The organism is Flavobacterium sp. M31R6 (genome assembly GCF_013284035.1).
Classification (GTDB): Bacteria; Bacteroidota; Bacteroidia; order Flavobacteriales; family Flavobacteriaceae; genus Flavobacterium.
Map to the genome: position 1 here is coordinate 1,499,460 of NZ_CP054141.1, position 57,671 is coordinate 1,557,130.

At 36.1% G+C, this 57,671-nt stretch carries 55 protein-coding genes and 1 pseudogene (2 of these 56 cut by a window edge); 36 read left to right on the forward strand and 20 right to left on the reverse strand.

The genetic code is table 11. The features are described from left to right. From HQN62_RS06115 to HQN62_RS06135, 5 genes are all read left to right on the forward strand, one after another. Positions 1-743 carry the 3' portion of a transporter gene (locus tag HQN62_RS06115; RefSeq protein WP_173503693.1) on the forward strand. Its footprint begins 226 nt before the window's first position, so only the last 743 of its 969 coding nucleotides appear in the window; its start codon lies beyond the left edge, outside the window; it ends in the stop codon at positions 741-743. A 44-nt stretch (positions 744-787) separates the two neighbouring features. Then, positions 788-1,231 (forward strand): hypothetical protein, encoded by a 444-nt coding sequence (locus tag HQN62_RS06120; RefSeq protein ID WP_173503694.1) that lies wholly within the window; start codon positions 788-790, stop codon positions 1,229-1,231. Positions 1,232-1,543: 312 nt separating this feature from the next. Then, the gene (locus HQN62_RS06125; RefSeq protein WP_173503695.1) at positions 1,544-2,392 is read left to right on the forward strand and encodes a hypothetical protein; all 849 of its coding nucleotides are present in this window, start codon (positions 1,544-1,546) and stop codon (positions 2,390-2,392) included. Between the two features lie 140 nt (positions 2,393-2,532). Beyond that, positions 2,533-4,530, forward strand: a complete 1,998-nt coding sequence (locus HQN62_RS06130) for a TonB-dependent receptor plug domain-containing protein (RefSeq protein WP_173503696.1) — start codon at positions 2,533-2,535, stop codon at positions 4,528-4,530. A 90-nt stretch (positions 4,531-4,620) separates the two neighbouring features. Then, complete coding sequence (locus HQN62_RS06135; protein ID WP_173503697.1) at positions 4,621-5,790, forward strand: molybdopterin molybdotransferase MoeA; 1,170 nt, start codon at positions 4,621-4,623, stop codon at positions 5,788-5,790. A 32-nt stretch (positions 5,791-5,822) separates the two neighbouring features. Here the strand turns inward: HQN62_RS06135 and HQN62_RS06140 are convergent, their stop codons facing one another. From HQN62_RS06140 to HQN62_RS06160, 5 genes are all read right to left on the reverse strand, one after another. Continuing rightward, positions 5,823-6,254, reverse strand: coding sequence for a putative quinol monooxygenase (locus tag HQN62_RS06140; protein WP_217362506.1), 432 nt, complete (start codon positions 6,252-6,254; stop codon positions 5,823-5,825). A gap of 71 nt (positions 6,255-6,325) precedes the next feature. Next, positions 6,326-6,784, reverse strand: a complete 459-nt coding sequence (locus HQN62_RS06145; RefSeq protein WP_173503698.1) for a VOC family protein — start codon at positions 6,782-6,784, stop codon at positions 6,326-6,328. An 86-nt stretch (positions 6,785-6,870) separates the two neighbouring features. Next, the gene (locus HQN62_RS06150) at positions 6,871-7,284 is read right to left on the reverse strand and encodes a VOC family protein (RefSeq protein ID WP_173503699.1); all 414 of its coding nucleotides are present in this window, start codon (positions 7,282-7,284) and stop codon (positions 6,871-6,873) included. A gap of 245 nt (positions 7,285-7,529) precedes the next feature. After that, complete coding sequence (locus HQN62_RS06155) at positions 7,530-8,627, reverse strand: YbjQ family protein (protein WP_173503700.1); 1,098 nt, start codon at positions 8,625-8,627, stop codon at positions 7,530-7,532. 408 nt (positions 8,628-9,035) lie between these two features. Next, on the reverse strand, positions 9,036-10,145 hold the full coding sequence (locus HQN62_RS06160) for an AI-2E family transporter (RefSeq protein ID WP_173503701.1): 1,110 nt from the start codon (positions 10,143-10,145) through the stop codon (positions 9,036-9,038). Positions 10,146-10,608: 463 nt separating this feature from the next. On the opposite strand from HQN62_RS06160, the gene glgA reads away from it, so the two are divergent. After that, positions 10,609-11,835: a glycogen synthase gene (gene glgA, locus HQN62_RS06165; protein ID WP_173503702.1), complete on the forward strand. Its 1,227-nt coding sequence runs from the start codon at positions 10,609-10,611 to the stop codon at positions 11,833-11,835. Between the two features lie 104 nt (positions 11,836-11,939). Here the strand turns inward: glgA and HQN62_RS06170 are convergent, their stop codons facing one another. After that, complete coding sequence (locus HQN62_RS06170; RefSeq protein WP_173503703.1) at positions 11,940-12,731, reverse strand: DUF5995 family protein; 792 nt, start codon at positions 12,729-12,731, stop codon at positions 11,940-11,942. A 275-nt stretch (positions 12,732-13,006) separates the two neighbouring features. Between HQN62_RS06170 and HQN62_RS06175 the strand changes: the two genes are divergently transcribed. The 16 genes from HQN62_RS06175 (at position 13,007) to HQN62_RS06250 (ending at position 28,719) form a co-directional block, all read left to right on the forward strand. Then, entirely contained in the window at positions 13,007-13,336 is a 330-nt protein-coding gene (locus HQN62_RS06175) for a winged helix-turn-helix domain-containing protein (protein WP_116795963.1), read from the forward strand. A gap of 3 nt (positions 13,337-13,339) precedes the next feature. Continuing rightward, positions 13,340-13,909, forward strand: coding sequence for a molybdenum cofactor guanylyltransferase (gene mobA, locus HQN62_RS06180; RefSeq protein ID WP_173503704.1), 570 nt, complete (start codon positions 13,340-13,342; stop codon positions 13,907-13,909). After that, entirely contained in the window at positions 13,906-14,148 is a 243-nt protein-coding gene (locus HQN62_RS06185; protein WP_165818090.1) for a MoaD/ThiS family protein, read from the forward strand. Before mobA ends, HQN62_RS06185 begins: the two co-directional genes overlap by 4 nt. 86 nt (positions 14,149-14,234) lie before the next feature. After that, positions 14,235-15,290, forward strand: a complete 1,056-nt coding sequence (locus tag HQN62_RS06190; RefSeq protein ID WP_173503705.1) for a HesA/MoeB/ThiF family protein — start codon at positions 14,235-14,237, stop codon at positions 15,288-15,290. 166 nt (positions 15,291-15,456) lie between these two features. Continuing rightward, positions 15,457-15,930 (forward strand): molybdenum cofactor biosynthesis protein MoaE, encoded by a 474-nt coding sequence (locus tag HQN62_RS06195; RefSeq protein WP_116795959.1) that lies wholly within the window; start codon positions 15,457-15,459, stop codon positions 15,928-15,930. A gap of 61 nt (positions 15,931-15,991) precedes the next feature. Then, positions 15,992-16,906, forward strand: coding sequence for a bifunctional molybdenum cofactor biosynthesis protein MoaC/MoaB (gene moaCB, locus HQN62_RS06200; protein ID WP_173503706.1), 915 nt, complete (start codon positions 15,992-15,994; stop codon positions 16,904-16,906). Continuing rightward, a complete protein-coding gene (gene moaA / locus HQN62_RS06205) occupies positions 16,896-17,903 on the forward strand; it encodes a GTP 3',8-cyclase MoaA (protein ID WP_173503707.1) in 1,008 nt (335 codons plus the stop codon). Before moaCB ends, moaA begins: the two co-directional genes overlap by 11 nt. A gap of 208 nt (positions 17,904-18,111) precedes the next feature. After that, positions 18,112-19,062: a tRNA modification radical SAM protein MnmL/YtqA gene (gene mnmL, locus HQN62_RS06210; protein ID WP_173503708.1), complete on the forward strand. Its 951-nt coding sequence runs from the start codon at positions 18,112-18,114 to the stop codon at positions 19,060-19,062. Positions 19,063-19,482: 420 nt separating this feature from the next. Next, positions 19,483-21,075, forward strand: a complete 1,593-nt coding sequence (locus HQN62_RS06215) for a NarK/NasA family nitrate transporter (RefSeq protein ID WP_173503709.1) — start codon at positions 19,483-19,485, stop codon at positions 21,073-21,075. A gap of 226 nt (positions 21,076-21,301) precedes the next feature. Continuing rightward, positions 21,302-22,351: an MFS transporter gene (locus tag HQN62_RS06220; protein WP_173503710.1), complete on the forward strand. Its 1,050-nt coding sequence runs from the start codon at positions 21,302-21,304 to the stop codon at positions 22,349-22,351. A 74-nt stretch (positions 22,352-22,425) separates the two neighbouring features. After that, positions 22,426-24,642: a molybdopterin oxidoreductase family protein gene (locus tag HQN62_RS06225; RefSeq protein ID WP_173503711.1), complete on the forward strand. Its 2,217-nt coding sequence runs from the start codon at positions 22,426-22,428 to the stop codon at positions 24,640-24,642. Between the two features lie 16 nt (positions 24,643-24,658). Further along, positions 24,659-25,228 carry a 4Fe-4S dicluster domain-containing protein gene (locus tag HQN62_RS06230; RefSeq protein ID WP_173503712.1) on the forward strand — a complete coding sequence of 190 codons (570 nt, stop codon included), beginning with the start codon at positions 24,659-24,661 and terminating at the stop codon, positions 25,226-25,228. Between the two features lie 83 nt (positions 25,229-25,311). Beyond that, positions 25,312-25,827: a Rieske (2Fe-2S) protein gene (locus tag HQN62_RS06235; protein ID WP_173503713.1), complete on the forward strand. Its 516-nt coding sequence runs from the start codon at positions 25,312-25,314 to the stop codon at positions 25,825-25,827. Positions 25,828-25,912: 85 nt separating this feature from the next. Then, positions 25,913-26,164, forward strand: coding sequence for a DUF6755 family protein (locus HQN62_RS06240; protein WP_173503714.1), 252 nt, complete (start codon positions 25,913-25,915; stop codon positions 26,162-26,164). Positions 26,165-26,553: 389 nt separating this feature from the next. Then, entirely contained in the window at positions 26,554-28,083 is a 1,530-nt protein-coding gene (locus HQN62_RS06245; protein WP_173503715.1) for an ArnT family glycosyltransferase, read from the forward strand. Positions 28,084-28,230: 147 nt separating this feature from the next. Then, positions 28,231-28,719, forward strand: a complete 489-nt coding sequence (locus HQN62_RS06250; RefSeq protein WP_173503716.1) for an SRPBCC family protein — start codon at positions 28,231-28,233, stop codon at positions 28,717-28,719. A 148-nt stretch (positions 28,720-28,867) separates the two neighbouring features. Here HQN62_RS06250 and nadB read toward each other — a convergent pair whose 3' ends face one another. Together nadB and nadA are read right to left on the reverse strand one after the other, a co-directional pair. Beyond that, positions 28,868-30,409 (reverse strand): L-aspartate oxidase, encoded by a 1,542-nt coding sequence (gene nadB / locus HQN62_RS06255; RefSeq protein WP_173503717.1) that lies wholly within the window; start codon positions 30,407-30,409, stop codon positions 28,868-28,870. Positions 30,410-30,411: 2 nt separating this feature from the next. Then, positions 30,412-31,338 carry a quinolinate synthase NadA gene (gene nadA / locus HQN62_RS06260; protein WP_173503718.1) on the reverse strand — a complete coding sequence of 309 codons (927 nt, stop codon included), beginning with the start codon at positions 31,336-31,338 and terminating at the stop codon, positions 30,412-30,414. Between the two features lie 261 nt (positions 31,339-31,599). Here nadA and HQN62_RS06265 point away from each other — a divergent pair, with 261 nt between their 5' ends. Further along, positions 31,600-33,417 (forward strand): hypothetical protein, encoded by a 1,818-nt coding sequence (locus HQN62_RS06265; RefSeq protein WP_173505525.1) that lies wholly within the window; start codon positions 31,600-31,602, stop codon positions 33,415-33,417. Positions 33,418-33,481: 64 nt separating this feature from the next. Here the strand turns inward: HQN62_RS06265 and HQN62_RS06270 are convergent, their stop codons facing one another. From HQN62_RS06270 to ric, 9 genes are all read right to left on the reverse strand, one after another. After that, on the reverse strand, positions 33,482-34,225 hold the full coding sequence (locus HQN62_RS06270) for a DUF3667 domain-containing protein (RefSeq protein ID WP_173503719.1): 744 nt from the start codon (positions 34,223-34,225) through the stop codon (positions 33,482-33,484). A 306-nt stretch (positions 34,226-34,531) separates the two neighbouring features. Next, positions 34,532-35,260: a hypothetical protein gene (locus HQN62_RS06275; protein ID WP_173503720.1), complete on the reverse strand. Its 729-nt coding sequence runs from the start codon at positions 35,258-35,260 to the stop codon at positions 34,532-34,534. Between the two features lie 61 nt (positions 35,261-35,321). After that, positions 35,322-35,756 carry an RrF2 family transcriptional regulator gene (locus HQN62_RS06280; RefSeq protein ID WP_100431833.1) on the reverse strand — a complete coding sequence of 145 codons (435 nt, stop codon included), beginning with the start codon at positions 35,754-35,756 and terminating at the stop codon, positions 35,322-35,324. A 248-nt stretch (positions 35,757-36,004) separates the two neighbouring features. Then, positions 36,005-36,454, reverse strand: coding sequence for a CopD family protein (locus tag HQN62_RS06285; RefSeq protein ID WP_173503721.1), 450 nt, complete (start codon positions 36,452-36,454; stop codon positions 36,005-36,007). A 203-nt stretch (positions 36,455-36,657) separates the two neighbouring features. Continuing rightward, the gene (locus tag HQN62_RS06290; protein ID WP_173503722.1) at positions 36,658-37,866 is read right to left on the reverse strand and encodes a hypothetical protein; all 1,209 of its coding nucleotides are present in this window, start codon (positions 37,864-37,866) and stop codon (positions 36,658-36,660) included. A gap of 2 nt (positions 37,867-37,868) precedes the next feature. Continuing rightward, on the reverse strand, positions 37,869-38,585 hold the full coding sequence (locus HQN62_RS06295) for an anaerobic ribonucleoside-triphosphate reductase activating protein (protein ID WP_371811637.1): 717 nt from the start codon (positions 38,583-38,585) through the stop codon (positions 37,869-37,871). Then, positions 38,539-38,706, reverse strand: a complete 168-nt coding sequence (gene nrdD / locus HQN62_RS19090) for an anaerobic ribonucleoside-triphosphate reductase (protein ID WP_116798361.1) — start codon at positions 38,704-38,706, stop codon at positions 38,539-38,541. The genes HQN62_RS06295 and nrdD overlap by 47 nt, the downstream gene beginning before the upstream one ends. Positions 38,707-38,948: 242 nt before the next feature. Further along, positions 38,949-41,054: a ribonucleoside triphosphate reductase gene (locus HQN62_RS06305; protein ID WP_173503723.1), complete on the reverse strand. Its 2,106-nt coding sequence runs from the start codon at positions 41,052-41,054 to the stop codon at positions 38,949-38,951. A 31-nt stretch (positions 41,055-41,085) separates the two neighbouring features. Continuing rightward, a complete protein-coding gene (ric, locus tag HQN62_RS06310; protein ID WP_173503724.1) occupies positions 41,086-41,817 on the reverse strand; it encodes an iron-sulfur cluster repair di-iron protein in 732 nt (243 codons plus the stop codon). Between the two features lie 432 nt (positions 41,818-42,249). Between ric and HQN62_RS06315 the strand changes: the two genes are divergently transcribed. The 13 genes and pseudogenes from HQN62_RS06315 (at position 42,250) to HQN62_RS06375 (ending at position 56,219) form a co-directional block, all read left to right on the forward strand. Next, the gene (locus HQN62_RS06315; RefSeq protein WP_173503725.1) at positions 42,250-42,684 is read left to right on the forward strand and encodes a c-type cytochrome; all 435 of its coding nucleotides are present in this window, start codon (positions 42,250-42,252) and stop codon (positions 42,682-42,684) included. Between the two features lie 11 nt (positions 42,685-42,695). Beyond that, positions 42,696-44,030, forward strand: a complete 1,335-nt coding sequence (locus tag HQN62_RS06320; RefSeq protein ID WP_173503726.1) for a cbb3-type cytochrome c oxidase subunit I — start codon at positions 42,696-42,698, stop codon at positions 44,028-44,030. Positions 44,031-44,156: 126 nt separating this feature from the next. Further along, entirely contained in the window at positions 44,157-44,948 is a 792-nt protein-coding gene (locus HQN62_RS06325) for a CbbQ/NirQ/NorQ/GpvN family protein (RefSeq protein ID WP_173503727.1), read from the forward strand. A 211-nt stretch (positions 44,949-45,159) separates the two neighbouring features. Further along, a complete protein-coding gene (locus tag HQN62_RS06330) occupies positions 45,160-46,935 on the forward strand; it encodes a nitric oxide reductase activation protein NorD (protein ID WP_173503728.1) in 1,776 nt (591 codons plus the stop codon). Between the two features lie 141 nt (positions 46,936-47,076). Next, positions 47,077-48,027 (forward strand): DUF438 domain-containing protein, encoded by a 951-nt coding sequence (locus tag HQN62_RS06335; protein ID WP_371811650.1) that lies wholly within the window; start codon positions 47,077-47,079, stop codon positions 48,025-48,027. Between the two features lie 426 nt (positions 48,028-48,453). Then, positions 48,454-49,035, forward strand: coding sequence for a cytochrome c oxidase subunit 3 (locus HQN62_RS06340; protein WP_173503730.1), 582 nt, complete (start codon positions 48,454-48,456; stop codon positions 49,033-49,035). A 2-nt stretch (positions 49,036-49,037) separates the two neighbouring features. Then, entirely contained in the window at positions 49,038-49,280 is a 243-nt protein-coding gene (locus HQN62_RS19095) for a cytochrome C oxidase subunit IV family protein (protein ID WP_173503731.1), read from the forward strand. Positions 49,281-49,586: 306 nt separating this feature from the next. After that, on the forward strand, positions 49,587-51,047 hold the full coding sequence (gene nirK, locus HQN62_RS06350; RefSeq protein ID WP_173503732.1) for a copper-containing nitrite reductase: 1,461 nt from the start codon (positions 49,587-49,589) through the stop codon (positions 51,045-51,047). A 73-nt stretch (positions 51,048-51,120) separates the two neighbouring features. Beyond that, a pseudogene (locus tag HQN62_RS06355) lies at positions 51,121-51,453 on the forward strand (c-type cytochrome); the annotation flags it as partial. Positions 51,454-51,480: 27 nt separating this feature from the next. Further along, positions 51,481-52,248, forward strand: coding sequence for a formylglycine-generating enzyme family protein (locus HQN62_RS06360; protein WP_173503733.1), 768 nt, complete (start codon positions 51,481-51,483; stop codon positions 52,246-52,248). 44 nt (positions 52,249-52,292) lie between these two features. After that, positions 52,293-52,925, forward strand: coding sequence for an SCO family protein (locus HQN62_RS06365; RefSeq protein ID WP_173505527.1), 633 nt, complete (start codon positions 52,293-52,295; stop codon positions 52,923-52,925). A gap of 11 nt (positions 52,926-52,936) precedes the next feature. Next, a complete protein-coding gene (locus HQN62_RS06370; protein ID WP_173503734.1) occupies positions 52,937-54,211 on the forward strand; it encodes an alginate export family protein in 1,275 nt (424 codons plus the stop codon). A gap of 382 nt (positions 54,212-54,593) precedes the next feature. After that, positions 54,594-56,219: an LVIVD repeat-containing protein gene (locus HQN62_RS06375; protein ID WP_173503735.1), complete on the forward strand. Its 1,626-nt coding sequence runs from the start codon at positions 54,594-54,596 to the stop codon at positions 56,217-56,219. A gap of 56 nt (positions 56,220-56,275) precedes the next feature. On the opposite strand, the gene HQN62_RS06380 is transcribed toward HQN62_RS06375, so the two are convergent. The 3 genes from HQN62_RS06380 to lysS all read right to left on the reverse strand — a co-directional run. After that, positions 56,276-56,587, reverse strand: a complete 312-nt coding sequence (locus HQN62_RS06380) for a type II toxin-antitoxin system RelE/ParE family toxin (protein ID WP_173503736.1) — start codon at positions 56,585-56,587, stop codon at positions 56,276-56,278. Continuing rightward, a complete protein-coding gene (locus HQN62_RS06385) occupies positions 56,569-56,805 on the reverse strand; it encodes a hypothetical protein (protein ID WP_173503737.1) in 237 nt (78 codons plus the stop codon). Before HQN62_RS06385 ends, HQN62_RS06380 begins: the two co-directional genes overlap by 19 nt. 125 nt (positions 56,806-56,930) lie before the next feature. Further along, positions 56,931-57,671: the final stretch of a lysine--tRNA ligase gene (gene lysS, locus HQN62_RS06390; RefSeq protein ID WP_173503738.1), read on the reverse strand. The gene runs 957 nt beyond the window's last position; 741 of the gene's 1,698 nt are visible here — the last part of the coding sequence; the start codon falls outside the window, past its right edge; the stop codon is at positions 56,931-56,933.

The following is a 57,671-nucleotide window of genomic DNA, read 5'->3' on the forward strand; positions in this document are numbered from 1 at the left end:
ACACCAGTAAAGACGGAATTTTTGACAATTCGCCTTGGGTGGACGAAAATTTCAATACAATCCAGATTTGGTCCAAAATACCAATTACCGAAAGAATTCAAATTTTCACTTTGATTCCCTTTCAGCATCACAGCCGTGAACTGTCAACAGGAAAGGAAGAAATTCAAGGATTGGGTGACATAACTGTGATGGGAATGTACACTTTGTATCAAACACATAAAGATAGCATTACTTTGACCCATAAACTGCAAATGGGAGGTGGTGTCAAAATGCCTACCGGAAAGTTCAATGAGGCCAATAATCTTGGGACGGTTAATCAAAGTTTTCAGGTGGGAACGGGCAGTTGGGATTACCTTTTGGTAGCAGATTACGTTATCCAAAAAAACAATTTGGGAATGAATCTGTTGATGGATTACACTATTAAAACCGAAAATAAAAGAAACTATCAATATGGAAATCAATTCAATTACGGAGGATTATTCTTTTATTCATTGGAAGCCAATGCTGTAAAAATAATGCCTCATATCGGTTTTGTAGGCGAGGTTTACGAATCGAATAAACAACACGGACAAGTATTGCCTAATACAGCCGGTGATGTATTGTTCAGTAAATTTGGTATAGAAGTTGGGAAAGATAAGTTCTCTCTTGGTATGAGTGCGATGCTCCCAGTCAATCAGCATTTAGCAGGTTCCAATATTGAAGCTAATTATCGTCTAATGTTCAATTTGAATTATAGTTTGTAATTTAAAATCAGGGATATTACAGAGTAAATAAAAAAAAGACAAATTTGTCTCAAATAACAGGTTTCCTGATTTATATCATCTTTTTTTTTAAGAATGCAGTCTATTTTTACACCGTGAAAAACTTCGTATTCATACTCATCATTGCTATTTTTCTAAAACCTATTTTCCCGGTTATAGAATATGTGGTCAATTATGAATACATTTCAAAGGTACTTTGTGAAAACAAGGCAAAGCCAATGATGCACTGTAACGGGAAATGTCATTTGATGAAAGAAATGGCTAAGGCTGCCGAAAATGAAAAGCCTGTATCTTCCAATAAAAAGGGATTTTCTCCTGTTGTTGAACTCTTGTTTTTTCAAGAAATCAAAACTTTTTCTATTGCTTCTGTATCATTTTTGGATAAAGAAAACAATAGTAATACCTATTCCAATTTATATTCCAATTCTCATTTGGAATCACCTTTAAGACCACCCATTTTTATTTCTTAGATTTTTAAATTACTATAATTTAGGCTGTTTGATTTTTCAAAGAGCATATCTTTTATGGAAACAATTGTTTCGTTTTTCGAGAAAATTAATTGCACAATGTAAGTGTTTTAATTGGCTTCGTGAGTTCGCTAAATTTTATGCGGGCGTGACCCTTCGTAAAAACTACGGGTCGGGCTTTACGTTCCCGCTTTTTTTTTTTCAATTGCCACGGGTTTAAACCCGTGGCAATTGAAAAAAAAGAGCTCCACTGCAATCCCTCACGCAAAACAAACAAACACAATCAAGATTTAATTAAAAAAAAATACATTTCAAATGAAAATTCAATTTAAAAAAAATATTATATTATTATTTGCTGCTCTTGCTTTTGCCTCTTGTTCTTCAGATTCTACTGAGCCTACTGTGGATGAACTGGACGGACTTACAAAATTTAAAGAAATAACCAACACAACTCATACCATAGAGCTGTACCGACATATGGGAGGATTAGTGCAAGGATATAATGAAGTGGGTTTAAGAATCAAAGATAATTCCACTGGGCAATACGTAAAAAATGCAACAGCAAGTTGGATGCCTTTGATGCATATGACTTCAATGACGCATTCTTGTCCAAAATCTAAAATTGAAAAAGCATCTGCCGAAGCGACATTATATGAAGGATATATTGTTTTTCAAATGGCACAAAACACTACCGAATATTGGGATCTAAAAATAGATTATACTATCAATGGAACTACATACACTGCAACTTCAGTTATTGATGTACCCGCATCTACAAAACAAACGGTAACTACATTCAAAGGTACTGATGGAGTGCGATATGTTGTTGCCTATGCAGAACCGCATCACCCAAAAGTAGCAATCAATGATATCGAGGTGGCTATTTTTAAAATGCAAGACATGATGACTTTTTCTGTTGTGGATAATTATAAACTGAAAATTGATCCAAGAATGCCAAGTATGGGCAATCATAGTTCTCCTAATAATGTTGATTTGACTCAAACAGCAGTGGGTGGATTATACAAAGGGAAATTATCACTTACAATGACAGGTTATTGGAAAATAAACTTACAATTATTGAATGCCAATAATGAAGTTTTAAAAGGAGAAGCTATTACAGATGCTGTTCCTGCAAGCAGTATTTACTTTGAAATAGAATTCTAGTTGAATAAAAAAAGGTCAATTGTCGATTTTTGATTTTTGACCTTTTTTATATGGGTTTTAAATTATTTTAAACCCGATTAATTAACAGAGTAACGTCTGTGCGGATTTATTAATCTTGTGCATACAAAAAAAATATTTCGATGAAGAAACCATTATTTTTCCTTTTGGTGTATTTCTTAATTTCTGTAACCCTTTTTGCTCAACAAGAATTAAAGGATTCAATAGCTCCAAAACCATTGAATGAAGTTATCGTTATTGGAAAGAAAGCCAAACTGTATCAAAAACAAAGCAAACCACTTGCCACGATTGATGAATACCTGCAACAATCCAGTAAAGTCGATATGATAAAAAGAGGGGGGTATGCATGGGAACCGATAATCAACAGTATGGCTACGGAGCGAACATTGATCACTATAGATGGTATGCGTATTTTTGGAGCCTGCACTGATAAAATGGATCCCATTACTTCGTATGTGGAAGTTTCAAATTTGGCAGAAGCCACAATTGTTTCCGGACAGGAGGGAGGGTGCCACGGTGCGACAATTGGCGGTGCTATTGATTTGAAAAAAAATCAAAGCAGTTTCGCAAACGCTGGTTGGAACGCGGATTTAAATGCAGGTTATGAGTCGAACAGTAATCAGAAAATTATAGGTTCGGCGGTCAGTTACGCAAAGGAATCATTTTATATCGATACCGATTTTATGCTTCGAAAAGCAGACAATTATTTTGCTGGGAATAACGAAGAAATAGATTTTTCCCAGTTCCAAAAAATTAATATTTCTGCTTCTTCCGGCTTGCGTTTGGATACCGATAAAATGATTAAAACAGCTGTAATCTACGACAAAGCAACCAATGTGGGGTATCCTGCGTTGCCTATGGATGTTTCTTTGGCCGAAGCACTGATAACTTCGTTGAGTTATGAATATGTTCCCGCAGGGACAACGCTTCAATCTTGGGAAACCAAGCTGTATTACAATACCATTACACATATTATGGATGATACCAAGCGTCCCAATGTTCCTGTACACATGGATATGCCGGGCTGGAGTGATACATACGGAATGTATTCAAAAGCAAAAGGTGTTTTTGGACAGCATCATTTCACTGCAGATTTTAGCTCGTTCTATAACCGTTCCATTGCTGAAATGACGATGTATCCCAATGATCCAAACGAAAATTTAATGTTTATGTACACTTGGCCAGATGTCAGGACTTTGTATTATGGTTTGTTTTTGGAAGATCATTTGGCTCTTAATACCAATTCAAATTTACTGTTTACTGCAAGTATCGCCAGTCATAGTAATAAAGTGGCTAGTCAATTTGGGTTGCAAAGCCTGCAGATTTTTTATCCCAATATGGATGCTGTCAATATTAGATTTCTTGGTGGTTTTTCGGCCAAGTACAGTTATACCAGAAATGGTTTTGAATACGGTTTGGGATTAGGGTATGGAGAACGCGCTCCTTCAGTTTCTGAAGGTTATGGGTTTTATTTGTTCAACAGTTTTGATGGATACGATTATATTGGAAATCCTGATTTGGACAACGAGCAATCCTTTGAATCAAGTGTGTCTTTTGGTTACTCCAAAAGTAAATGGAGTTCTAAATTATCGGCAACTTTTTTTCATGTTTCAAATTATATAGTGGGAGCGCCAGATGTAAATTTAATTCCTATGACAATTGGTGCCAATGGGGTGAAAATATATGAAGCCCTTGATTATGCCACTATTTTTAATATGGATTTGAATTTAGAATATCAAATTTTGGAAAGCCTCAAATGGCAAGGACAGTTGGTTTATGCGTATGGGAAAGAAAGCAAGAACAGGAATTTACCCTTTATCAGCCCATTCAGTTATTCCAGTACATTTAATTATTTCAAAAAACAAATTTCAGCCTCGATTGCTATTGTTGGAAATGCAGCTCAATCACGGTTTAGTCCGTACTATGGTGAAAATAAAACGCCGGATTATGCTGTTTTAAATATTTCTGCGGGTTATTCTTTTTATGTTGAAAAAAGCAAATTGAATATTAAGACTGGAGTTGAAAATATTTTTGATACCTATTATTCTACTTTTTCTAGTTGGAATAATATTCCGAATAAAGGGAGAAATTTTGTTTTGAATCTGAATTTAGCATTATAATTTCAACAAAATAAAGAGATAATCTCTTTTTTAAAGGCAATATATGTCATTTTCAAATTGTATTTTTGAATACTATTAAAAAAATAACTCATGATTTCCGTTCAAGAAGCTTTTTCGACATTAGAGCAAAATTTGCCTGCTTTGCACAAAGTGGAATATCCTCTTTTTAAAGCCAGAAAACATATTTTAGCAGAATCCATTTTGTCACCAATCAATATGCCTCCTTTTCGTCAATCGGCGATGGATGGATTTGCTTTGTGTTTACATGATGCTTTGGTCTATGAAATTGTCGGCGAAATAAAAGCGGGAGATTCTCACAAAGTAGAATTACTTCCGGGACAGGCTGTGAAGATTTTTACGGGAGCTGCAGTGCCAGATTCGGCTCAGGCTGTAATTCAAATTGAGAAGGTCTCTGCAAACGGAACGCAATTATTGTTGGACGAATTAGCGGAACCCGAAACAAATGTCAGACCCATTGGCGAACAAATTTCGGAAGGGGATTTGGCTCTCGAAAAAGGAACTTTGTTAAATGCCGCAGCGATTGGTTTCTTGGCAGGACTTGGTTTTACAAATGTAAAGGTTTTTCAAATGCCAAAAATAGGTATTGTAGTGACTGGAAATGAACTTACCAAACCAGGAACACCACTCGAACACGGAAAAGTGTATGAGAGCAACGGAATTATGTTGCAATCGGCTTTGCTGGATGCGTATTATGATGCGGTGACTTTGTATGAAGTCAATGATGATTTTGAAAATACCAAAAGCAAACTGAATGACGCTTTAACAAACAACGAACTGGTTTTGGTTTCCGGCGGAATATCGGTCGGGGATTATGATTTTGTGGCAAGAGCTTTAAGAGAACTTCAGGTGCAAACATTATTTCATAAAGTCAATCAAAAACCGGGAAAACCTTTATTTGCAGGAAAGTTTCAAAATAAAATGATTTTCGCATTACCTGGAAATCCTGCGGCTTGCTTAACTTGTTTTTATGTGTATGTTTTGCCCACATTGGCAATTATGTCGGGTGCTGAGGCGAATTACAAACAAGCTATATTGTTTCCTTTATCCGATGATTTTGAAGTTAGAAACAGCCGCTCCCAGTTTTTGAAAGCAAATATCAGCAATGGAGAAGCACAAATCCTGTCACATCAAAATTCGTCCATGCTTAATTCTTTTTCAGTTTCAAACGGATTGATTTACGTTCCCCACGGACATTATGAATTGAAAAAAGGGGATATGGTTGAGGTGTATTTGTTGTAGTTATTCATAAAAACCAAATTACCTATTTGAAATTACATCCCGTCCTTCTTAGCCGAACCAATTAAATTAACGTCTGTAAGTTCCAATGCTTTAACCATATCCTTAACAGTCTCTTTGTATTTCTTAAAATGTATTGTTTCGATATGTGATTTGTATGCGTCAGTATCAGCATATATTTCAAGTATTGTAATTTGTGAAGGATCGTTTTTGTCGGCAACAGCGTAATAGGTTAATACACCTGGCTCAACACGAACAGCAGTTGTCATTTGTTCTTTTAATGCGTCGTTGTATTTGTCCAATTGCAATGGGTCAACTTTTATTTTTGCCAAGCGAACCATTTGAATTTTTTCTTGAGCCATAGTATTTGTACTAAAAAAAAGGGTTAGAATAAATAAGATAACTACTGTGCTGAGCAATTTAATTTGGCTAAACTGCATTTTGTTAGCTGGTTCAAGTGTTTTCATATTTTATTACTATTTAAGTTGAAAAATCATCGTCAGTAATTGATTGCTAGTTGAAAATTTCTGAGGCACTTTTATTTCTGTGCAACACTGTTTACTTCTATCCAATAGCCGTTTGGGTCCTGAAGATATATTTGTTTGATCCCGTCTGCACGAATGGTTATTTTATTTAGGTTGCCTTCCCAGTCATTATATTTTATTTTTAGTTTGTCTAATTTATTGACAAAGGAATCGAAGTTTGGCGTTGTCAGTCCAAGATGTATTGCTTTGTTAATTGTCACACTTTCTTTTACAGTTGAGATTAGATGCAATTCCTTTCCTTCTCCCAATGAAAACCAGCGGATGCCTTCCTTTTTTGTTCTATTGGTGATTTCTTGAAGACCAAGTGTGTTTTTGTAAAAATCACAGGTAGAGTCGAGATCTTTCACTGAAAGCGATACATGATTGAAAGAAAAATTGAACGAAGTATTATCCTGTGCCTGTAGGGAAATGGTACAGAAAAGTACAATGATGAATAGAAATATTTTACGCATGGTTATTTATTGTTTTGAGAATTATTTTATAGTTGTTGTCAAGTTTTAAGCTAGTTGTTTATGTGTTATTTTGCTCCCCAATTTCGTTAATTTTCGTTAGGTTCCCAAAGTTCTATCTTGTTTCCTTCAGGATCCATAATGTGTACAAATTTACCGTAATCGTATGACTCAATTTCATCAAGTATCGTAACACCGTTTTCTCTTAACTTTTTGACAAGTTCTTCAATATTCTGTACACGATAGTTAATCATAAACTCTTTTTTGGATGGAGAAAAATAGGCATCTCCTTTTTTGAAAGGACTCCATTGAAGAGCATTTATCTCGTCAGGTCTGTTAATATTTCTGGATTCAAAAGTTGAACCATAGTCATTAATCTCAAACCCTAAGTTTTGGCAGTACCATTCTCTTGTCTGTTCCGGATTGTCTGTAAAAAAGAAAATGCCACCAATTCCTGTCACCTTTGGTGTTAAGTTTTCAGTTTTGTTATTAGGATCTTCCATGTCGTTTATCTTTTTAGTGAGTGAGTTATTGGTCTAATTACAATTTATTCATTTTGATACGTTGTTGTCATCTTGTAAGTTGATGAATGATGTTTTGCTACTACAACGGGTTTGGGATTAAATTAAGCCCTGTTTTCGGATTTGTCACCGGAGCGATAGCGAACAGGCGAGGCAAATCCTCCCAAATGCACAACCAACTCTAAATTAAACCAATTTCCCAAATCCGTTGTAGTTGTTGGGCATAATTATTTTATAGACTCGTTTATTAGTTCAATTTTTTGGTCAATGTATTTCACAATTTCTGCTGGTTTCATTTCTGATTCTTTAAATCCAAAAATATCATTGTCACAACTTCCGCAATATTCCCCAATTTCAACTGATTTATTTCCGCATTCACAATTCCAAACATCTTTTTCTTTTGAAGACAAAAGTTGTTTTTTAGTTGTTATTTCTCCTCTTTCTTTAAAAGAAGAATGAATAAAATTTTTGGTTTGATTTAAGTTTTCAATATCATTTTTGTCATAAAATGATTTATCATAGGTTGCAATTCGTAAACCTATCTTTTGTTTTTTAAAATCTGAATTTTTAAGTAAAGCTATGTTTTTTTCATAATCAAATAAGTTTAATTCCTTGATTACTTTAGTTATATATAAAGCAACTTGATGATTAGTTTCGCTTTCCATTATATCGTAAAGTAAACTTACTCTTTGGGTTTCTTCTAAAGCATCAATATAGCTTATGAAATTTTTATGGAACACATTATAAGAATCAGGCATTGATTGAAAGTTTTCAATTATGTTTTTGTGTTTTTCTAATAAGAAAGGAAAAATTTCTTGAACTTGATTTGAAATTATAAAACTCCAAGTTTCATCATCATAATAAAGTTCTCGTTTTTCAGCTTTTTCAATGATATTTTTTCTTTGTCTTAAATTGTTTATTCTTTCAACCCCAACATTTTCAAACTTTTCATTCGTATTTGATAATGAATTTAGTTTTTCGTCTTTTTCAATAATTACCGCTGTTCCTATAGCAGTTAACATAAACATTGATTTTCCTTTTCCTGAAATTTCGTCCATATCAATATTCAAACCAATTACGCAGTTTCCTCCAATTTCGTGTGTATTGTATTTTATTCTATCAATTGCTTCATTATAAAGGGATGACAACTGTTTTTGATATGAACTTGAACGACCTCCAAATACATCTGTTAATCCTCCAAAAAAGTCACTAAATAAATTGGTTCCTGCCACGATATGAGCTGAAACTGGTTTTAGATGTTTTTTGATTTTTAATCCATCTGCAGAAGAAGTTGTTATTACTAAAATGTCTTTAGGATTTGCCATAGTTTAATTTTTTGTTTCTTATTTAGCACGATTAGGTATAATGATGCCCAACTCATTTATATATGTGAATCTGTCACAAATTTCCATCCTAAATCAGGTGCATAAGTATGATAAAAATAACACAGTATTAAATCCAAATATACAGATTAATCGGTATAAAAGATCCAAAGTGTTTTTATTAATCGGTTTGTATTTCAGTTCTTTAAATAACTATAACATCTCATTTTCCCTAAAGTTCTTGTGAGCTGCGTGAAGGATGGAAGCAAGTTACCGAAGTAACGCGTACAGCCTGACCGCGTTGAGGAAAGAGGCTGTATAATCGGTGTTATAAGTAAGCCTCTTTTCTCAACGGGGGCACGCCCAAATGGGCTTTTATGGACTGACGATGTAAATTGAAATGATAAAGCACTATTCTTCGGCCTCTATTTGTGATTCTTCTATTTGAGGCTCTTCAGTGATATCGATCCAGGAAAGGAAAAATTTGTAGCCTAAGGTTAGAATTACAGCCCCAAGGAATAATCCAATGAATCCGTTGTAAATAAAACCGCCGATGGCTCCAAGGAATATTACGAGCATCGGTGCAGGCGGGTTGCCTCTTCCGAGGAATATTGGTTTCAGGATATTATCGGAAATCAGTGTGATTCCTACCCAAATCGCCAGTATGGTTGAGGTGGTAGCATCGGTTACGGAATACATATAAATCACAACAGGGATGGCAATGGGGCCAATTCCTACTTGTATTATGGCTAGAAAAAGGCAAATAATCGTGAAAATTCCAGCAAAAGGAACTCCTGCCAAAAAGAATCCAATTCCTATCATCAGTGCTTGGATTAGGGCTACGCCCAAGAATCCTTTTACGACATTGCGGATGGTAATTACGGTGACTTCGGCATAATGTTCGCCATTGGAACCTATCAGTTTGATGAAAATGTTTTTGGAAACCTTGACTAATGATTCGGTATACAATAATAGTCCCATGGCGATGATGATCGAGATGATAAACTGTAGGATGCCTTTGCCAATTCCCGCCAAGGAAAGGAGTAGCCATGCACCGGCTATTTTTAATTGGTCCGAGTATTTAAGCGCCACTTTGGAAAGATCTTCGGAGGCCGAGGTCCATATTTCTACAATAGGTCTTGTTATGGTTGGCCAGCTTTTGGTGGTTTCTCCGGGAGGCGGAATCAAGTGCTCATTGGTTTGGTAATAATGGGCGAAATTATTGATTTCTTCGTATAAGGATTGGGTGATGAGTACGCTGGGAACGACAAAAAGAGTAAGTAATGTGAGTGCGACAAATATAGTGGCTAAAATTTTTCGGCCTTTGAATAATCTGACAACCCTTTCATAAACTGGACTGAAGGCTATGGAAATAACTATCGCCCAAACTATTATTAAGACGAAGGGTTTTAAAATATCATAACACCATCCGATTAACAGGAAGAGGACGCCAAGACGAATAATGGTATCGGCAATTTTTTCAAAATTGAAACTGTTGAAGTTTAAGTTATTTTGATTCATATGTATGTTTTTTAGATGAATAAAATGACAATTGGATTATTATGCTAATCTAGGTAAAATGTGGTAATTATTAATATTAAATAATAATGACTTTTGTGGAAACTTTAAATAATTTAGAATTTAGGTGTAAAATGTTTTAAAATAATGGTGGGTTTCCGTACGAATTAAATTGGGGTTTTGTATTTTTACTAAATTGATATTTTGATGCAGTTCAATGTTTTAAAGCCTGAGTTCGATTATTAAGTTTAGAGCAGAAAAATTGGGCATTTTTGTCAACATCGTCCCGTTTTCCGTTTCAATCTTTTGTGCCGAACACCGGCACAAAAGGATTTTCACTTCAACCGGGGCTAAGGGTTGGTATTTTGCTTTTTTGCCATCATTCAAAAAAGAAAAAATAGTTGTAAGAGTCAGTTTTAAAAGATTGCCCTTGTATCTAATATTGTAAACTATAAAAACACTGCTTATGAAGATAGCGCTTTATACCAACGAATTTCCACCAAACATTTATGGCGGAGCAGGAGTTCATATTGATTTTTTAAGTCATGAATTGGCCAAATTGGCACAAGTCGAAGTTCGATGTTTTGGTGACCAAAAAGAAAACAAGGACTCCATGCACGTGGAAGGAATAAATTCCTGTTTGACCAAAATGGTTGATCCAGAAAATGAACATATCAAGATGTTTCATAATTTAAGCCGAAATGTCGAAATGGCTCAGGCTACTCCAAAAGCCGATATTGTTCATTGCCATACTTGGTACACACATTTGGCTGGTGTTTTCACGAGGGAATTGTTGCAGGTGCCTTTGATATTGACCACACATAGTTTGGAAACCCACCGTCCTTGGAAAGTGGAGCAACTCGGGAATGGTTATTTTATGTCACGATGGATAGAAACCAATGCCTATAAGACTGCAGATGGAGTAATAGCGGTGAGCGAGCAAATGAAAACCGATGTGGTAGAAGCTTATGGTGTAGATCCCAAAAAAGTGACCGTAATCCATAACGGAATTGATCCTGAATTTTACAAACCTACTTTTGATGATAATTTATTGAGAGAATATGGAATTGATCCAAATATTCCGTTTGTGCTTTTTGTGGGGCGAATTACCCGCCAGAAAGGGATTTCGCAATTGATAGAAGCGGCCCAATATTTTAATGAAGATTGCCAAATTGTGCTTTGCGCCGGAGCTCCAGATACCGAAGAAATTGCGCTTGAAACGTCAACACTAATCGATCAGTTGAAAACCAAAAGAAAAGGAGTAATCCTTATTTCGGAAATGTTGCCACGAGAAAAAGTCAAAGTGCTGTACAGTCATGCGAGAGTTTTTGCCTGTCCTTCCTTGTACGAACCTTTTGGAATCATCAATCTCGAAGCCATGTCTTGTGAAACGCCGGTTGTGGGAAGTCACGTGGGTGGAATCCCAGAGATTATTGTAGAAGGAGAGACTGGATATTTGATTCCGCTGGAAAGTGTTTCTAGAACGAACTTTAATCCGCTGAATCCAACTGCTTTTCAGAAAGCCTTCGCGGCCAAAGTAAATGCATTGTTAGATAATGAAGAATTAGCAACCGCTATGGGTAAGGCAGGTCGAGTGCGAGTGCTGAAACAATTTAGTTGGGAGTCTATCGCCAAAACCACGTTTAATTATTATCAAGAAGTAATTGCTAGGTTTGAGAAAGAGCAGGCTTAGATAAAAGAAAATTTTAACCGCAAGGTTCGCAAAGCAGGCGCTATGGCCGCAAAGCTTTGCGAACTTTGCGGTTTTTCTTTGCGAACTTTGCGGTTAATGTGCAATTATGCAACAGCGCATATGACTTTTTTTTCTTCAATCATCTGTAAGTCAATTATTTTTTGGTAAACTGTTCCTCTTTCAAATAATCGAATAAGCTTGAAAATGCTACTTACAAAATAACCCGGATTCGAAACTAATCGAGCTATTTTGGTAATCTTGATGTCCCTTTCTTGTATGGAGGCTTCTCTTTGATTTTCTGGAAGAAGAACAAATTCAGTAGCGTATTTCCATGCACCATCTCTAGCGGTTTTCATACTAAAATCAATAAAGAAATTGTCTATTTTGCCAGATATTTTCAATATAAAGGTGAGCGTTGGCCAGATTTCAACTAAGCATTTTTCAACTCCTTCGACTAGATTGCTTAAAATTTCATTGATTTTATTATAGTCAGAATGTAAGTCAAAAATGCTTTCAGGAGTACTGACTTGTGCGCAGGCGATTCCTAAATCTAGATTGACATGTGCGTTGATTCCCAGTAGCAAATGTTGTACGACAATTGGCCAATATTCTTCTCCTTTCGTAAACGAAAATTCCCAGCATTCTGAGCATTTTTCTTTCGCTTTAAACTGATAATAAGCTTTTAAATACCTATTGGCAAAAATAACATCGAGTTTTCCCATTCGTTCTGGATTTTGAAATAAACCCGTTTCGATACCATGTTTTATTTGCAATGTCACTTCTCTATATAAAGTGGTAAACAAACCTATAGCACATTGTTCCAGTTTTGACGTTTCAATTATTTCATCCAAAAACAGAATGACTTCATCTATAGTTGTGGCTTGTTTCATATTCATTTATAGTTAGTTGTGGTTAAAAAGGTAAGCGAATATAATTATTTTTTGTTTTCAAATGAGTTTTTTTGATGTAATTGTCTTGCTTTTTTTTATAACAAAAAACACAGAGTAAAACTATTTTTTTTATTTTTTTGGAATATTCATTTCGTTATATTTGTAAAAGTATAACGAAATGTATTGACTTTGAAATCAGCATGACCGTAAATGGGTAGTCACTAGCAAAAGCTGTTATGCAAATTATATATGACCAATATAAATTCAATAGGGGTTTACATATGAAAATCAAGAGTAAAATTTGGATTGAAACCGACAAGGGAATTCTCATTAGCGAAGGGCGTATTCAATTGCTAAAGCTGATAGAGTCCACAGGTTCGCTCAATAAAGCAGCCAAGGAAATGAATATTTCGTATCAAAAAGCATGGAAACTGATTGACGCTTCGAACAAAGCTTCCAAAGATCCATTAATAGCTACTCAAGTAGGAGGGAATAAGGGAGGTGGGACTGTAGTGACCCCGTATGGAAAATCACTTATTGAGTCTTTTGAAAAAATTAATGTCGCCTGTTGGGAATTTTTGGATTTGCAACTTAAAAAGCATTCTTTATAAAATATGGAAAATAAAATCACAGCAATAATATTGGCCGGCGGAAAAAGCCAACGCATGGGGACCGATAAGGGTTTATTGGATTTGAACGGAAAAACATTTATCAAACACATTTGCGATGCTTTGCAGCCGATTGTAGGTTCCAATATTTTGATTGTCTCTCCCAATAAAGAATTTGATGCTTTGGGTTTTTCCAGAGTGGAAGATATAATCGAAAATAAAGGTCCTGTGGGAGGACTTTACACAGCACTGAAAGAGTCTAAAACCAAAGTAAATCTGGTTTTGAGTGTCGATGTGCCGATGGTGTCGACTGAATTATTGCAATGGTTAATAGAAAGTCACAACGAAACCGATATGGTTACACAAACAAAAAGCGGTGATAAAACGTGCCCATTGATTGGGGTTTACGACCGCTCGATGCGAATTGTTTTTGGGGAACATATAGCTGGAAACCAATTGAAATTGCGACAAGTAATTGAGGATGTAAAACATCAAACTATTGAGGTTCCTGAAAAATGGAGCAATCAGGTGCAAAATATAAATACACTAGAAGAATATCAAAATTTAATCAAATGACCATAACGCTAAAATATTTTGGTTTACTCGCTGATATCACGCAATTGAAAGAGGAGCAATTTTCTTTTGATCAAGAGACTATCTCGGTTTCTGCATTAAAATCAAAAATTGAAAACAGTTACCAAAACATGCAAAATACAACTTATAATATTGCGGTTAATCAAACGATGAGCGATTTGAAAACCGTGATAAAAGATAATGATGTAATTGCTTTTTTGCCACCGTTTGCAGGAGGATAAAATTTGTTTAAAGTTTAGAGTTTAATGGTTTAAACCCGTTTAACTTTAAATTTTTAAACGATTAAACTTTTAAACGATTAAACCATATGAGATATTCCAGACAAATAATTCTCCCGGAAATTGGAGAAATAGGCCAGCAAAAATTGCAGGACGCCCGTGTCTTGGTGATTGGTGCTGGAGGTTTGGGCTGTCCGGTTCTTCAAAATTTGGCTGCGGCTGGAGTAGGCAACATCGGAATTGTGGATGGGGATGTGGTGGACGAAACCAATTTGCACAGACAATTATTATACACCTTAAAAGATTGCGGAAACAGCAAAGCCGAAATAGCCAAGAAAGCCATTTTGGAACTCAATCCCGAAATCAGCGTAACCGCTTTTTCAGAGTTTTTTACTGTCCAAAAAGCAGCACAAATAGTGGGAGAATACCAAATCATTGTCGATTGCACCGATGCGATTGCCGTTCGCTATTTGATTAATGATGTGTCAGTCGCCAAAAGAATTCCAATGGTGTATGCCTCAATCCATAAGTTTGAAGGTCAGGTTTCGGTATTCAATTATAAAAATGGACCGAGTTACCGCTGTTTGTTTCCGGAACAGGAAGGATTAAATGCGGTTCCTAATTGCGCTGACTCAGGAGTTTTGGGGATTTTACCGAACACCATTGGGACATTGCAGGCTACGGAAGTGCTCAAAATAATACTGGGAATAGGCGAAATATTGTCGGGAAAATTGTTGATTTACGATGCTTTGCATTTTCAAACGCAAATCATCAATTTCTCTAAAAATCCAAAAGCAATCGAAAAAGGAATCATAAAAGGAATAAAGCTTTTAAACAGTAAAAAAGCAGAAACAGATTTAAGCCCGGAATCTTTTTTTGAAAAATGCAATCAGTCGGGAATTATTGTTATTGACGTTCGGGAATTGGAAGAAATTCCAGAGTTTAACGGGAAGAATATTGTTCGGATTCCTTTGGGCGCATTAGAAGAATACAGTAAGAAATTGGATAAAAATCAGGAAATTGTTTTGTTTTGTCAAACGGGACAACGCAGTTTAGCCGCGATGAATTATCTCCAAAAATCAGGATTTGTTGGAGTTTTTCATTTAGGAAAAGGCATTGAATCTTTGAAAAATCAATTTCAATAGCAATGACAATTTCAATATCAATAGGAAATTATAAATGACAATAAATCTGCGTAAATCTGTCAAATCTGCGTGAAAATATAACCACAGTGATTTAGCAAATTATATAAAATCTATTTAATAACAGAAGTAAATATTTCAACTGAATTTTTATTCAAATAAAAAAATAATGTCAACAGATAAACCAAAAAAAAGTTCTTTTATTCAAGGACAGATAACATCCGAATTCATCGGGAATTCGATTGCCAAACACCAAAGCAAAACCACAATTGGCGCCCACAATATTTTTCTGGGCCAAGTTCGCGCCGATGTGATTGAAGGAAAAACAGTCGCCGCTATTGAATACACCGCCTACGAAGAAATGGCTGAACAAACGTTCTACGAAATTCGGGAAGCGGCTTTCGCCAAATATGAGCTTTCTTGTTTGCATATTTATCACAGTTTGGGAACGGTAAAAACAGGCGAAATATGTTTATTTGTCTTTGTTTCCGCACCAAGACGAAAAGTGGTGTATGAAGCTTTGGAGTTTTTGGTGGAAGAAATAAAAGAAAAGACAGCCATTTTCGGAAAAGAAATTTTTGAAGATGAAAGCTACACTTGGAAAGTAAATGCCCCCCAGCCCCGAAAAGGGGGAGTTATGTAGATTGTCTTAATAGGAGCAAATCTAAAATCTAAAATCAGTTAATCTGAAATCTAAAATCCCTATGGTAGATATCACCCACAAAATAATAACACAACGCACAGCGACAGCACAAGCAATCGTAAAAGTAGGTTCGCCGGCGACAATACAAGCTGTTTTGAATAAAACCGTGCCGAAAGGCGATGTGTTGGAAGTCGCACGAACGGCAGGTTTGTTTGCCGTAAAAAACACATCGAACTCCATTCCGGATTGTCACCCCATGCCGATAGAATTCACCGGAATTGAATATGAACTGCTCGAAGATTCGGTATTGATAAAAGTAACCGTCAAAGCGATTTATAGAACAGGAGTGGAAGTCGAAGCCATGCACGGTGCATCAATAGTAGCCTTGACGATATACGATATGCTAAAACCTATCGATAAACAAGTCGAAATTTTGGCCATAAAGCTATTAAACAAAAAAGGTGGAAAATCCGATTATGGGGTCAAAGACGACCTTGATTTATCGGTAGCGGTAATCGTTTGTTCGGATAGTGTTTCCAGCGGAGAAAAAGAGGACCGAGCCGGAAAAGCAATCTCGGATAAAATTAAAAAATTGGGGCTAAGTGTTTCGAATTATACCATAATCCCTGATGAGGTGGCCTATATTCAGGAAACAATAAACAAGTTGTGTTCCTCAAACAAAGACTTAATTATCCTTGCGGGTGGAACTGGTTTGTCCAATCGAGACGTTACTCCCGAAGCTATACTCCCGATGCTCGACCGACGCATTCCGGGAATTGAGGAAGCCATTCGCTCTTACGGACAGGAAAGAACGCCTTATGCAATGTTGTCCCGAAGCGTGGTCGGCTTCAAAGGCGATACGTTGATTATGGCTTTGCCAGGTTCCACAGCGGGAGCCAGCGAATCTATGGATGCTGTGTTTCCGTCCGTATTGCATTTATTTAAAATATTAAATGGTTTCAACCATGGAAAATAACAAAAATCCAATGCAGGACAACCACGGCAGAACGCACAATTACCTCCGCATTTCGATTACGGAACATTGTAATTTGAGATGCACTTATTGTATGCCGGCTGAGGGGATTGCACTTACACCAAGAGCGCATCTGATGACTGCAGACGAGATTGTTACTATCGCTCAAGCTTTCGTAAAACTCGGTGTGACCAAAATCCGATTGACCGGTGGCGAGCCTTTGGTCCGAAAAGATGCCAAAACCATTATCGAACAATTAGGGAAACTAGGTGTTGAACTAACGTTGACAACCAACGGAATTTTGGTTCACGAATTCATAGATACGTTCAAAGAAGCAGGAGTTACCACTTTGAACGTGAGCATCGACAGTTTAAAAAAAGATAAATTCAACCTAATCACCCGCCGTAATTATTTTGAAAAAGTAATCGAAAATCTCAATCTACTTGAAGTAAATAATTTCAAGGTAAAACTGAATGTAGTCGTTATCAAAGGGTTTAATGATAACGAAATTATCGACTTTATCGAAATGACTAAAGACCGAAACATTCAAATCAGGTTTATAGAATTTATGCCTTTTGATGGCAACCAATGGAATAAAGAAAAACTGGTGAGTTATGCCGAAATCCTAACGCAAGTCAAAGCTTTTTATTCGGATGAAAAGGTTAACCGTTTACAGGACAGACCTAACGACACTTCCAAAAATCATAAAATTGAATCCTATAGAGGCAGTTTTTCGGTAATCAGTTCCGTAACCAATCCGTTTTGCAGTACATGCAACCGCATCCGCCTAACCGCAGACGGAAAACTAAAGAATTGTTTGTTTTCGAATTCTGAAACCTCTTTGCTCGACACATTACGTGCGGGAGATTCAATAGAACCACTTATCTTTCAAAATATAAAATCAAAATTCGCCATGCGTGGCGGAATGGATGATGATGCTAAATTCCAGAATCCTTTTCTTTTTTCTCAAAATCGTAGTATGATTAAGATTGGGGGCTAAGTGAAGTAGTAGGAATTATTTCACGAAGACTCGCGAGAGAAAACAAAGATTCACGAAGAGAAGTACTTTTTTTACTAATTCCTTTGCGATTCTTTGCGTGTACTTTGTGAATCTTTGCGAAATAACTTTTTCATGCAACAAGAGTTTATTATAAAATCCCTGATAAAAGTCATTGTTGGCATTATACAATAGTGAATAACTTTGTAAAATGAAGGCAGAAGCAGAATCCAATAAAAAAGGGTACAATAACTATGGCACCCATCTCCGCGAAAAATACAACGGCAAAAAAGTTTTCAAAGTAATAGTCGATGGCAATTTTAGCTGTCCCAACCGCGATGGGCTAAAAGGCTACGGAGGTTGCACCTATTGCAATGTCGATTCCTTCACCCCAGATTTTTCCAGAAAAGCGCCCACGATAGAAGATCAATTGCTTCAAGGAATGGAGCGTGCCAAAAAATCATACAAAGCCGATCATTTTATTGTCTACTTCCAACCAAATACCAATACTTATGCTCATGTAGATTATCTAAAAACGATTTACGACCGGGCTTTGGCTTTCAATCCCGATGAGGTGGTTGGGTTTTCGGTGGGGACGCGTCCCGATTGCATTGATGCCGAAAAAGTGGCTTTGCTCGAAAGCTATTGCGACCGATTCGAAGTCGATCTCGAAATGGGAATGGAGTCCATGTATGACGAAACTTTAGAAAAAATAAACCGTGGCTGCACCCATGCCGAGTTCATCACCGCAGTGGAATTGTTAAAAGACAGTCCAATCGATTTGTGTGTGCATACCGTTTTCGGATTCCCTTGGGAAACCCGAGAAATGATGCTTAATTACATCAATGAAATAAACCGTTTTCTGCAAATAAAATTCGTAAAATTCCATCATCTGCACATCGTCGAAGGTTCTATTATGGGCGTACATTACAAACGAAATCCGTTTCCGCTCTTCACATTGGAACAATACACCGACTTGCTTTGCGACTTAATCCCACTCCTGCGACCAGACATAATCATTCAGCGCCTTTTCGGAATCTCCGATTGGGATTTGCTCATCGCCCCAAATTGGGGACTCAAAAAAACCGAAATCCAGCATTATATCGATTCCACAATCGAAAAAAGAGGAATTATTCAAGGTTCAAAATACACCACCATATAGACAAATAGAAAGTTTTGGGCGTGACCACCGCTAGAAAAAAGGGCTATTTTCGTTGTGGTCATTGCCCTTTTTCCTATCGGCGGTCGGGCTATCCATGCTACTTCGGTAGCTTATTTCTATCCCTCACGCGAATGTCATTAAGTTAAGGATATAAAGTTATCGTTTTGTCATTCCGAAGAATGAGGAATCTCACTAGTGACTTCCGTTATATGATTTTTCCTTCGTCGAAATGACATGAAAAAACGCTTAACTTAATGATATTACCTTCACGCTATCTCAACAAATTCAATGAAGATGAAGCTTTTGCATTCATAATGGAATTTTATCCTTAGCTGATAAAAGTCATATTTTATATTCTTTTTGCCCCTTAATTTTACATCATAAATAAAAGACTCTTTTGTCTTTTTAAATTTTGTACATATGAAAACTTGGCTAGACAAATGGGAACCGGAAAACGAAGAATTCTGGGAAAATACAGGCAGTAAAATTGCTTGGAAAACTTTGATAATTACAACATTGTCATTGATAATGTCTTTTGGATCGTGGTTTATGATGAGTGTAATAGCAGTGAAATTGCCAGGTCTTGGTTTTCCATTTTCTAAGGATCAGCTTTTTTGGCTGGTTGCCATTCCTGGATTAGCAGCAGGATTTTTAAGAATTATACACACTTTTATTCTGCCCATTTTTGGTACAAGACATGTAGTAACCGTGGCAACTTTACTTAAATTAATTCCGGCAATTGGAGTTGGATTTGCGGTGATGGACACCAATACTCCTTATTGGGTATTTGTTCTTTTGGCTATTACTACTGGTTTTGGAGGTGGAGATTTTTCCTCCTTTATGCCTAGCACAAGTTTGTTTTTTCCAAAAAGGCTGAAAGGAACAGCATTGGGAATCCAAGCAGGAATTGGGAATTTTGGTGTTAGTTTAGCCCAATTTGTTACGCCGCTTATTTTGAGTGTTAGTATCTACGGTGCTTCATCGGTATTTACAAGTATTGATCCCAAAGAAACGCAGAAAGTTTTTATAGACTCAACAATTGGAAAACAAAGAGAAGTTTTTGCAGCTTTGGATACTAAAGCACAAAATCATATTTTGGCCAATGTTAAGAAACCGGTATTGGATTCGGTTATTGCGGCATCAGGCTCTAATGAAAATGTCGAAATTTTTGCAGCATTGCCACAGAAAGTGAAATCGAAAGCGATTGCTAACGCCAATCCTAAATTGGCCGAACGAATAATAAACAATATTAGTCCCGGCAATGAGGCGGTTAAAAATATAAACATCTACATCCAATCGGCAGCATTTTGGTATTCTGGATTTCTTTTGGGTCTGGCACTTGTCAGTTGGTTGTTTTTAAAAAGTATTCCAATGCAGGCTTCAATAAAAGAGCAAATGGATATTTTTAAAAATAAGCATACTTGGTATTGTACGATTACTTATTTAATGACATTTGGGACGTTTGCAGGACTATCGGCAGCATTTCCTTTGATGATTAAATATTTGTATGGCGATTTTCCAAATGCTCCAGATCCGTTGGCGTATGCTTTCTACGGCCCGCTTATTGGTTCTGCCAGCAGAGTCGCTTTTGGTTTTGTAGCCGATAAAATTGGGGGAGCCATATTGACTACCATCACCGGAATCGGGATTTTAACAGGTGCCATTATTTTGGTAACCCAAGGATTGGTTTCGCCAACGAGCATGGATCAGTTTCCGATGTTTGTAGGAGTAATTTTGGCAATGTTCTTTTTTACCGGAATTGGTAATGCGGGTACATTTAGACAATTTCCAATCATCTTTTCTGAGAATCAGCGTCAAGCGGCTGGTGTAATTGGATGGACTGCTGCAATCGCTGCTTTTGGACCTTTTATCTTTTCTAAATTAATTGGAAATAACATCACAGCAAATGGTTCTGTAAATCAGTTCTTTATTGGTTTGATTGTTTTCACTATATTAGCAACAAGTATTAATTGGTGGTTTTACAACCGTAAAGGATGTGAGAAACCGAGTTAGATGTTTTTTGTGTGATTGAAATTCACTCAATACAACAAACAAATAAGTAAATCAAATAACCTAAATGCTGAGGATGTCACTTGATGGAAGTTTTTAACATATTTATGTCCATTTGTGTTTTTTAAAAGTACTTAGGTATTTTAACTTACTTTTTTGTTTGATAACTTTATAAAAAAACAAAACAGGTTTTAATGTTTAGTTTTTAAACGGTGCTAAATTTGAATTTATGAAAAACAAAACTTATAATACTAAGGCGTTATTGATTGCAACAGGACTTTCTGTTTTTATGATTGCCCTTGTTTTTTTTGGTTCCAGAAAACTGCAGAATTTTGATGCTGCACTTGTGACCTATTTATTTGGGACTGTGTTTGCTTTCTTTGGGATTGTGTACCGCTATACGGTTTGGTTGCAAAGACCGCCGACTTGGATTTATTTCAAACGAGGAATTACGTATTTGATAACGGGAAAAGTGTTTTCGCATTTTTGGTTTGCAACTAAGGAATCGGTGGAAAATATTGCTTTTCAAAAGTTTATTTATCCAAGAGGAAAATACCGATGGATCGCGCATTTTATGATTGCTGTGGGATGCACTTCTGCATTTTTGATAACTATACCACTCACTTTTGGCTGGATAAATTTTGCAATGGCACCTAATACGATTTCAGTATATGAAGCCTATTTTTTCGGGTTTAAAGTGATGGATTTCAATTTGGATTCCATTACCGCTTTTTTGACTTTCCATGCTTTGAACTGGTCATCTTACTTGGTCATTTTTGGGTCGCTGTATTATTTAAGAAGACGTTTGACGAATCCGGGTTTGATTGCCACCCAGTCATTTGAAGGGGATTTATTGCCACTTATTTTACTAATTGCCATTTCGGTTACTGGATTGGGATTGACATATTCATACCAATTTATGAAAGGATTTGCGTTTGATTTCTTGGCCGTTTTGCACGCTGTTACAGTAATCATGTTTTTGATTTGGATTCCCTTCGGAAAATTTTTTCATATCATTCAGCGTCCGGCTCAAATTGGAGCACATATTTATAAGAAGCAAGGAATGAAAATGGGAATGGCGGTTTGCCCTCATACAGGAGAGGAGTTTGCCACTAAATTGCATATTCAGGATTTGAAGACCGTTACCGAACAATTAGGTTTTGATTTCTCTCACGAAGATGGAACATCACATTTGGATTTGAGCCCGGAAGGTAAAAGGTCTAGATTGGCACAAGCGCATTTGAAAGCGAGATTGGAAGGGGGAAATTTGTTTGGATAATTTGGGAAGTAAGAAATTAGAGGTTAGATTTTAGAAGTGAAAAATACAAGACAGACAATTGTAAAAAATATAAAATGGCAAAATTACCTGTAGCAGAGGAGAATATAGTAAAGCATTTTGGTCCCACACTAAATTATGCGCCCAAGGACGGATATGTGGGCAGGGACGAGCCGGATGAGGCTGTGAAGACACATTGTTGTTTTTGTGGGATGCAGTGTGGAATCCAATTGTTGGTGAAAGAAAATAAAGTGGTGGGTTTCGAACCGTGGATGGAATTTCCTTTTAACGAAGGAAGACTGTGTCCAAAAGGGGTTCAGCGTTATTTACAGAATAACCACCCAGACCGTTTATTAAGTCCTTTGAAAAGCGTTCCTGGACAAGGATTTGTACCTACTTCTTGGGATGATGCGATGGACAAAACGGTTTCTGAAATTAAACGCATTCAGGAAAAATACGGGAATGATGCGTTCTCAATGCTATCGGGAGTTTCATTGACGAATGAGAAAAGTTATTTGGTTGGAAAATTTGCCCGTGTGGCTCTTAAAACCAAGAACCTGGATTACAACGGTCGTTTGTGCATGGTGAGTGCCGGTGCGGGGAACAAAAAGGCTTTTGGACTGGACAGAGCTTCCAATAATTATTCTGATTTGGAGTATGCCGAAGTGATTATTGTGGCTGGTGCCAATATCAGTGAGACTTTTCCAACACTGACACACTGGATTTGGAAAGCACGTGATCGCGGTGCCAAAATTATTGTAATTGACCCAAGGATGATTCCGCTGGCGCGAACTGCCGATATTCATTTGGATGTTCGCCCGGGAACCGATTCAGCTTTGTATGGCGCAATGCTAAAATATTTGGTGGATCACGATATGCTGGACCACGATTTTATAGATAATTATACTTCGGGTTTTCAGGAAACGATAGATGCCGTAAAAGATTACACCCTGGAATGGGCGGAGGAAGTTACTGGAATTGACAAAAATAAAATACGCGAAGCGGCCGAATTATGGGGCAAAGCCAAGACGAGTTTCTTGCTTCACGCTCGTGGAATAGAACATCATTCCAAAGGGGTAGATAATGTTGTGGGTTGCATCAATTTGGTACTGGCAACAGGAAGAATTGGAAAGCCATATTGTGGTTACGGAACCATTACGGGTCAAGGTAACGGACAAGGCGGTAGAGAACACGGTCATAAATGTGATCAATTGCCGGGAAACAGGGATATCGAAAATCCGGAACACCGCAAGTATATTTCGGATGTTTGGGGAATCAACGAGAAAGATTTACCCGGAAAAGGGCTTTCGGCCTATGAAATCATCGAAGCCATTCACCGTGGAGAAATTAAGGGATTGATATCGATTTGTTTCAATCCATTGGTGTCTTTGCCAAACAGCAATTATGTTCGTGAGGCTTTAGAAAAATTGGAATATTACGTTTGTATTGACTTTTTCTTGAATGAAACTGCACGCCACGCCGATATTGTGTTGGCTGGTTCGTTGCAGGAAGAGGAGGAAGGAACTACAACATCTGCAGAAGGAAGAGTGATACGCATCCGTCAAGCGGTAACGCCTCCGGGAATGGCTAGAACTGATACTTCAATTATTTTGGAATTGGCCAAACGTTTGGGCGTGAAAGATAAATTTACGTATGAGAATAGTGAAGCTATTTTCAACGAATTACGTGTGGCTTCTAAAGGTGGAACTGCCGATTATTACGGAATTACATATAAAAGAATTGAAGACGAAATGGGTGTTTTTTGGCCATGTCCAGAAATCGGTCATCCCGGAACACCTCGTTTATGGGAAGACAGAAAATTCAAAACACCTGATGGGAAAGCACATTTTAACGCCGCTCCGTACAAGCTTCCGGGCGAAGTGACCGATGCGGATTATCCTGTGATTTTGACAACAGGCCGTGTAGTGTCACAATATTTGAGCGGTACCCAAACCCGTAGAATAGGTAAATTGGTCGATCAATATCCAGAGCCATTATTGGAGATTCATCCTAAATTAGCTCAACAATATGGAATCAAACAAAGAGAATTAATAAAAGTTTCCACCCGACGCGGAGAAGGAATTTTTCCTGCGAATATTGTGGAAACCATTAGAGAGGATACTGTTTTTATACCATACCACTGGTCGGGTAAAAAATCGGCCAACCAGTTAACACCGGGAACATTAGACCCGATTTCCAAAATTCCAGAGTTCAAGGTATGTGCCTGCCATTTGGAACCACTCAAGGAAATAGCGGCTCCCTCCAAAGAATCAACAGCGTATGCAAGTGTTTAATCTATAAAAAAGAAGTATGAATTACACCAGTTTCAATAAAAACGAGGAATTTTTTGTAGATATGCAACGTTGCATTGGCTGTAAAGCCTGTGAAATGGCTTGCGCCGAATGTGAAACCAATGGTCAAGAATCCTTGATTCACGTGAATTATGTAGATCGGGCTTCGACTGTGCAAACCACCGTACAAGTGTGTATGCATTGTGATGATCCGGTATGTGCGAATGTGTGTCCTGCGGATGCGATTTCGAAAGACGAAAACGGAATCGTGCATACCGCCAATACCGAAAGATGTATTGGGTGTTCGAATTGTGTATTGGCCTGTCCGTTTGGCGTGCCGAAAAAAGAAGAGTCCTATGACTTGATGATGAAATGCACGATGTGTTACGACAGAACCAGCATTGGCAAAAAACCAATGTGTGCAACAGTTTGTCCAAGCGGTGCTTTGTTTTTCGGTACAAGAACCGAAATAGAGGAAATGCGTCCGAACAGCACGCCTATCAATACTTTCATTTTTGGTAAAGAAATTGTCAACACCAAGGTGAATATCATGATGCCGAAAGGAAGCACGGAGTTGATTATATACTAGTGGCCCCTTAACAACGCCCGAAGGGGGAACTTCGCAGTACGCTAAAAACTAAAAACAGATAACCGATAACAGATAAGTGTCTTATGTCAAAAGAAGATAATTTAAATAAAAACTGGAAGAAAGACTTTCCAATCCTGAAACAACAGGCGACCAATGTAAGCCGTCGTGATTTTGCCAAATTCCTAACCCTGGTTTCGGGTGGACTGATGGTTGGCAGCGGACTCGTAGCCGCCAAAGCCTATTTGCTTCCCAAAGAAGAAGTCGAGGGAGAGCATTTTGTATGCAAGAAAGATGAGGTTCCTGTTGGTGGCACCCGTGCTTTTGTAATTGAAGGAAGCACCATACCGTATATATTGATTCATCTCGAAAGTGGTGATTTCAAAGCGTATGAGCAAAAATGTACACACTTATCATGTTCCGTATTTTACAAACCCGGCACCGGAATTATTCATTGTCCATGTCACGAAGGCTCATTTGATGCCAAGACTGGAGATGTTTTGGGAGGTCCTCCGCCAAGAGCATTGCCGAGTTTGGAAGTTTTTTTTAAGGAAAATGATATTTATGTCAAAGCATCCCATCACGAAGAACATGCAGTTTAAAAAGTTATCAGTTGTCTGTTTTTAGTTATCCGTTTATACTAAAAACTAAAAACTGAAAACCAATAATCGTTAACAAAAGAAAACTATGAGTACCTTTAGAACCAGTCAAAATCAAGCGAATCCCAACAAGCTGAACAACATCCTTTCGACCTTGATATTCATATTGATTTTGAATGTCACCATTCAGATTTGGTTGTTGTATGCCTCGTTGAACAACGCTTTAGAAAATAATAAAGAAATTTTAATACCAGCATTTATTGCCTCGTTAATCTTGTTTTTAATAGGCTTTAGCTGGTTGTATTACCTTCCTTCAGGAAATAAGCCGCAACAAAAATAATGCTATAAAATCTCTTATTCATTACAATCCCTGTTTAACGACTGGGATTTTTTATTAGAGATAATTTGGGCGTGACCCCGCAGAACAAAGGGGCTTATTTATAGTGCCGCTTACTCAGCCCCTTTTTTCCGAGGGGTCGGGCTATCCATGCTACTTCGGTAGCTTATTTCAAATGAAATTCACTGAACACAAATGAGAATAAATATATAGTGAAGTAATCCCTCACGCAGCTTACAAGATATTTTGGAAAAACGAGAGATAAATCCTTTTCATAACAAGTTCTTTTATTGTAGTTGAAATCCGTTATATTTATGTCATAATTTATAACAAGTTTGATTACATATTTTTAATCAAATTGATAGTACGACTAGCATAATAAATGAACCTCAATGAACAAAAAAACTTTACTATTATTCGGTTTTATCATACTGAAATTTATTTTGCAATATTCATTAATAAGCTCTGACTACGATTTGCAGCGGGATGAATATTTGCACCTTGACCAAGCCCATCATTTGGCTTGGGGATATCTATCGGTACCACCTTTTACATCTTGGATTTCTTATATAATTTATCTTCTTGGAAATTCAGTCTTTTGGATCAAGTTTTTCCCTTCCTTATTTGGTGCCTTGACGATTGTTGTAGTATGGAAAGCAATCGAAGAATTAAAAGGTAGTTTGTTTGCCTTAATTTTGGGTGCAACCTGCGTATTTTTCTCAGCACTTTTAAGACTGAACACTTTATATCAGCCCAATTCTTTTGATGTGTTATGTTGGACCACTTTTTATTTTATTTTAATCAAATACATCAATTCCAAAAATTCCAAATGGTTTTTCATCGGGGCAATTGTATTTGCTTTTGGTTTTCTGAATAAATACAACATTGGATTTTTGATTATTGGATTGATTCCTGCCATTTTATTGACAGAAGAACGCAAAATCTTTGTCCAGTCCAAATTGTATATTGCATTTGTTTTGGGCTTGCTCTTAATTATGCCAAATCTTTTATGGCAATACACAAACGGTTTTCCGGTAATTCATCATTTAAAAGAATTAGCGGAAACGCAGTTAGTAAATGTTGACCGATTGGAATTTTTAAAATCACAAGTGCTCTTTTTTATTGGTTCTTTTTTTGTTATTGTATTTGGCTTATTAGCTTTGTTATTGTACAAACCGTTTCAAAAATACAAACTGTTCTTTTGGAGTCTCGTTTTTACATTGGCTGTTTTTATGTATTTCAAAGCCAAAGATTATTATGCCATTGGGCTTTATCCAATTTATATTTCTTTCGGTTCCGTTTATTTGGCTAGCCAATTAAAAGAGGGGTGGAAAAGATATTTGCAACCTGTTTTAATTCTATTGCCAATACTACTTTTTATTCCGATGTACAAAGCCTTTTTTCCAAACAAAAGCCCCGAATACGTAGTGGAACATGCCAAAACGTACCAGAAGTATGGTTTGCTTCGATGGGAAGATGGGAAGGACCATTTGTTGCCACAAGATTTTGCTGATATGCTAGGCTGGAAAGAATTGGCAGTGAAAGTGGATTCGGTTTCGGCAACACTGCCTGATTTGGAGCACACCTTAATTCTTTGCGATAATTACGGACAGGCTGGAGCAATCAATTATTATTCTAAAAATAAAAAAGTAATCGCACATTCCTTCAATGCTGATTATGTTAATTGGATTCGCGTAGATAAAAAAATCAAAGATGTTATTTTGGTAAAAGAGGATGATGACGATGACAAAGAAAGAAAAAGAGAAATTCTATTATTTGACACGGTTTATTTGGCAGGAAAAAGAATCAACAAGTTTGCCAGAGAGCCCGAAATCTCTATTTATGTTTTGAGGGGTGCAAAAGTAGATGTCAACAAAAGAATAAAGGACGAGATGGAACGGAAGAAAAATTATGATGATTAGTATGGTAAGATGTGCTGATAGTCTTTTTTGATAAAAAACAAAAAGCAAGATTGTCCAAACCAATTGTCTGAAAATGGTTGTATTTATTTGTAACTGATTGATATTTAGGATTAAATTTGACATAATTAACTTTTAAATCATATAGCAATGGAGACGTCAGATTTTACAACTGTGCTATTAGTTGATCAAACTCCCGAAGTAGTATTCAAAGCCATCACTAATGTGCGTGGTTGGTGGTCCGAAGAAATTGAAGGTGATACCGAGAAACTTAATGATGAATTTACATACCATTATGAAGATGTTCATTATTGCCAAATCAAATTGATTGAAGTGATTCCAAACAAAAAAGTGGTTTGGTTCGTGAAGTACAACTATTTTAAGTTTACCAAAGACAGAAGCGAATGGACTGGAACCAAAATGAGTTTTGAAATTTCTGAGAAAGACAACAAAACAGAAATACGTGTTACACATCATGGATTGGTGCCAGAATTTGAATGTTATGAGATTTGCAGTAATGCCTGGACACAATACATTCAGCAAAGTTTAAAGAACCTAATCACGACTGGAAAAGGTCAGCCGAATGCTACCGGTAAGCCAACAACGGAAGATGAAAAAAGACTTAGTGAGGCAAAGTAGTTTTCTTTGATCTTTTTTAAATTTTGTATCGTCCCAATATTTTGGTATTGGATTATGGAGAAAAAATTCTATTTCATTTTCAAAACAAACCAAAAAAGTCTCTCAACTATATTGCTAAGAGACTTTTTTAAATTTATTTTTAAACGTTTTATTGTTTAATATCCTTTGTTTCATACTTTACAAATCCACCACAATTGCCATGACGGTCAATCGATTGCTGAACGATAAGGTTTCCAATGTCAATCATATTATTCAGTTCGTATAAATCAGTACAAACAAGATGATTTTGAATTTTTTCATCGATTTCGTTTTGTAAGCTTTTAAGTGCTTCTTTGGCTTTCAATAAATCAGAGTCAAATCGAACGATTCCCGCATTTTGTCTCATTAAGAGTTGCAATTTTGCTTTGGTTTGGGCGATGTATTCGGGAGCGATTTTTATTTTCGATTGAATGGGCCATCTTGGAATGATGCTGGCTGTTTTTGGTTCGATAAAAGGATTTTCGGCTAAGTAATGGTATATTTTATCCGAATACACCAAAGCTTCTAGCAAGGAGTTTGAAGCCAGTCTATTGGCACCATGTAAACCTGTTCTGGAACATTCGCCGCAAGCGTATAAATTTTCGATTGATGTTTTTCCATTGATGTCAACCACTATTCCGCCACACAGATAATGCTGTGCTGGAACCACTGGAATCCATTCGGTTTCAAGATCGATACCTACTTTTTTACAATGTTTGTAAATCATTGGAAAATGGTTTTTGAACCCTTCCATGTCCAAGTGCGTACAATCTAAATAAACGCATTCATCACCCGATTTTTTGAGTTCCAAATCGATGCTTTGAGAAACAATATCCCTCGAAGCCAAATCACCTCTTGCATCGTAATTGAGCATGAATAATTCCCCTTTCTTGGTTCTCAAACGAGCACCAAAACCACGAACAGCCTCGGATATCAAAAATTTGGAACCCCCTGTATTGTCAAATAAAGCAGTTGGGTGAAATTGTATAAATTCCATATCCTGGATTAGAGCATTGGCACGATACGCCATCGCAATTCCGTCTCCAGTAGCAATAATAGGGTTGGTGGTATGTCCGTATAGATGTCCAATTCCGCCGGTGGCAAGTAAAGTAAAATCAGATTGATAAGTGATTACCTCGTTTGTCTTTTCGTCAAGGGCATAAGCACCTATGCATCGATTGTTTTGTGTAATTAATTCCAACGCAAAGTGATGGTCCAGAACGGTAATGTTTTCTTTTTGCATTACTTGTTCCAAAATGGCACGTTGAATTTCATGACCTGTTTGGTCTTTATGGTGCACCACTCTGTTTTCAGAATGGCCTCCTTCTTTGCCTAAATCAAAAGTACCTTTGGAATTTTTGTCAAATTGAGCACCCCATTCAATAAGTTCTTTTAATCGTTTGGGGCCTTCAGTAACAACCATTTTAACTACAGTTTCGTCACACAATCCGTCCCCACAAATCAGAGTGTCCTCAATGTGTTTTTGATACGAATCTTCCGTTTTATCGGTAACAATTGCGATACCGCCTTGTGCGTATTTGGTGTTAGACTCGTCTGCGTTTGCTTTGGTGATAATGGTGATGGTTCTCTCAGGAAAACGATTGGCCATTTTTAGGGCAAATGTCAGACCTGCAACACCAGAACCTATAATTAAATAATTGGTTGTAATCATTATTAAGATAATTCGAGCATGCGTTCGATAGGGATTAATGCTTTTTCTCTAATGTCATCCGGAACATTAATTTCTGGAGTTTCATTTAGTAAGCAATCGTATACTTTTTGAAGGGTGTTCATTTTCATGTATCCACATTCGCTGCAAGCACAGGTATTATCCTCGTTTGAAGGTGCTGGAATCAGTATTTTATTAGGAACCTCCTGTTTCATTTTATGCAAAATACCAGCTTCAGTTGCTACGATAAATTTGTTGCTTGGATTGGTTTTTACATAATTGATCATCCCTGCGGTAGAACCAATATAGTTGGCTGTTTTTAGGATATGCGTTTCGGATTCTGGGTGCGCAATGATTTGAGCATCTGGATTTTGTTTGTACAAAGCGATTAATTTATCTAAAGAAAAAGCTTCGTGAACCACGCAAGAACCGTCCCAAAGTAGCATTTCTCTACCCGTTTGTTCCATTACATATTTTCCTAAATTTTTATCTGGAGCAAAAATAATGGGTTTGTCTTTTGGTATAGATTCTACAATTTTTACCGCATTAGAGGAAGTAACCACAATGTCTGTCAATGCTTTTACTTCGGCTGAACAGTTTACATAAGTTATAACTATATGGTCAGGGTGTGCTTCTGTAAACTCTTTGAATAAAGGGGCAGGGCATGATTCGGCTAGGGAACAACCTGCTTTCAAATCAGGTAAAATTACTTTTTTGCTAGGGTTTAATATTTTGGCGGTTTCGGCCATAAAGTGAACTCCTGCGAAAAGGATTATATCGGCATCTACTTTCATTGCTTCTTGGGAAAGTCCCAAACTGTCTCCTACATAATCTGCCACATCTTGAATATCGGATTCTTGATAATAATGCGCTAAGATTACCGCATTTTTTTCTTTTTTCAATGCCAATATACGTTCTTTAAGACTTTTCATTTTTTAAAAACTTTAATGGTGTTTTTTAATTGAAGATTAATTTCTATGCAAATATAAGGTAAAACTTTGAAGCTACACGTTTCTATAGGCTTTCTAAAAGATTCAAAAAAAATGTTTTTGTTAAAAAAATTGCCTTTGTGGTTTTCGCAACCCGCAAATCTATTGCAATATGTTTCATGTGACTATGACATTTATCAGCTTTTAAGCAAATTTGTATGGTGATATTTGCATAAAGTTTAATAAACCAATTTTATACCTATGATGACCAAAAAACAACTACATACTTTCCATATTCCGGTGATGGGATTGGCCTATACTATTGATAGTCCGATACGTGTGGCACAATATGGAATTTCATCTGTTGTCTCTATTATAGATGACGATTTGATTGAAAGAATGAATGCTTTTTATAGCGAAAAATTCAAAATACCTTATCAGGAAATCACAGAAAAGATTCATGATTATCGTGCTGAACGTGTTACTTCTTATTTGAATTTGATGGACACTATTGTAAAAGATAAATTTGAAAAATTCAAAATAGAATTAGCTGAAAGTAAACAGGCTTTGGAGAATTATATAGCAATGTTGCCTAATAAATCGGAAATTAAAAAAGGACTGCAAGATTTAGTCGACAACGGAATTGCTTTTAAAGATACGATCAAGAATTACCTTGAAGAAAACTTATCTCCTGGAGAAATTGATGTCAATATTATGACCAAAGTCGATAAAGACAATTTTATTAAAAATGAACAATTGCCGGTAGAATTTAATGATGCGCATGCTTCTCTTCGTGGTTTTGCCAATAGTAATTTATCATCTTCAGTAGTGCTTTCGGCAGGAATGAATCCTAGATTATATGCTTATTTTGAAAACTTTCCTGTTTTTTATCCAGATGCCAATAATAAATTACAAAAGAAAATTATCCTGAAAGTAAGCGATTTTCGTTCAGCGATGATACAAGGAAATTTCTTGGCCAAAAAAGGGCTTTGGGTTTCAGAATACCGAATAGAATCAGGACTAAATTGTGGAGGTCACGCCTTTGCAACTGATGGATATTTGCTGGGACCTATTCTTGAAGAATTCAAACAAAAGAAAGAGCAATTAATACAATCGGCTCACGAGTTGATGGTTAAAGCATTAGAAATAAAAGGATTGCATATTCCTGAAACACCATTAGAATTAAAAATTACTGTACAAGGTGGTGTAGGAACGGCCGAAGAACATGATTTTTTATTGGAACATTACCAAGTAGATTCTGTTGGCTGGGGCTCCCCATTTTTATTAGTTCCCGAAGCTACTTCTGTGGACTCTGCAACTAGAAAATTATTAGAAAAAGCCAAAGAAGACGATTTTTATTTGAGTCATATTTCGCCATTGGGAATTCCATTTAATGCAGTGAAAGGAACAACAAACGAGTTTTTTAAGCAAAAACGTATTGAGGAAGAAAAAGCAGGAAGTTCTTGCCCGAAAAAATTCTTGGCTTTGAGCAAAGAATATGGTCCAAAAGGGATGTGTCCCGCATCTAAAAAATACCAAGATTTAAAATTAGACGAATTGGATGCTGTAAAAGATTCATTGTCTAAAGAAGCTTTTGATAAAAAGAAAAACAGTATTACCGAGAAATCGTGTCTTTGTGTAGGTTTGGCCAATGCCTCTTATCTTGAAAACAACATTAAAATAAAAGGGCAGTCCCAAGGAGTTGTTATTTGTCCAGGTCCCAATTTAGCCTATTTTGAAAAAGAAGTTTCGCTTTTGGATATGGTAAAACACATTTATGGAAATGCTTCCGTACTTGGAAACAAAGAGCGTCCGAATGTAATTATCAATGAATTGAAAATGTACATGGATTATCTAAAAAATGAAATCAATGAGTTTTCGGAGCAAATCACGGCACCTCAAGCAAAGAAACTGAAAGCTTTCAAGAGCAATTTGAACGAAGGGATTGAATATTACCAATCATTAATTGCATCCAATAATTGGTTTGAGAAAAGTAAAGAAAAAATTGAAAATCAATTGAAACAATATAAAGAGGAACTGATTGATCTTTGTATTCCGGAACAAGTGGCAATAGCAGTTTAAATAATAATAGTTTCATAATGAAAAAGACTTGATGTAACTCAAGTCTTTTTTTTTGGATTTTAGTTTATCCTTTGTTCACAATAAGCAACACAATGACAGCAATCAAAATCACTATAAACCAGAAGATCAAGTGGGTTAATAGTGTTAAAAAGAATGTTTTTGTTTTTGACAAATGATTAAAAAATTGTTCATTGGTCCAAAAATACAAGACAAAATCAATGAGAAGAAGTATTCTGGTTACTGTATTGATTGCAGGAGCCCCGCTGTAATAATAAAGTACCGGGATGAATAGTATAGTGACATATAACTTTTGTGCCGCCTTGTATGTATTGAGGACAAAATACTCAAAAAAATTATAGCCTTGTTTTCTAAAAGCAATAACAGTGCCGATTGTATGTATGGGTATAAAGGCTAGCGTAATCCAGGCAAAATGAGCTTGTAGCCATTCTCCAATTTTTACAGCATCAATATGGGAGTCGGGGTCGACAGGGCTACTTGTATTTACGATTAAATCAATGTGAAGCAAATGAATTAAAGCTAAATAGGCTGTTGCCAATACCATCACTAGAGAAATGGGTTTGAAATGTTTCACCCTTTTTCCCTCTATAAATTCTCGAATCGAGTGACCTGGCCTAGTGAACAGTTGCTTGGCTGTATAGGCTATTCCATTGTCAAAATGAAGAAGACCTTTTTGAATATCATGCCATAAAAAGTGCAGGTTTATAGGATGAGTCTCTGCAGTTTGCCCACAATTGCTGCAATAATGTCCTTTGAAAGTTTGATGGCAGTTTTTACAAGTGATATTCATTTTCCCTGTTGATTTTTAGTCTGTATAAAAAAAGCAGAACAGAAATATTTTTAAGTAAATATAGCAGATTAATTAAAAAGGTTAAAATAAAATTAAGGTAAACGATTGTTAATTAATATCGCTTAATTCAAAAATAAACAGCTAATTAACTTTTGCACCCTATAAATACATAACAAATAAAACACTGTCGTGAAAGGGTTTGCGATATAAGAAATATAAGTTGTTGCTGTTTTACATTCTAACTTAAATGAACTTATATTTCTTATATGGTTAAAATTAGGTGCTATTTATTTTAGAATATAGCCATTAATCTTTAAACAACGTTTCGCCTTTGACTAACCAAGCAAAACCAAAACTTTCAATGGCCAAGGTTTCCATCCAGAAGGTCAATGAAAATGTTTTAAAATAGCTTGGATGAATTATTTTAAGGGAACCTGCAAATAATGTAAGTAAAGCCAAAAGCATCAAAACACCACAAGTTCTGTAAATGCGATTTCGAATGATTTTATTTGTTCCTCTTTCGCTTGGTGATTGGTCTGATTTAGTGAACAAAAAGAAAGACATATAGGATAGGCATAAAAAAAATAATGCCGCAGATGTGTAATGAAAATAAACTCTGAAATCACTGTTTGGTAGAATCGTAACAGCATATTTTTTGGTAGTATCACCACATATTTCCGTGATATTATTTGTTGGAAATAAAACTACCAAAAGCGCAAAAATTCCAGCGAATAGGGAAATATAGAAATCAATCGGTTCTTTGCCTTTGTAAACAATCAGAAAAAAGGCCAATAGGCTTAAGATAATAACAAAAATGCCACTCACTCGTGTATAATAATAATGGCTAACGGATTCTAGAGGATGCTGCAGCCCATTGTCAAGGTATAGGAATATAAATAAAAGTAAGGGCATCGCCATTCCCAAAACACCAATAATTTTTCGAAGTGTCAAACTATTGGTTAGCCAAATGCTATTGTCTTCTTTGTAATCTACTTTTAAAAAAGTGTTTAAATTGGATTGCTTAGATTTATTCATGATAAATTGGTTTAAGTTCAGTTACTTAAAAAATATCATGTAAATATAAGATTACTTTTTATTAGTATCGCAAAAAAGTATCTCCGGTCTTAATTCCTAAAGCTAATTCCTCCAGATTCGTATTTTCGAGCATAAAAGCTAATTCGTTTCGAATAGATTTGAATTTCTCATGCATCGGGCACGGATGGTCTTCGGAGCAATGTGTCAGACCTAGACCACAACCCGTAAAAACGCGGTCGCCTTCCAGGGCATTTACTATTTGAGCCAGTTTGATCTCTTTCATCGTCTCTCGAGGAATTTCGAAACCGCCTCCAACTCCCTTTATGGAATTGATAATGTTGTCTTTTGATAAAATTTGAAGAATTTTGGCCGTAAAAGCTTCAGGTGAATCTATTTTTTTGGCAATGTCTTTGAGTCCAACTCTTTTGTTCTGATAAGATTCTGAAGCTATGAAAATCGTGGCTCGAATGCCGTATTCGCAGGTTTTGGAAAACATAATCGGTTTTTTACAAATTTAAGAAATAAGTTTTATTCCCCATAGTAATAAGGGGAAAGGTTTAGGTGTTTTTTAATCAAAATTTTCATTTTTTGGGCGTGCCCCTCCGTAAAAACTACGGGTCGGGTTTTACGTTCACGCTTTTTTTTATCCCGCAAAAAAGCGTGATAAAAAAAGAGCTCCACTGCAACCCCTCACGCAAGCAACTGCTGAAAACGAATTGCCGTTAACTTATGAACTTTAGGATATTAAAATCCACCAAAACGCACAAAAGACCCAACAATAAGCATCAAAACACCAATAAAGGTGACAGATATAATATGAAAAGTCATTTCGGGCAATTTATCGGGATTGTTTTTTAGTTTTGGTAATACTCGAAATTGTGCGCTCAATGCAAAAAGCACGGTCAGCAAAAGCAAAAGCAATTTTGTGGAAACCACTTTTTCGATTGGTGCAGCAAAATGAAACCAATATTCAATGCTTACGCCATATTTATAAGCCATCATAATTCCGGTGACCACCAACAAAATCAAAGCTGTCATTCCCACCGGTTCGTATTTTCGTTCATAGTCGAGGATTATATTTTGATTTTTGTCCTTCAGGGCTTGAGGCAAATGACTAAATACGAGTAATAAATGACCGCCTACCCAAATACTCGCGCACAAAAGATGAATAATTAACAATAAATGATGGCTCATATAATTTTTGATTTAAGTTTAGGGGTTAATTTTTAAACATATAAGTCATATAAGTTTTTTTAGTTGAATGAAATAAGTTAAATCAAAGTTCATTTAAGTATGCTCAAAATAGGCTTTTATGGACTGTTTTTAGCTTATTTTTTACTTTTCAGGTTCTAATTTAAATGCTTTTTTAAAACTTATATGACTTATATGTTTGAAAATTAAGGTTGTTTATTTTTAAATGAAATTCCGATTGTCAGCATCAAAAGGCCTGCGGGTAAAAAGATACTTGACAAAAACAAATTTTGATAATAATTGGGGAATGCTCCACTTTGCAGAAATAACCAAGTGCCTTGTAGAAATAAAAGAATTTCGGTTGCTACAAAACCCAATAGGAAAATCTTGATACCCCATTTTTGAAGGGTATTTTCCGAGTTCAAAAAGCCATTTTGAAACGCAAATCCAAACAGAAAACCAGTTATAATTCCTAGCATCGTCAAGTGGATGTATCCAATTACAAAATTCCGAATTTCATGGGATACCTGTGCCAACTCAGGAACCAAAACAACCAATTGAATGATAATTTTTAAGGCTAATGAACATAAAGCAAATCGGTATACCGTTTTTTCTAAAGGGGAGAGTGGAGCAAAGAAATCTTGGAAATGAGGTTGGATGAGTAGGACAAAAAGAATAAATGAAATTAATTGTATTGTGACTCCTATGGCATTTATCCAATAAAAAATAGGATTAGAAAGAGACCAACTCACAGGCAAAGCCAACGTTAACACCGTTGCTGTAACAAATAAATTATAGAACTCGCGGAATTTTTTCTCTTCAATATTTATTTTTGATTGTTTGAAAAACAAAGCCAAAACCGCAAACATGAACCATCCATTAAATTGAAAATGAAGGAAAAACTGAATAGCAATTTGATAAAAGGCACTTGCTTTTCCCATAATCCCAACAGCAGGACCTAAACACCAAACTCCCAATGTGGAGAAAATCATAAAAAACAAAGCGGTTCGCAACATTCTTTTTTCTGGAAAAGTGGCAGGTTTAGCATCTTTCCAAATCAAATAACAGAAATAATAACTGCAAAAAATATGCAATGTAGAAAAGAGGATGGATGCAAAAGCGTATCCCTGTGCCGGGAAATCAATCATCATTCCCACGACGGCGAGTTCCGTTACCCAAAATAATCGGTTGTAAATGGGTTTTTGTTGCGCTTCTTTTGGAACAAAAAAATGAAATATCAAACAGTACAGCATCAAATACACCCAGCCTAACATCGCAACATGCGAATGTCCATGCATCAAAAACTGAAAATTAACGCCTTCGATAGGTGCAACATACATCCATCGAAGCAATAATCCCATTAGCGAAGCAATAAAAAAATTAATAAAACATACTAAAATCCAACTCTTTCTCATAATTATCCTCTAAAATGCACTTTAATTTTTTCTGTTGAAAGCTTTTCTTTTTCTAAGTCCTTGAACGAATGTCCGAGTTTCTCAATGGTCGGCGCTCCATTCACAAAATGTTGGATATAATAATTTCCGATATATCCTGTTTTTTCCAAATAGGAAATCATCTCTTGAATGTCATTTTTGACTAACAATTCGGAATGCACGGTTGTTCGTACTTCAAATGGAATTCCGCTTTGAAGTAATAAAAGTAATGACTTTTCGAAGGGAATAAAAAGTTTGGATTGTGTTATCTTTTCGAAATTTACAGGCATTGCCTTAAAATCAAGCGCCACATAGTCGATAAGTTCTTTTATGATAAGCTCTTTTAGGACTTTGGGTTGTGAACCATTGGTGTCAATTTTGACCAAAAAGTCCATTTTTTTGACTTCGTTGATAAATGAAATACTCTTTTTATGCAACAAACATTCACCTCCGCTAAAAACGACAGCATCTAGCAACTTTTTTCTGCTTTTCAGGAAATCTAGCGCTTTTTCAAACGAGATGGTTCCTTTCCCAAAAACAATTTCGGGATTGTAGCAATAAAGACACCGCATATTACAGCCTGCAAACCAAAGTATACAAGCTGATTTATGTGGGTAATCCAATAATGTAAAAGGGGTTAAGCTATAAATAGGCTTAGCAACACTTTCCTTCTGTAAAATGAGTTCGTTGTCTGTGTTCACCTTTTTTTCCTATGTTAAAACTTTCTACGGGTCTGTGGTAGCCCATTACTCGTGTGTACACCAAACACTTGGTGCGTAATTCTTGATTTTGTTCTAGAATCTGGTTTGTTGTTAGTTTCATTTTTTTATGGTTGTTTAAGGGATTAAAATGTTTATAAGTTTAAATGTTTAAGATGGTTTAGAAGTATAAAATTGAATTTGTTTGATGTTCCTGCAAGGTCTTTTACTTGACCTTGTAGGTGTCTTTTTATTGGCATTTATACCTACAAGGTTTCGGAAAAAACCTTGCAGGATATCCAATCAATAACGAATTGTTGAACTCTTGGTTTAAACAACTTTAAACCATATTAAACATTTAAACTTTTAAACCTTTTGGAATTTCGCTTTTTCCTCAATTATAATTTCATCACATTTTGGGCAATACTCGTGTTCTCCGTTTAAATAGCCGTGTACTGGACACACGCTAAACACTGGCGTTACTGTAATATAAGGCAATCTGAAATTCGTAATCACTTTTTTGACAAACTGTTTGCAGGCTTCCGGTGAGCTTATTTTTTCGCTCATGTACAGGTGGAGAACCGTTCCGCCAGTGTATTTGCATTGCAATTGATCTTGTAGCATCAAAGCTTCGAATGGATCTTGTGTAAAATCTACTGGAATTTGAGAACTGTTTGTGTAATAAATATTTTCTTGCTGTCCCGCCTGAATAATGTCGGCATACCGTTTTTTGTCTTCTTTAGCAAAACGATAAGTAGTTCCTTCGGCAGGAGTGGCTTCGAGATTGTATAGATTTCCGGTTTCTTCTTGGAATTCTTTCATTCGATTACGGATATGGTCCAGAATTCCAGAGGCAAATTCAATACCGGTTTCGGAGGTTACAGTATCTTCACTATTGGTAAAATTCTCAATCATTTCATTCATTCCGTTCACTCCAATAGTCGAAAAGTGGTTTCTGAAATGTTGCAAATAACGTTTGGTGTACGGATACAATCCTCGGTCATACATCTCCTGAATAAACACCCTTTTTTTCTCCAAAGTTGATTTGGCGATATATAAAAGTGAATCCAATTGGGTATACAACTTTTCTTTATTTCCTTTGTTCAAATAACCCAAACGCGCCATGTTGATGGTCACCACGCCAATGCTTCCTGTCATCTCGGCACTTCCAAAAAGACCATTTCCACGTTTCAGCAATTCACGTAAATCAAGTTGTAGACGACAGCACATAGAGCGAACTGCATTTGGTTTGTATGCATTCTCATTTTCAATCTGATTACCATTTTCATCCAAAATATATTGGCTTCCTATGAAATTTTGAAAATAGGAAGAACCGATTTTGGCTGTATTTTCAAAAAGTAAATCGGTGTTTTCTCCATCCCAATCAAATGCTTCGGTGATATTCACCGTTGGAATTGGAAAGGTAAACGGTTGTCCATTGGCATCGCCTTCGGTCATAACCGTATAATAGGCTTTGTTAATGAGGTTCATTTCTTTTTGGAAATGTTCGTAACGTAAATCCGTTACTTTGGATACTCCTCTTCTTTTGGCTCTCACCAATAAATCTGAAGTAATGTTATTTTCAAAAATATGATGATCATTTTTTGTCGGAATCTGTGTTTTTAAATCATCTGGAACAATCCAATCCAAAGTGATGTTGGTAAAAGGAGATTGTCCCCAGCGTGCAGGAACATTGAGGTTGTAAACAAAACCTCTAACGGCTTTTAAAACGTCATCAAAACCTAAATTATCTTTGAAAACATATGGAGCAAGATAAGTGTCAAAAGAACTGAAGGCTTGAGCTCCTGCCCATTCGCTTTGCAAAATTCCAAGGAAATTAGCCATTTGCCCCAAAGCTTCTCTAAAATGGGATGGGGGTCTGCTTTCTACACGACCTCTCACACCATTGAAACCTTCATTAAGCAACACACGTAAACTCCAACCCGCACAATAACCGGTAAGGCAATCCAAATCATGAATGTGGAGGTCACCATTGCGGTGTGCATAACCTTCTTCTTTGGTATAGACTTTATCCAACCAGTAATTGGCTATAATTTTTCCCGCCACATTGTTAACCAATCCTGCATTAGAATAAGAGGTATTAGCATTGGCATTTATGCGCCAATCGGTTTGTTCAACATATTCCTGAATGGTTTGCGTACTATCTACATAAGTGGTGTCATCATTCAATCCTTGCACATGTTCGCGCTGTAATTTTCGGGTGTGTCGAAACAACATGAAAGAACGCATTACATCGAAGTAATTTTTCTCGTATAATTTCTTTTCAATTAAGTCCTGAATTTCTTCGACAGCCCATACTTCCTCATTTTCGAGCTGGATGATGATGCTTTCAAAAACACTTTCATCAACAACTATAGAGACACTCTTGAAGCTTTTTTCAATCGCATCTTTGATTTTATAACTTTCAAATGGTTTGTATTTTCCATTTCTTTTGATGACATAATTTCCCATAGTTGTTGGTTTTTAGTGTTTGACATTGGTTTTATGATTGTGCCGAAAAATCTTTTTCGAGCTTGGTTGCTTTTGGGAATAAAATATTATTTTCCAAATGGATGTGTTTGTGTAAATCGGCCTCAAATTCCTGTAGCATGGCAAACGTTACTTTATAAGTGTTGCATCCATCTGCAGGCGGTGTGTAATTATTGCTTAATGCTGCTATTCTTCTAAAACGTTCCCCTTCGGCATCGTGTTCGTGCATCATCATGGAGATTGGGTTTTCAACTGTTCCAAAATGAGGCTGCTCAATCAATTGATCCGAAATAGTAGCATGAACCATTTTTTTGATAAAAGGGAACAAAATCAGCTCTTCTTTTTTCATGTGCTGTGCCAATTCTCCAGCACATCCTTTAAATAGTTCATTTATTTCAAGTAACTCCGGATGATTGGCTCCATGCACTCTGCTTAATTTGTCCAAAAATTGAAGCAGTGTTGGTGTTTTTTCTGAAACATAACGGTGATGCGTTTTTTCTATATAATCGGCTAATAAATCAATCGGCCATGAATTGAAATCGATTCCAGAATCACTTTTTGACGATAAAACGGTTTCAATTTCCTGTAATAAATCTTCAGGATTAACTGATTTTTTCTCACATGCTTCTTCAATGCTTCTGTTACCATTGCAACAAAAATCGATGCCATATTTTGAAAATAAAGCTGCTGTTCTAAAGTCTTTTGCTACATATTCACCTATTGTAATTTTTTCTAAAGTTTCCATAGTCTTTGTTTTTATAATTAAAATTTAGAATACAAAAATAGGTAGTATTTTAATAAAAGACAAATTTATCTTTAATTAAATATATTATTTTTTATTTCGTTTAAATAATTGAAAAAGAAATGAATGAGATTTAGGTATCTTCTTTTTTTGACTTTATAATTTTACGACTAATTGAAAAATTGGAACATGATTTTTATCATATTTTGATAAGGACTTAAGAACATTTTGCTGTTGAAAACTTATCTAATTGAAAATTTTGTTCGCCATTATATATATTATGGTGTAAAATAAATATGTAGAAAAAAAATAAAAATAAATGAGAATTATTATAATAAAAGACAAAAATATCCTTTATATTTGCATTTAAATAAAAGACAAATTTATCCTTTATTAAAAAATCAAATTTTTACTAACTAAAAAAAACAGATTATTATGCTTTCAAAATCACAAGCACGGGCATTTTTTCTGGGAGGAACATTAGTCACCTTTTTAATCTTTATAGGATTGACTGTTTATTCGTTTATGCCCAGAAATGATCAGACCAATTACAAGGCCATTGACAAACAAGTCGTGAGAGGAAAAGAAATTTGGGAACACAACAATTGTATGGGTTGTCACACCATTATGGGAGAAGGAGGCTACTATGCACCCGAACTGACCAAAGTTATCGACCGCAGGGGAGAAGGTTATGTTAAGGCAGTACTGATGTCACCCGTGCCTTGGGCACCAAACGGAAGAAAAATGGTTGTTTACAACATGAATGAGCAAGATGCGGATGCCGTTGTGGCGTATTTAAAATGGATCGGGAAAATCGATTTGAATGGGTTTGACCGTATCGTTTCGCCATTAGCTAAAGAAAATAATTAAAATATAAGAAGATGAAATATAAATCACAAAAAGTAGCCTACTGGTTTTTTGCACTGTGTATGCTGCTGTTTTCACTGCAGATTGTCTATGGTTTTATCATGGGCTTTGACCGAATAGGTATTCAAGCATTGCACGATGTTATTCCTTTTAATGTTGCCCGAGCGGTACATACTAATTTATTGGTTGTTTGGCTGTTGACCGGTTTTATGGGAGCGGCCTATTACATTATCCCCGAAGAAGCACAACGCGAATTGATTAGCGTAAAATGGGCGTATGTACAATTGATTTCCCTTGCCGTTGTTGGAGTTGTGGCCATTGTTGGTTTCCACTTCAACCACTGGGAAGGAAGAAAGTTTCTTGAGATTCCGAGAGAGCTGGATTTTCTGGTAGTTATCAATGTATTGTTGTTCTTAGGATTGATTTTAGGAACGCTTTTCAAAGGAAAACGCCAAACAACAACTGCTTTGGTATTGTCCATGGGATTGTTGTTTGCTGCCTTATTGTATCTGCCTGGAATGATTTGGTTTGACAGTCAGGTGATGGATTCATTCTTCCGTTGGTGGGTAGTTCACTTGTGGGTTGAAGGTGTTTGGGAATTGATTATGGGAGGTATTCTTTCGTATTTATTAATCAAATTGACGGGTGTTGACAGAGAGGTAATCGAGAAATGGTTGTACGTAATCGTTGGATTGACTTTCCTTTCGGGAGTTTTAGGAACAGGGCACCACTATTACTATATTGGAGTAAATAAAATTTGGTTAATCGTTGGTGGTATTTTCTCTGCATTGGAGCCTTTGGCTTTCTTGGCAATGGCTTTGTTTGCAGTGAATATGTACCGCAAAGGAGAAAAAAGTCATCCCAATAAAATCGCTTTATTCTGGACAATTGGTTCTTCTATCGTTTCGTTTATTGGAGCAGGATTACTAGGTTTTGCGCACACCTTGCCACAAACTAACCTTTATACACACGGAACTTTGGTAACTGCGATGCACGGACATTATGCCTTTTGGGGCGCGTATGCGATGATTGTTTTAGCGATAATCAGTTATGCACTTCCGAATTTAACTGGACGAAAAAGATATCAAAGCGCAACAGGAATGGCTGCTTTCTGGCTATCAAATATTGGAATGTTGGGAATGACAGTTGCTTTTGGAGTAGCTGGAGTGGTGCAAGTTTATTTGGAACGAAAAATGAAAATGGAATTTATGGTAGTGCAAAACGAAATCAGTATCCACTTTGTTGTATTATTGATTTGCGCCACGATGTTCGCCACAGGAATTGGTCTGTTTATATTCGATTTCTTTAAATATGGACGACCGACCGATGAAGCTTTAGAAATAAAATAAAATACTAATTCAGCTTACTAATTCAGCCCTTTTTTTAACCGGAGCGTTTAGACAAAAGTTTTCGAATTTCCATTTCCATAAAACAAATGTTTTGCGTTTCGGTTTTTCTAAAAAAAAACAAAAAATATGTTAGTAGATACTTTATTACCCGCACCTTATTACCACACAGTTGGCAAAGAAGTGGAAGTCTTTGAACATTCATATAAAAATAAAATTCCTTTTTTGTTGAAAGGCCCTACTGGAACCGGTAAATCCCGTTTTGTGGAGTATATGGCGCATCGATTGGAAAGAAATCTGATTACAATCAGTTGTCACGAGGAAACTTCTTCTACCGATTTGATTGGCCGATTTATTATCAAAGGTGCTGAAACTGTTTGGCTAGACGGTCCTTTGACCACTGCCGTAAAAGAAGGAGCTATGATTTATCTGGATGAAGTGGCCGAAGCCCGTCCCGATGTGATTGTGGCTATCCACTCCTTGACTGACCACCGACGCATCCTGTATATTGACAAACTGGGAGAAACCATCAAAGCGCATGATAATTTTATGCTGGTTGCTTCTTTTAATCCTGGCTATCAAAGAGGTTTTAAGGAATTGAAACCTTCCACGCGCCAACGATTTGTAGCTGTCTCATTTGATTATCCAGAAGCGAAAATTGAAACTGAGATTTTGGTTAATGAGGCCAATATTGATAATGACACAGCCAAGAAACTAGTAGCCATTGGCAACAAAATTAGAAATCTTACCGAATTGGGATTGACCGAAACGGTTTCGACACGACTTCTTGTAGATGCTGCGAAAATCATCCACAGCGGATTACCAAAACGATTGGCTGTTCATGTAGCCGTTGTTGAGCCTTTGACAGATGATTTGCAAACAGTCGAAGCACTGAAAGATTTGTGCAATTTGATGATTTAAGTCATTGCGAGGAACGAAGCAATCTCACGATCAGAAGTTAGTGGCTTCAATATCATTTGGAATTGAAAGAAACAAAAAATTATATAAATAAGGGCATTGTAGAACAAAAAACTCACATCATTACTCGCATGGATTTACGAAGTGTGATTGCTTCGTTCCTCGCAAGGATATGCTAAATGTGATTGCTTCGTGCCTCGCAATGACAAAAATTATGGGTTTCGAGATAGATGAATACTTGGTTGGGAAGTTTTTCAAGCACTTAAAAAGCAGAAAAAAAATAAGTCCCGAAATAGAAGCCAGAACGGTTACTCTTGCCGAGATTAAACCGCGCTTGACTATTATGGCGCGTGCCTTGACAGGAAATCCGATCGAAATATTTTCTGCCGAAAGGGAAGGTGGATACAAAAACAATAATTTTTTTCTTCCGATTTCGTTTGCCGAATTTCCAACTCTGGAAGAGAACCTTACTTTCTATCATTTTAGAATGTTGTATCTCAGTGTACAACAGCGCCTTAATTACAATTGGGCAGCGGAAGAAATCGAGCCGGAATTATTCCTTTCCCAACAAAAAGCATTAGAAACATCAGATGACGTTCTAGCCATTTTGTTTCAGGAGTTTTCTATTGACGAACAGTTTTTGGCGTATGCCAAAAATCATTTTATCCAAAAATCAGATGCTAAAAAAAGCCCTGATTTCTCTTGGCTCTTTGGCAAATGGATGAAAAATGAAATGGTAATCGATAGTGAGAATGTGTTGCAGAACTTCTCGGATAAGACCAAAAAACCAAATGAGATTCAGCCTTTAACTACACTAAAAGCAAAAGCCGTTGAGGAAGTCATCACAGTGGAACTTGATAAAAAACAGCAGGAGGATTATGTGATGCTGCATAATTTTGAAAAAGTGGAAACCGCCGAAGAATTTAACGGAAACTGGCGTGATTTTGACGGATCGGATGAGTTGGAAGATCATCAGGATGCATTGGAAGAACTGAATATGAAATACACCGTTCGCGTTGACGATACGGCACATTCTGTTTACCAATCCGATTTTATGGAAAACACAACCATCTCCGAAAGTGCGTCTGTCGATGACAAAGGATTTCACCATTCCTACGACGAATGGGATTTTAGCAAAAACAGCTACAAAGAAAATTTTTGCAAAGTATATCCAAAATCACAACTAAAAGCGGATGCCGATTATTACAAAAAAACAATAACTAAGAATGCTTCCATCTTGATGGGCTTGCGCAAAATGTTGACGAATGTCAACAATAAAATGCAACAACAAAAAAGGCAAACCCAAGGCGACGAATTTGATATCGATGCCATCACCGATTTATATGTCGATGTGCATTCCAGAAGAACGCCATCGGATAAAATTTATGTTTCGAACCGAAAAAAAGAAAAGGATTTGTCGATTCTGATTCTGCTAGACATCAGTCTTTCAAGCGACGGTTACGCTGCCGGAAACAGAGTGATTGATGTGGAGAAAGAAGTTTCTATTTTGTTTGGGGAAATCCTCAATGAGTTCAATATCGATTTTTCGATAGACAGTTTTTATTCCAAAACAAGAAATTATTCGACTTATCTGACCATCAAAGATTTTGATGAAAATTGGAATGTCGCCAAACATAAAGTAGGAGCAGTAGAACCCAGTGGTTATACCAGAATTGGTGCCGCACTGAGGCATGCAGGAGTTCGCCTCGACAAACGAAGCACCAAAAACAAATGGGTGATTTTAATCTCTGACGGAAAACCCAACGATTACGATAAATACGAAGGAAAATATGGAGTCAATGACGTAAAACAAGCCCTTCGCGAACTCAATTCGAAAAACATTAATTCCTACGCATTGGCCATTGAGGCCGAAGCCAAATATTATTTGCCTCAAATGTTTGGGCAAAACCACTATCAAATTTTGACAACTCCCGTTGAGTTGCTGCAATCGTTAGTGAAACTATACGAAAAGATAAAACACCAAAAATAAGAACAAACATTGAGGATACTTTTTAAACCATATAAGTCATATAAGTCCATATAAGTAAAGCTTAAATGCTCTTACATGACTTATATGGTAAAAAATCGGCTCTTAAATAATCCTTTAATGGTTTAAAATTTAATTAAAATGATAGAAACAGAATTACAAGAAGGTCATCCAGTTTGGAATTACTTTCAGGAAAAGGAATTAATAGTGTCTCTTTTGCAAGAGATTACAAACGTTAACCCATTGATTGATTTACCAAAATACACCAACATATTCAATCAGTTGCTTACGATAGAGAAACGATTTGCCCGCAAAGAAAATCAGCTTTTTCCTTTTTTAGAGAAAAAAGGTTGGGTTGGTCCATCGCAGGGAATGTGGTCGTTTCATGATAATTTAAGAGAGCAATTCCGTTTGATTCAGTATTATCTCAAAATGATTAATTTAGAAAAAGTTTCAACTAATACTCCTTTTTTGATAGACGGAATTTACAGATTGATGGGAGTTGAAGAAAACGTCCTGTTCCCAAATGCATTGGACATCCTTACCGAAAATGATTGGATCGAAATGCGCAAAGGTGAAGAAGAAATAGGTTGGATGTTATCTCAAACACCACCGCCTTTCCCAAAAGTGGAATACATCCACCCGAGCGAAGATTTTACCATCAGGGAAATGCCTTTTTCGTTGGAAAACACTTCGCATTATGACGAAGGATACATGACAGTGGAACAGGTGAATTTGCTTTTCAAAACCATGCCATTGGATTTGACTTATGTGGACGAAAATGATAAAGTGATTTTTTATAACAGAGGAGAAGAACGCGTGTTTCCAAGAAGTGCTGGAATCATTGGCCGTGAAGTGAAGTTTTGCCATCCACCAAAAAGCGTAGGAACGGTTCTCAGAATCTTGGACGAATTCAGGAAAGGAACTCAAAACGAATCTTCTTTTTGGATTAACTACAAAGATCGCTTGATTTACATCCGCTATTTTGCCGTAAGGGATGCCAATAAAAACTATAAAGGCGTGATCGAAATGTCACAGGATATTACCGACATCAAGAAAATTGAAGGTGAAAAAAGATTATTGGATTGGGAGTAAAAAAGAATTAAGATTGCAGATTTCAGAATTTGGAGCGGAAGGATTAGGCGTTTTTTGGAAATATTGTCCCGCTTTCCGTTACAATCTCCCGATGAAAAATCGGGAGGATTTCCACTGCAATCGGGGCTAAAGGGCAATGTCATTAAGTTAAGGGAGAAATTAAAAAAACAGCACGCAGATTCAGCAGATTCGGCAGATTTTTTACTTTTTTTCTGCGTAAATCTGCGAAATCTGCGTGAAAATAAAAATAGTAATTCCTTAACTTAATGACATTGGGCTAAAGGGATAAATTTTGATTTTTTGCCATCATGTAAGAAAGAAAACTGTAATAATGAGTTCCAATTTTCAAAATCAAAAATCTACAATTCAAAAGTCTTCAATTTAAAATCGGAATTCAAAAATCGTTAATCCTCAATCTAAAATCAAATGGAAACTCTAAAAATAAATTACAAAAACATCTATTATCCGCCAGGAGGAATCTTGATGTGGATTATCATTTTTCTAGAACTCATTACTTTCGGAATGGCATTGATTGCATTCGTGTATTATGGAAGTGAAAACACAGCCGTATTTCATCAGTCAAGAATGCAATTGAACACTACTTTTGGAGCCGTTAATACCGTTTTCTTATTGACAAGCGGTTTTTTTATGGCCAATGCAGTATATCTGTTTAAAGAAAATGAAGTCAAGAAATCATCGGTATTCTTTAAGTTGGCTATGCTTGGAGGATTTTTCTTCTTGGCACTCAAAAGCGTAGAATATTATCATAAAATAGAAAGCGGAATTTCATTGGATACCAATATGTTCTACACTTTTTATTGGTTGTTGACTGGTTTCCATGTAATCCATGTCATTATGGGATTGGTTATCTTGGGATGGACAAACTACGGAATGACCAAAAAAGATTCCGATACAGCTGTTGAAGACGTTGAAGCCTGTGCCGCTTTTTGGCACATGTGCGATTTGATTTGGTTGCTTTTATTTCCTACACTTTATTTATTTTTTTAGTAATGAAAAATTCACTAATTTTAATCTATATATTTCTGTTAATTATCACTATTACAACAGCTTGCCTGTCAAGTTTGTTTGGTGTGTCAGCTTTTATTACCTCTTTGATAATGGGTTTGGCTGTTTTTAAATTTCTGTTGGTTGCTTTTCAATTTATGGAATTAAAAAAGGCGCATTCGTTTTGGAAAATCAGTTTAATAATAACTTTAGGATTGATTATAGTTTTGATTATTGGGATTAAATAGTTACTAAGTACCTAAGATTCTAGGTCGCTAAGATTAAGAAGATAATCTAAAAAAATCATGCTCAGTTAATCTATGGAATTGATAAAATGTGAAAGTGGTTAGAAAAGGTTTGTGAACTTTTTTCAACTTAGAATCTCAGTTGCTTGGAATCTTAGCAACTTAATTAATGGATAAAATAGGGTCTTAAAAAAAAGTTAAAAACATGATATTTATCATTAATTTTTTGAATCTCAAATTTTAATTTTACAACATAATAAAAGACAAAACTATCCTTAATATAAAGCCACTTTTTAAAACGAAACAATTATGAAACAATTATTCCATTTTAGCAAACCCTATAAAATTATTGCTTTTGCATTATTTGCAGCTGTTAGTATTTTTTCTTGCGGTAAAAAAGAAGAAAAGCACGACGTTGATTATTACGAAAAAATAAAAGTAGAAGGTCAAAAAGAAGCAGAACTAACAGCGCCACCATTTGTCCCAAAACCAGTTGGCGACAGACCTGCTATGCATTTGGTAGTCAATATGGAAATCAAAGAACAAGAAGGAGAAATGGTCGATGGGACAAAATACATTTATTGGACATTTGGAGGTTCAGTTCCAGGAAGTTTCATTAGAACAAGAGTAGGTGACGAAATTGAGTTTCACTTAAAAAACCATCCTGATAATAAATTACCACACAATATTGATTTACATGCCGTAACAGGGCAAGGTGGAGGAGCAGCTTCTTCAATTGTAGCACCTGGGCATGAAAAAGTATTTAATTTTAAAGTGCTAAATCCAGGATTATACGTGTACCATTGCGCTACCGCACCTGTTGGGATGCACATTGCAAACGGAATGTATGGGTTAATTTTGGTAGAACCAGAAGGAGGTTTGCCTCCAGTTGACAAAGAATTCTATGTGATGCAAGGTGATTTTTACACCAAAGGAAGTTATGGAGAGCAAGGTGTGCAGCCTTTTGACATGAACAAAGCATTGAAAGAAGAACCGGATTATGTGGTTTTCAATGGTAAAGTAGGATCAATTGCAGGAGATAATGCACTTACTGCCAAAGTGGGCGAAACGGTTCGTATCTATATGGGTAATGGTGGACCAAACTTACTTTCTTCATTCCACGTTATTGGTGAAATTTTTGACAAAGTTCATATTGAAGGAGGTGATGCTATAAATACTAACGTTCAAACGACATTAATACCAGCAGGAGGTGCTACAATTGTAGAATTTAAAGTTGATGTGCCTGGAACATTTATTTTGGTGGATCACTCAATTTTTAGAGCATTCAATAAAGGAGCTTTAGGAATGCTGAAAGTAACTGGTGAAGAAAATAAAAAAATCTATTCTGGTACAACGCAAGAAGGAATATATTTACCTGAAGGTGGAAATATTCAAAATATGCCAGAAGGAAAAAAAGAAGCCAAATCTACTGTAGCCAAAACGCTTCCTGAACAAATTAAATCGGGAAAAGCTATCTTCGGTACAACTTGTTTTGCTTGTCACCAATCTGAAGGTCAAGGGGTACCGAACGCATTTCCTCCGCTTGCAAAATCAGATTTCTTGAATGCTGATCCTAAAAGAGCAATTCAAGTTGTCATAAGAGGATTGAGTGGTGAGATTACTGTAAATGGCAAAAAAATAAACAGTGTGATGCCAAGTCAAAATCTATCTGATGATGAAATCGCTGATGTTCTAACTTATGTTTACAGCAGTTGGGGTAATAATAAAACAGTAGTAACACCAGCAATGGTAAAAGCTCAAAGAAAATAATAAACACAATTTTAAATATTTATAAGTCATGAAAAAATACATTTTAGGAATAGCATTAATTGGATTAAGTTTAAAAGGTTTTAGCCAAGATGCAAACAAAGGAAAAGGGGTTTATACCAAAACCTGCATCGCTTGTCATCAAGCTACTGGGGCAGGAATACCTGGCGCTTTTCCTCCATTGGCCAAATCAGATTATTTGAATGCCGATGTTAACCGAGCTATTAAACAAGTAATCAAAGGATCTAATGGTACAATCACCGTAAATGGAAAGAAATTCACTGGAGCTATGCCTCCTCAAGCTTTGAGTGACCAACAAATTGCGGATGTACTTACTTATGTATACGCAAGCTGGGGAAATAGTAAAAAATCAGTGACTGTAGCAATGGTGAAAGCCCAAAGAAAATAATAAATACCAAAAGTAAAAAGAGCCTCAATGTTCCCACTAAAAAAAATACTAACCTTCTTTTTATTGTTGATTTGCGTTACTCTTTTTGCTCAAGACGTTAAAATGGTACCTATAAATGGGGGAACTTTTGTTCCCCTTTATGGAGCCACTACAAAAAAGCCAGTCAAAGTGGAACCATTTAGCATAGATGTGTATCCTGTTACGAATGCGCAATACCTTGCTTTTGTTAAAAAATATCCAGATTACAGTCGCTCGAAAATGAAAGGATTATACGCAGACAAAAGTTATCTAACCCAATGGGAAAGTGATTTTAGTTTCGGAAAAAATAATCTGAGTAATGCTCCTATAACTAATGTTTCCTGGTTTGCTGCCAAGAAATATTGTGAGTGTCAAGGAAAGCGATTGCCTTCCATGGACGAGTGGGAATATGTGGCTATGGCGGATGAAAAACGATCTGATGCCCGTACCAAAGAAGAATTTAACAGATACATTTTATCTTGGTACGAAAAACCAAAAACCTATTCGAATCCTGTTGGGCAAACTTTCAAAAACTATTGGGGTGTCTATGATATGCATGGTTTGGTCTGGGAATGGACATCGGACTTCAATAGCATTTTTCTTTCGGGAGAATCCAGAAAAGATAAAGACACCGATAAGAATCTCTTTTGCGGAAGCGGGTCAGTAAATGCAACCGATTTGATGAATTATGCCGCTTTTATGCGCTACGCTTTTAGAGGAAGTCTAAAGGCCAATTACACTACAAAAAATTTAGGTTTTCGATGTGCTAAAGATTAATGGCAGCTTTCGAGACTCAACCAAAACCAAACAAAATGAAATCAATGTTAACCCAAAACCAAAAAGGAATTCTAAAAAAAGGATGGTCTTATTTACTTGTTTTGCCCATCTTAATATTTATTTTTGCGTTCCAGAGCTGTAATAAAAAAGAGACTGTAGATAAAAACAAGCCTATATCGGATTTGTCCATATACAATTTACCTTCCAAATGGACGAATCAAAATGGACAGAATATCGAAATGAAAGATTTGAGAGGAAAAGTACTGGTCATGGTTATGATTTATACTTCCTGCAAATCGGCTTGTCCTCGTTTGGTGGCAGATATGCGTAATATAGAATCTCGTTTGCCTGACGATATCAAGGAACATGTGAAATTGGTGTTAGTGAGTATTGATCCTGAAGTGGATACGCCAAAACGATTAAAAGAATTTGCTATCGCCAATAAAATGGATGGTGAGCAATGGGAGTTTTTGAGATCAACAGAGGAAAATACAAGAGAGTTTGCGGCAGTTTTGGCTGTCAATTACAAGAAAATTGCACCACTTGAATTCTCTCATTCTAATATTATAAGTGTTTTTAATGCCGAAGGAGAATTGGCCTATCAACAAGAAGGATTAGGAGTAAACTCAGACGAAACCATCAAAAAAATAACAGAAGAAGCGGTTAAACTAAATTAAAATCCCACCAAATGAAGATATTTAAAATAATGGCACTGGCAGTTGTGTTAATAGCCAGTATGAATACTTTTGCCCAAGAATTTGATGCCAATTTACAAATTAGACCTCGTTACGAATTTAGGAACGGTTACAAAGCTCCGATTCCTTATGGAGAAACACCAGGTCAGTTTATATCGGGAAGAACGCGTTTGAACTTAAACTTCAAGCAAGATAAATTTGTTACCAAACTTACAATGCAAAATGTTCGTGTTTGGGGAGATGTGGCGCCAAATACCAAATCGGATGCGAATGGGATTCAAATATTTGAGGCTTGGGCACAATACAATTTTAATGAGAAATGGAGTACCCGTATTGGTCGTCAAGTAATTTCGTATGATAACCAGCGTATTCTTGGTGAAGCCGATTGGGCGCAACAAGCACAAAGCCATGATGCTTTATCTGCAACTTATAAAAGTGGAAAAAGCCATCTAGACATGGCCATTGCCTATAATGCTAATGGCGAAACGGATATTGCCACACCTTATACTGTAGCCAATTACAAAGCGATGCAATATGCCTGGTATCATACTGACTTGGGTAAAATAAATATGAGTTTACTATTTTTAAACACAGGTTACGAAAATAAACTAGTCGCTCCAATTCCAACTCCAACTCCAGAATTAAAAGTAGATTATATGCAAACTTTTGGTACCTATATGAATACCAAAGGGAAATCTTGGGATGGCAATCTATGGTTCTATGGACAAACAGGGAAAAGCTCGACTTATACCGTAAGTGCTTTTGACGCAGCCTTAAATTTTAATTATGCGTTGACAGATAAGTTCAAAGCTGGTCTTGGATATGAATTCTTATCAGGAAAAAGTCAGGCTAATACCAGTACCGACATAAAATCATTTAATCCTATTTTTGGAACCAACCATGGGTTCAATGGTTATATGGATTATTTCTATGTAGGAAATCATAAAAACTCGGTAGGCTTGCAAGATGCTTTTCTGAAATTCGGATACGCAGTGAATAAATGGCAGTTTGCATTATTGCCACATGTTTTTAATGCTGCCAATACAGTTTTGGATGCTAGTGGAAATGAAATGAGTAACTATCTTGGTACAGAAGTCGATTTTACATTTGGCTATTCAGTACATAAATTTGTAAACATAACTGGCGGTTATTCCCAAATGTTTGCAACAGATACCATGCAAAGACTGAAAGGTGGTGATGTTAATCACACCAACAATTGGGCTTGGGTCATGATTAATGTGAACCCTCAAATTTTTTCTTTTAAATAAAGGTGTTAATTTCTTGTGTAAACGAAAAGGAGCTTCAAATTGGAGCTCTTTTTTTATTGATTTTAATACGTTCTACAGTTCAGTAATTCATTCTGAATTTGCTTTAACAAGCCAACATCATCGACAGATTTTAGTTTGTCTACTATTTTTGTTTTAATTCTGAACTGCTCATAATGGCATGGTTTTGGATAAGCAAAGAAATGAAACAAAAAAATATTTGTTTTAATTTGAATTTTTGAGTGGGAAGATGTGTTTTGGTTTAAAGCAGTTGTTTTTTTGATGTATTGTTAAATAAATACCTTTCATATTAGTGTCAATTTAAAACAGCTATAAATTTGCCTCCCTCTCAAATAAATAATAAATAATTTATTATAGTTTAATTATGAAAAAAAGTATTTTTGGGCTACTTGCCTGTTCTTTTTTGGTTTTTCAGAGTTGTCAAAATGATGGTGATAGCGTTAATGTAGATCAAAATGCAAAAGTTATTTTAAACACAAATTCTCAAAATTTGTCTGGCAGAATGAATAACGATAACCTAGGTATTATCGGTTTGATTACCACTAAAACTACTGGTAAATCTTCTGCAAATGAAGCCTCTTCTGATTTTCCAATGGCATTATTGGCGGAATTTAATCCTCCTACTTACAACGGTTTGACTTTGAAAGCGACGCATGTTGATGTTAAGGACAATTATGTGTATGTTTCTTATAACACCCAAGGTGAAACTTACTTAGGTGGAATAGATGTAATTGATGTTTCTCAACCTAATAATCCACAGCTTATTATACAAGCGATTTTACCAAATGTTGATATTAGCACTGTCGTTTACGATAATGGGAATCTTTACCTAGCAGGGGCAATGGATGTTGATAAAAATGCTCAATTGACTAGTGCTGCATTTGTTGGTAAAATGCCACTTCAAGCTGGGAAGTTGACTGATAACTACACGACTGTTTCTTTAGAAAGTAATGTTGGTACTGGAGTTGCGGTTGCAGATTCTAAATATTACGGTATATCCGGAAGCAACGGTGTTGTTGCAAAAATTGACAAAGCAACAAATATTGTTGAGACCACTATTCATGTTGTCGATTTGCGAGCGTTGAGACGTATTGATAATAAAATTGTAGTCTTAAGTGGTACAGAAGGAGTGAAAGTTTTTAATGCCGATAATTTAAGTCTGCTTTCTTCTTTTTCGACTTCTAAAGATGTTTTAGAGGCTAAAAGAACAATTGATTTTCAAGGGAATAATTTGTTGGTTTCTGAAGGATATCAGGGACTAAAAGTATATAATTTAAACTCAGGAAGTTTGCTTCAAAGTTTGCCATTGCCAACTAATTTAGCTGGTGTTGATGCTGGTGATGTAGTTACTAATGCTGTATCTGTAAATGGTGATTTTGTATATGTTGCCAATGGAGCCGCAGGTGTTTCTGTGTATAAAAATGTAAATAGCAGTTTGTCTTCTTTAGGGTCAATTCAATTAGGAGGTTCTGCAAACTATGTAAAGAGTGTTGGAGATTATATTTTTGTAGCTTCTGGAAATGGAGGATTAAAAATTATCAAAAAAATTAGCAGCGCCCCTCAATCACTCGCTTGTGATGGTTTTATTGCTTATCCAGGTTCTGCTTACTTGAACGTAAATTCGGGAGAAACATTTAATTATAAAGGTGATCAGTCGCTCTATACCGTTAATGTCAACCAAAATCTTAATTGGTGTGGAGTTCTTGCTGCAGCTCAAGGAGTAACAGTAAACAGTAATGGTGTTTTTTCTATAAAAGGAGGTCTATATGTTGGTACTACCAAAAATTCATCTACTTTAATAGTTAATGGAACTCTTAATATTGAAGGTGATTTAATGGTGTATGGAAATGTGATTTTGAATAGCGGTGCCAAACTTCAATTTTTAGGGGCAGGCGGACATATGATAATTACTGGGACTGTAACTAAAAATAGTGGAGTTACAATTACAGGAAATTACATTGATGATAGAAATCAAGGTAAATTGAAATAAAAAATTAGCTTTGGGCTGAAAATAGAAAAGGAGCTTCAAATTTGAAGCTCCTTTTTTTATTGTTTTTTTAGAATCTTAAAAAGTTTTTTCGGGTTTTGTCGATTGTCCCAAAAAGCAACAACAATTAATTCTTTCTCTGTTGTTTTGTAATAAATATTATAATGACCCAAAGTTGAGGTTCTAATATCTTTGTAGTCTGTATTAATAAAACTTTCAGGGTTATTGAGTAGAAATTGTACTCTTTCTAAGATTTGAAAAATCAGTTTTTCAGAATAGGTAGAAGATTTATTTCGTTTTGCCCAATAACTCAATATCTTTCTTCTTTCACGAACTGCTGTATCAGTCCAAATTACTGTTTTGACAACCATTCCAAATCTTCTTTGTCTAATTGCTCTTGCGAAATGACTCTTCCCGCTTTTATATCTTCCTCTCCTTCTTTTACCATATTTAATTCGTATTCATTTAAATGGTAAATTTTATCTTCCTCAACTGTCTTTAGTAAAGTCATTATTTTTTTTAACAAGCCCTCGTCTTCTATAGATTTTAGTTTGTCAAATATTTCTAGTTTTAATTCTAAAGTACTCATAAATAGTATGATTTTGAAAAACAAAGTTAAGGAAAGAAAATGAATCTTTGTTTTATAGAAAACTTTTAAATAAAAAAAGGAGCTTCAATTTGAAACTCCTTTTGTAAATATAGTTAGAATAAAAATTACCCTTTCAATCGACAAGCTTTTACATCCCCATCAACAACAACCTCAGTCAAGCCAAGAGCCGAAAGATTTTTCATAGCCTTGTCCCATTTTTTACCGCTCAATTCTGATTTGATTTTTAGTGAACCAAATTCCATTTGGTTTTCATTCATCTGCAAAAGAGTAACAATTAATTTTTCATCTTCCTCAAGTTGAACCTGTTTTTTCTCTGGGCGCATTTGCGGGAACAACAAAACTTCCTGAATCGATGCATTGTTAGTCAAATACATAATCAAACGATCCATTCCAATTCCCATTCCAGATGTTGGAGGCATACCATATTCTAAAGCCCTTAAGAAATCTTCATCTATAATTCCGTTTGCTTCATCATCACCTTTTTCAGCCAAACGCATTTGGTCTTCAAAACGTTCACGTTGATCAATAGGGTCATTCAATTCAGAATAAGCATTTGCAATTTCTTTACCGCAAACCATTAATTCAAAACGCTCAGTAAGTGCAGGATTATCGCGGTGTTCTTTACACAAAGGCGACATTTCTTTAGGATAATCTGTAATGAAAGTTGGCTGAATATAATTTCCTTCACATTTCGCTCCAAAAATCTCATCAATCAGTTTTCCTTTTCCCATTGTTTTATCAACTTCGATTCCCATTCCTCTTGCAGCTTCAAACAATTCGTCTTCGCTTTTTCCAGAAATATCAAAACCAGTAAAATGTTTGATAGAATCCGTCATGGTAACACG

Coding starts and splice junctions, on each gene's coding strand:
- HQN62_RS06145 (WP_173503698.1), bottom strand. CDS start 6,784: ATGCGTAAAATATTTCTATTCATCATTGTACTTTTCTGTACCATTTCC.
- HQN62_RS06135 (WP_173503697.1), top strand. CDS start 4,621: ATGATTTCCGTTCAAGAAGCTTTTTCGACATTAGAGCAAAATTTGCCT.
- HQN62_RS06220 (WP_173503710.1), top strand. CDS start 21,302: ATGAAAAACAAAACTTATAATACTAAGGCGTTATTGATTGCAACAGGA.
- HQN62_RS06280 (WP_100431833.1), bottom strand. CDS start 35,756: ATGTTTTCCAAAACCTGCGAATACGGCATTCGAGCCACGATTTTCATA.
- HQN62_RS06375 (WP_173503735.1), top strand. CDS start 54,594: ATGAAAAAAAGTATTTTTGGGCTACTTGCCTGTTCTTTTTTGGTTTTT.
- nadB (WP_173503717.1), bottom strand. CDS start 30,409: ATGATTACAACCAATTATTTAATTATAGGTTCTGGTGTTGCAGGTCTG.
- HQN62_RS06365 (WP_173505527.1), top strand. CDS start 52,293: ATGTTAACCCAAAACCAAAAAGGAATTCTAAAAAAAGGATGGTCTTAT.
- HQN62_RS06185 (WP_165818090.1), top strand. CDS start 13,906: ATGACCATAACGCTAAAATATTTTGGTTTACTCGCTGATATCACGCAA.
- HQN62_RS06330 (WP_173503728.1), top strand. CDS start 45,160: ATGGGTTTCGAGATAGATGAATACTTGGTTGGGAAGTTTTTCAAGCAC.
- HQN62_RS06385 (WP_173503737.1), bottom strand. CDS start 56,805: ATGAGTACTTTAGAATTAAAACTAGAAATATTTGACAAACTAAAATCT.
- HQN62_RS06195 (WP_116795959.1), top strand. CDS start 15,457: ATGTCAACAGATAAACCAAAAAAAAGTTCTTTTATTCAAGGACAGATA.
- HQN62_RS06170 (WP_173503703.1), bottom strand. CDS start 12,731: ATGAATATGAAACAAGCCACAACTATAGATGAAGTCATTCTGTTTTTG.
- nirK (WP_173503732.1), top strand. CDS start 49,587: ATGAAACAATTATTCCATTTTAGCAAACCCTATAAAATTATTGCTTTT.
- HQN62_RS06265 (WP_173505525.1), top strand. CDS start 31,600: ATGACCAAAAAACAACTACATACTTTCCATATTCCGGTGATGGGATTG.
- HQN62_RS06360 (WP_173503733.1), top strand. CDS start 51,481: ATGTTCCCACTAAAAAAAATACTAACCTTCTTTTTATTGTTGATTTGC.
- mnmL (WP_173503708.1), top strand. CDS start 18,112: ATGAAGGCAGAAGCAGAATCCAATAAAAAAGGGTACAATAACTATGGC.
- HQN62_RS06285 (WP_173503721.1), bottom strand. CDS start 36,454: ATGAGCCATCATTTATTGTTAATTATTCATCTTTTGTGCGCGAGTATT.
- HQN62_RS06380 (WP_173503736.1), bottom strand. CDS start 56,587: ATGGTTGTCAAAACAGTAATTTGGACTGATACAGCAGTTCGTGAAAGA.
- moaCB (WP_173503706.1), top strand. CDS start 15,992: ATGGTAGATATCACCCACAAAATAATAACACAACGCACAGCGACAGCA.
- HQN62_RS06235 (WP_173503713.1), top strand. CDS start 25,312: ATGTCAAAAGAAGATAATTTAAATAAAAACTGGAAGAAAGACTTTCCA.
- HQN62_RS06270 (WP_173503719.1), bottom strand. CDS start 34,225: ATGAATATCACTTGTAAAAACTGCCATCAAACTTTCAAAGGACATTAT.
- HQN62_RS19095 (WP_173503731.1), top strand. CDS start 49,038: ATGAAAAATTCACTAATTTTAATCTATATATTTCTGTTAATTATCACT.
- HQN62_RS06315 (WP_173503725.1), top strand. CDS start 42,250: ATGCTTTCAAAATCACAAGCACGGGCATTTTTTCTGGGAGGAACATTA.
- HQN62_RS06155 (WP_173503700.1), bottom strand. CDS start 8,627: ATGGCAAATCCTAAAGACATTTTAGTAATAACAACTTCTTCTGCAGAT.
- HQN62_RS06340 (WP_173503730.1), top strand. CDS start 48,454: ATGGAAACTCTAAAAATAAATTACAAAAACATCTATTATCCGCCAGGA.
- HQN62_RS06190 (WP_173503705.1), top strand. CDS start 14,235: ATGAGATATTCCAGACAAATAATTCTCCCGGAAATTGGAGAAATAGGC.
- HQN62_RS06325 (WP_173503727.1), top strand. CDS start 44,157: ATGTTAGTAGATACTTTATTACCCGCACCTTATTACCACACAGTTGGC.
- HQN62_RS06160 (WP_173503701.1), bottom strand. CDS start 10,145: ATGAATCAAAATAACTTAAACTTCAACAGTTTCAATTTTGAAAAAATT.
- HQN62_RS06305 (WP_173503723.1), bottom strand. CDS start 41,054: ATGGGAAATTATGTCATCAAAAGAAATGGAAAATACAAACCATTTGAA.
- HQN62_RS06215 (WP_173503709.1), top strand. CDS start 19,483: ATGAAAACTTGGCTAGACAAATGGGAACCGGAAAACGAAGAATTCTGG.
- HQN62_RS06175 (WP_116795963.1), top strand. CDS start 13,007: ATGAAAATCAAGAGTAAAATTTGGATTGAAACCGACAAGGGAATTCTC.
- HQN62_RS06245 (WP_173503715.1), top strand. CDS start 26,554: ATGAACAAAAAAACTTTACTATTATTCGGTTTTATCATACTGAAATTT.
- HQN62_RS06275 (WP_173503720.1), bottom strand. CDS start 35,260: ATGAATAAATCTAAGCAATCCAATTTAAACACTTTTTTAAAAGTAGAT.
- nrdD (WP_116798361.1), bottom strand. CDS start 38,706: ATGAAACTAACAACAAACCAGATTCTAGAACAAAATCAAGAATTACGC.
- HQN62_RS06240 (WP_173503714.1), top strand. CDS start 25,913: ATGAGTACCTTTAGAACCAGTCAAAATCAAGCGAATCCCAACAAGCTG.
- HQN62_RS06320 (WP_173503726.1), top strand. CDS start 42,696: ATGAAATATAAATCACAAAAAGTAGCCTACTGGTTTTTTGCACTGTGT.
- HQN62_RS06130 (WP_173503696.1), top strand. CDS start 2,533: ATGAAGAAACCATTATTTTTCCTTTTGGTGTATTTCTTAATTTCTGTA.
- HQN62_RS06250 (WP_173503716.1), top strand. CDS start 28,231: ATGGAGACGTCAGATTTTACAACTGTGCTATTAGTTGATCAAACTCCC.
- HQN62_RS06125 (WP_173503695.1), top strand. CDS start 1,544: ATGAAAATTCAATTTAAAAAAAATATTATATTATTATTTGCTGCTCTT.
- moaA (WP_173503707.1), top strand. CDS start 16,896: ATGGAAAATAACAAAAATCCAATGCAGGACAACCACGGCAGAACGCAC.
- nadA (WP_173503718.1), bottom strand. CDS start 31,338: ATGAAAAGTCTTAAAGAACGTATATTGGCATTGAAAAAAGAAAAAAAT.
- mobA (WP_173503704.1), top strand. CDS start 13,340: ATGGAAAATAAAATCACAGCAATAATATTGGCCGGCGGAAAAAGCCAA.
- HQN62_RS06140 (WP_217362506.1), bottom strand. CDS start 6,254: ATGAAAACACTTGAACCAGCTAACAAAATGCAGTTTAGCCAAATTAAA.
- ric (WP_173503724.1), bottom strand. CDS start 41,817: ATGGAAACTTTAGAAAAAATTACAATAGGTGAATATGTAGCAAAAGAC.
- HQN62_RS06225 (WP_173503711.1), top strand. CDS start 22,426: ATGGCAAAATTACCTGTAGCAGAGGAGAATATAGTAAAGCATTTTGGT.
- HQN62_RS06370 (WP_173503734.1), top strand. CDS start 52,937: ATGAAGATATTTAAAATAATGGCACTGGCAGTTGTGTTAATAGCCAGT.
- glgA (WP_173503702.1), top strand. CDS start 10,609: ATGAAGATAGCGCTTTATACCAACGAATTTCCACCAAACATTTATGGC.
- HQN62_RS06230 (WP_173503712.1), top strand. CDS start 24,659: ATGAATTACACCAGTTTCAATAAAAACGAGGAATTTTTTGTAGATATG.
- HQN62_RS06150 (WP_173503699.1), bottom strand. CDS start 7,284: ATGGAAGATCCTAATAACAAAACTGAAAACTTAACACCAAAGGTGACA.
- HQN62_RS06290 (WP_173503722.1), bottom strand. CDS start 37,866: ATGAGAAAGAGTTGGATTTTAGTATGTTTTATTAATTTTTTTATTGCT.